This is a genomic window from Cellvibrio sp. QJXJ, from assembly GCF_024452345.1.
Classification (GTDB): domain Bacteria; phylum Pseudomonadota; class Gammaproteobacteria; order Pseudomonadales; family Cellvibrionaceae; genus Cellvibrio.
The window spans coordinates 4,776,716-4,827,577 of record NZ_CP101662.1 but is presented as its reverse complement, the minus strand read 5'-3'; the positions used below and the strand labels follow the sequence as shown (position 1 = coordinate 4,827,577).

Genomic DNA, 50,862 nt, shown 5'->3' with positions numbered 1-50,862 from the left:
CACCCTTCATGGTATTGGCGGCGATCACCTGAGTATTTCTAATGAGGCGCACGAAGAGTTGTTAAAGTACCTCGCTGACAATAAAGATATTTATTGGACCGATACTTTTATCAATATTATGAAGTACGTGAAAGAACAACAGAAAACCCTGAATTAAATTCTATCATCCACCACATCCGCTACAGCGAAATCGCGAACACCAAACAGATTGACTCTACTGGTGTTCGCGACTGAAAAAACACTCTTACTTCATCGTCCTACCCGCGAACGCGGGTATCCATAAAAATCAAGAGCTTAATTAAACTTCCAAAAATAACTTTTCTTTGCTGGCAATTAATAATTCATGCACCGCGCTGCGTTGATTATTGGCATTGAGCTTTTTCATCAACTCGGCATATTCCTGTAAGCGCCTGTCACCATATTCATAAGCTTCACGCTCAACTAATTTATAATTTTCAAACTGCTGACGCTCGGTTTCTTTATTGACTTCTTGTTCCATCCAGAGATTATTCACCCGGTCACCCGTCATGGATAAAATGCGGCTATTATCTGCAGTTTTACGCTCATGCACATAGGTGTAATTAGCACCCAACATATCCAGCGAGTCATTAGGGGTATGTTCAAATTTGCTGTAACTAAAGTCGTAACGGGTATTTTGCTTTATCAACAAATTATCACCGTTTTGCTCGGTACGAGTCTGTTGCTCCAGTGTCAAACTCATCGCGGCCACTTGTGAGTAATAACCCGGGTTGTGATACACCGGAGAGCGAAAGCTGGCCGTAAAATCCGGCATGCCGGAATCAAATGCGGCGATGGCCTCTTGCGCAGCATCACTCTCCGTATCCCCTTCAGCAATAACAGGTTTTAAAAAACTGCCAAACACTGAATTAAACGCATCCAACATAAACCGCTTGGAAGCATTGGGAGCTGCACTTTCGTCGCTTGCCTGCGCGATTAAATCCAGGTATTGCTGTAGCACATCGCGTTCAAGGTTTGGGGTGCCCGCCAAACTTTGCAACTGGCTGGTGATATTGACGCTATAACCCTTTACATCCTCTGAGCGCAGGGTTTGGGTTTGCGCGACCTCATCCACACTGAATTCATAACTGTGTTCAACGTAGGTATCCGTCGCAGGATTGAAGCGCTGCAAGGTGAAATTGAACCCGGTAATAAATTGGGTATCAACATCTTTTAAGCCGCGCAGTTGGGTAGTGTCGGCGCGAAAAAATTCATCGCCCATAGCCCCCAATTTTTCCATTAAGGCGGCCAGCGCTTTTTGTTCGCCTTCTGACAAATCGCCATCCACAACCAATGAAAACTCCATCACTGAAGTGCCATCGCGAATATTATTGCGGCTGAATTGGATATTGATGCTATCGCCATCTTTCGTGCGCAGATTCAAAAATACTGACTCAATGCGCTTGCCTTTCGCGGCGGAGAAATCCGGGGAAAACTTATCGACAGCGACCTTAGGTGGTACGCGAAATTGACGAACCTCATTGCGATATTCACTGGTTTCGCGGCTCAGTGCCGCAACCTGACTAAACAGGCTGCTCACGGAAAATTTGGCTTTGTTGTCTTTGATTTGCGTAAGTGAATTCACCAGCGCCTGGTTCGCGGCCTGGGCGGCAGCACCGGTGTGGGATTTGTCGCGTACATAGGTCGCAACTACCATGGGCTCGGAATAAACCGGCGGTGGGTCAATCACCGGATTAATGGTGACAATCGCAGCGGGCGAGCCTACCGCTTCAGGTGAGACAGGCGCCGGGGTTGGAGTCAATGGCGCCGTGGTAACGGGGCTGTTACGGGATATAGCATCAGTCAGATTCAGGACAGAAATTTCCATGGGATAGCATCTCCATTAATTCCCTATGCTTATCGGCAGATATCCCAAAAACTTTTGCCTTATTCCGCCAACAATGCCAATAACACGCCATTCGTCCAGCCAAAACCGTCCTGCAACTCGTATTCGCCGCCGCCGCCGGGTAGGTGAATATCGTAAACGTTATATTTCTCTACCAACTTACCGGTAGTGTGGTAGACCTCGCGATTTAAATTTACCCAGCGGGATTTAACCTGATCCGCAGTGTCGTAGTGTTGGTAATGACGCAGACCTTGAATCGCCAACCACTGCAGGGGTGCCCAGCCGTTGGGGGCGTCCCACTGCTGACCGGTGTTGGCCAGTGTGGTGGTGAGGCCACCGGCTTGTAAAAAATCCTGCGCGATTTTTTGTGCAACTTGATCGGCCATGGACTGATCCACCATGCCGAAATACAGTGGAAAAATGGCTGCGAGCGACAGCACTGGCGTTTGTTGTTGCGCGCTAACATCGTAGTCGTGAAAGAAACCGGTTGTTTCATTCCAAAAATATTTCAATACAGCCTGCTGACGCTGCCCAGCCAAACGCAAAAATTTATCGGCTTCAGCGCGATTACCTTCCAATGCATAAATGTGCGCTAACATTTTTTCCATATTAAACAGCAGCGCATTGAGATCCACCGGGACTATGTCAGTGGTGTGAATAGTTTTCATGTCCGCAGGATTTTTAAACCAGCGGCTGCTGAAATCCCACCCGGATTCCGCTGCCGCGCGCACATGGCGATAAAGCTCTGCTTTGTTCGCACCCGCCCCTTCCGCCAGTTCATAGTCTTCTTTGAATGATTCCGGCCGCGGTGCGGCTATATCGTCCCAGTAGCGATTCAATACACTGCCATCGGCCATGCGCACCACGCGGCGATGAGCAGGTGCAGCTGCCGTTAATTGCAACGCTCCGCTCATCCAGAATTCATATTCTTTAACAAGCGATGGCAAATACTGCGCATAGATTTTTTCACCTTTATGCTGCGCCAGTAACTCGACCATCAATGCAAAAAACGGTGGCTGTGAACGCCCCTCGTAATAAGTGCGGTTGCCATTGGGAATAAACCCACGGCTATTAATCAGGTAAGAAAAGTTATTCACCATGCCTTCAATTAAATCCCAGCGACCAGAAACCTGCAGGCCAAGCATAGTGAAATAACTATCCCAATAATAAACTTCGCGAAAGCGCCCACCGGGCACCACATAGGCATTGGGTAGGGGAATTAAACTGCCATTGGTATTCACGGCAGTATCGGGTTGGCGCGTCAGCAAATCCCAGAGCTGGCTAATATGCTGTTCCACCGGTTGATGGATATCACTTTTAAAATCAGCGGCAACCCCATGGGGTAATTCAAAATGTTCACGCACGAATTTTTCCAAATCAAAATCCGGTTGTGTTTTTTGAGTTTGGTACAGCGCCGCAATTTGCACCATGGGCTGATGGGGAATGCTATCCACAAAGGTTTTGGAGTCGGGAAACAAATTGGATAGCTGAATTTCTTTAAACATAATTGCTTGGTTGCCATCGACAGAAGTGAAAAGAATGGACGATGTTGCGCTTGTCTGCTGGGTAGAATTTTGCGCTGATGGGGTTTCATTGTTGTCACTACAGGCCATCAGCAATAGTGCCAGTAGCAAGCCGATAATTGCTGGTTTCATCGACCACTCCGTGAAGTCAAAAAGGGAGCCGGCCCTGGGCGCGGCTCCAAAGGCTATAGCGCGGATTAGAAGTTGTAACCCAGGCTCAGCTTCACATTGCGCGGCAGAATGTAACGGCCATTAGCCGATGCACCAGTCGCACGAGGGTCACTTTCGGTCAGCGCCAACTCATCGGTGGCATTGTCTACCGCTAACTGGATATTCAGGTTGTCGATATTCACTTGCACACCGAGATCCAATTTAGTGTAGCTGTCCAACGTATTGGTGTTGGCATTATCACCATAGCGATCACTGATCACACTGTAAGTCGCGTAGAGCGATGTCTCCACATTGCCGCCCAACGTGAGGTTATAGCTCGGTGTTAAGCGCATCATGTGGGTGGGTTGACGCAGTACTTGATTACCGGCCAGTGGTCCGTTGTCGATCTCTGGTTCTTGTACTGTCGCATTTAAATCCAGCGTGAAATCACCCAAGTACAATTTACCATCCAGCTCTACACCAATTGCTTTGGTTTCCAAACGACTACAGCTGGCAGCGCCCACATCACAGAAAGGTTGGCCTTTGGTTTTGTTGGAAAAACCAGTGGCATAAAGTGAGTAGTTATCGCGCGACAATTTGTAACCCAACTCCAACTGACTGACATCAATAATCAAATCCGAGCCGTTGTTAAAATCGCCACGGAAATCGCGGTAGGCATCAAAGTCCGGGTATTTAAAACCGTCGTTGATACGCACAAACACACCCATATCATCGCGGAAATTCCAGTTGGCAGCAGCGGTATAAGCAGTGTTACTTTCATCGGCATCGACAAAAAAATCATCGCGGCCATCCAGCGCTCCGTCATCTACTGCATAACTGGTTTGGCGATTCGCAAGGCGCACACCGGCGTCCAGCGTTACATCGCCAATGTAGGTTTCACCGGCGATATAAAACGCATTTTCACGGGCGTCGCCGCGGGCATCCACATCGTATTTCCAACCACAGGTGGCAACATCAGCCCCCTGGCAGGGATCACTAATACTCGCCGCACTGACTTGCTCGCCGTTGTGACCCAGTTGATACCATTTTTGGTTGCCGATGGACCATTGCTCACTGACATCCCACGCGGAACTGTAATAACCTAGGGTGAGTTTAAAATCGTCCCAGCGTTTGCCCAGGCTTAAATCGTTGTTAAACGCACTGATATCTTTTTTCACCACCCAGGGGCCAAATTGTTGCACCAGTTGGTTGGCTGCAAGGGGTGCACCGGTCACCGTCTCACCCGCTACGCCGCCGTTCAAACTGCCCAAGGTCACTGCTGCGCCCTGAGGCACAAAACCAAAAGTATCGGCATCACCTTTGGTCAAACTGAAGCGATCGATAAAGGTCCAGTCGTTGGCCAGGTTTAATTCCAGCGAGCCGCCAGTCACGCTGCCATCCCAACCGCGCCCTTCGCCCATATCCATGGATTCCCAATTTATCGCCGAACCGCCGTTGCCATCAGCGCCTGACATAGGCACTAATACGTGGCGATTGCGCTGGCCAACCTGGGTGTAACCCGCATCCAACCCGGTTTCAACACCGTTTACATCCAACGCCACCGGCAAATACCAGGTGCCGTGGTCATCGGTGCTGCGATGGAACAGATTGGCTTTGCCGTTATCGAGTATTTTGGTGAGGTTGACGGTGAACTGATGGCCTTCTTCGGCATTGAAACCGGCATCGCGCACACCGGGCGATGAGCTGACATAACCGCCGATCATGTAATACAAATCATCGTCCAATTTGCCGCTGACCATACCGTCGATGCGCTGCAAATCGTAATCCGAGGTGGTGTAACGCAGCGCGCCTTCCGTTTCTTCACCCCCCTCTTTCAAGATAAAGTTAGTGGTTAATCCCACCTGGCCGTTGGAGTACACGGGGTTGGGGCCGCCGCGCAAACCCTCCAGCCGCTCAATGGTTTCATCCACCCGAAACAGGGTGGAGTTCTCCATAAACGACAAAGTCGGCGCCGGGAAAATTGCCAGACCGTTAATCGCTACGGTGACAAAATCCGCATCGCCACCACTGGGCAGGCCGCGCACAAAAATATTAGCGCCGGACACACCGCCCGAACTCTCCACCCACACACCGGGGATGGTTTTTAACAAATCGGCAGTACTGGCCGGCGATACTTGTTTGATCTCTGCATCGTCCACCGTGGAAATCGCGAAGCTGGCATCAAAGCGCTTCACGCTGGCGCCGCCCGGTGTACCGGTAACGATTAACTCTTCAATTGTGTCACCGCCGTCCTGCGCCATCACTGGCGCCTGCACCAAACCCAGCGCAGCCGCACCAAGGGCAAGGTTCAGGCAGGATTTACGGTGATGATTAACCTTAATAATGGCTCGTGTAAGTAGATTGATTTTCATGGGTTCTCCCCTGTCGTGGGCTAGTTATTGTTGGATTGCTATCGTGCTGTGTTGATTGTGTTGCCTCTTGCCGCAGGAGCTTCACCCTTGCAAAGCCCCCTGTCCAAATAATATTAGAACTCAAAAAATCAAATTGCAATCGTTTGCAATATATTTTGCAAACGATTGCGAAAAAATCTGCAAACGATTGCCAAAGGAAAAATAGGTGATTAGACTCATTTCTCGGGCGATACTTAACGCCGTTAATAACAATGGCGCGACAAAAAACACAATAACGAGAACAGTGTTATGGCAATCACCAACCGACACCTGATGATTCTGGTGCTCATGTGCAACTACTTCCTGTTCGGCTTACTGCTGAACAGCGTCGGCATAGTCATATTGCAATCCATCAACAGCTTTGGCGTAAGCAAAGAAAACGCAGCGCTGCTGGAAGGTTTTAAGGATTTACCCATCGCCATAGTGTCGTTTTTTGTCGCCTCGCTCCTGCCCCGCCTCGGCTACCGCAAAGCCATGCTGATTGCTGTATCACTGGTATTGTTGGCCTGTCTCGCCATGCCGATGATTGCCAGTTTTTGGGCGACTAAATTGTTTTTTCTCTGCGTAGGCTCAGCATTTGCGCTGATTAAAGTCTCGGTCTATGCCAGTGTCGGGCTGCTCACTAACAGCAAACAAAACCATGCCAGCCTGCTCAATAGCATTGAAGGGATTTTTATGTGCGGGGTGTTATCGGGCTATTGGATTTTCAGTGCGTTTATCGATGACCAGAACCCAGCCAGCAGCGCGTGGCTTAATGTGTATTGGCTGATTGCCGGACTCTGCGCCTTCAACTTGTTGCTGATGTTCGCAGTTAAATTTGATGATCGCCCAGCGACTGATTCCACAACTGAACTCACTACCGAACCCACTAGCAAACTCACTACCAACACCAACCCAGCATCACCGGTAACCAGTCCCTTTGAAGACTTTATTGCCATGCTCAAGTTGGTATTGCGGCCCTTGGTATACAGCTTTATGGGCGCGATGTTTTTGTACGTACTGATCGAACAAGGCATAGGTACCTGGCTTCCCACTTTTAACAGTGAAGTGCTCAGACTACCCGCGAGTATCGCCGTGCAGATCACCAGTTTATTTGCGCTCAGCCTGGCTTTGGGGCGTTTGGGTGCGGGCTGGCTGCTGCGTTTTATTCCCTGGCACCTGTTTCTCGCCGGCTGTATTTTGGCTATGGCAACGCTGGTTATTCTCACCCTGCCCCTCGCCCACAATGTGGAAGCCAAGGCCGACAGCCACTGGTTTAACCTGCCGTTGGCGGCTTATATTTTCCCGCTGATTGGTTTGTTTATGGCGCCCATCTACCCGCTGCTTAATTCGCTGGTGCTCAGCTCCCTGCCCCAGCACCAACAATCATCCATGACGGGTTTGATTATTATTTTCTCCGCTTTGGGCGGCACGACCGGCTCGATTATCACCGGCACGGTGTTTAATCAGTTCAGCGGTCAAACCGCGTTTTACTTGGCGCTGGTGCCTATGGCTTGTATTTTTTTATTGATCTTTCACTTAAAGCGCATGAGCACTTAAAACATATGTGCGATTAAGACAAACCGGCGCGCGGTTGTATAAAACAAACGACTTACATACCATGCACCCAACAGAATCAGGGTGTTGTTATCTCATGAGTAAAATGTCATCGCCGCCAGTCTCCATTGCCGACATCGCACGACGCGCCGGAGTGGCGGAATCTACCGTCTCCCGCGCGCTGAATAACAACCCGATTATCAACGAACAAACGCGGGAAAAAATTCAGGCGCTCGCGCGCGAAATGAACTACAAACTCAACACCGGCGCACGCAATTTACGCCTGCAACGCAGCCATGCAATCTCTGTCGTAATTAACGCCCAAACCCACGACGGCCAAAAATTTTCTGACCCGTTTATGATGGATATGATCGGCGCAATTGCCGATGAATTACATCAACATAATTACAGCTTATTGTTTTCCAGCCCCGCTATTACCAGCGACGATTGGCATTCCCATCTGCTCAGTTCCAAACGTTCCGATGGCATTATTGTGATAGGCACAGGGCGCGACGATACGCCACTGCAAAAACTGCACGCTATGGGTGATGCACTGGTGGTATGGGGCGCCGCAACACCGGATACGCAATATTGCGTGGTGGGCAGCGATAATTATCAGGGCGGCCAAATTGCGGCGCAGCATTTACTCAAACGCGGCTGTAAACGTTTGGTTTTTTTAGGCGATATTGCCCACCCGGAAATTAACCAGCGCTTTCAAGGTTATTTTGATGTGCTCAAAAAAGCGGGATTAGCAACTCAGGAGCGCCACGTGCAAGCGGCGTTTTCCATTGAATCCGGTTTTAATCACGTGAATGAATTACTGCAAGGCGAATTGGATTTTGATGGCATTTTTGCCGCAAGCGACAACATCGCCATGGGTGCGATTAACGCCCTGCAACAACAAGGTTACCGCGTACCAGAGGATGTCTCAGTCGTAGGTTTTGACGATATTCCTATCGCCCCGTTCTTTAGCCCACCGCTGACAACCATTCGCCAGAATATTCACGCGGGCGGAAAATTATTAGTAGAAAAAATTCTTAAACAAATTAACGGCGATGAAACCGTGACCTCGCAAATGCTCGCCACGGAATTAGTCGTACGCAGCTCTTAATATTGAAAATAATCTTCGGACTGATACCGAGAATGAAGCTGAACTTGATGCGCGACGCGTAATGCGTAATGCGCATCAAGATTTGATTACCCTTTAAATCCCTTACCCACCACATACACTTCGCGCGAACGTGGGCGCGATGCATCGGGCTTACGAATCACCACTTTTTCAAATGAAGTACGCACTTCTTTCACGTAATCATCGTAGCCTTCACCGTGAAAAACCTTGGCGACAAAATCCCCTTTAGGTTTTAACACACTGCGCGCCATATCCAGTGCAAGCTCAACCAGGTACATGGACGATGCTTGATCTACCGCATCCACGCCGCTGATATTGGGCGCCATATCGGAGATCACCACATCAGCGCGGTTACCGCCGAGCTTCTCCATGATTTGATTAAACACCACCTCTTCCGTGAAATCACCCTGAATAAAATCCACGTGCTCCAATGAATCCATCGGCAAAATATCCGACGCGATCACCCGCCCTTTTACCCCGACCAAACGCCCAGCGATTTGCGACCAGCTACCCGGAGCCGACCCCAAATCCACCACCATCATAGCGGGGCGAATCAGCTTATCTTTTTCATTCAACTCCAGCAGCTTATAAGCCGCGCGCGCGCGATAGCCGTCCACCTGCGCCTTTTTAACATAGGGATCGTTGACGTGTTCTTCCAACCAACGGTTACTGCTTTTGGATCTGGCCATAAATATCACAAGTGTTCTGGAGAGATGGGCGTAGGCTCACAGAAAATGAGCCCAAAAGGGTTGCTATTGTATGCCCTAAGGAACGATAAAACAAAAGCACTCAGCTACAGCCAGTGACGCATCGGTAGAAACCAGCGTAAAATGCGCGCCACTCCATTGCTCTATTATTCTTTTACCTATCCCTTTGCCGGAAAGTTACCGGCCAGGAGCCATCATGATTCGTATCACCGAACTCCAACTGCCGTTGGATCACCCTGTCGAAGCCCTGCGTTTGGCTATAGTCAAGCGCTTGAAAATCAAAGACAGTGACCTGCTCGACTTCACTGTATTCAAACGCAGTTACGATGCGCGCAAAAAAAATAGCGAAATCACTTTTGTTTACATCATTGACCTGAACGCTAATAACGAAGAAAAAATTCTCAGTCGTTTCGCAGATGACAAAAATATTCGCCCGGCACCAGATACCCATTACTATCCAGTGGCTCAAGCACCCGCTGATTTGAGCGAGCGCCCGCTGGTAATAGGTTTTGGTCCCTGCGGTTTATTCGCTGCGCTCACCCTTGCACAAATGGGATTCAAACCGATTGTGCTGGAGCGCGGTAAAGATGTGCGACGTCGTACCAAAGACACCTGGGCGCTGTGGCGCAATAAAGTCTTAACGCCCGAATCCAATGTGCAATTCGGCGAGGGCGGTGCCGGATTATTTTCTGATGGAAAACTCTATAGCCAAATTAAGGACCCTAAATTTTACGGCCGTAAAGTGATGCATGAATTTGTGCGCGCCGGTGCACCCGAAGAAATTATGTATGTGAGCAAACCACACATAGGTACGTTCCGGTTGACTGGTGTAGTAGCTGCAATGCGGGAAGAAATTAAAGCACTCGGTGGCGAAGTGCGCTTTGAAAGTAAAGTCACTGATTTCCTGATCGAAGATGGCCGCATTGAAGGGGTAACCCTGGCCGATGGTGAAACCCTGCGCAGTCGCTATGTCGTACTCGCCCTTGGTCACAGCTCGCGCGATACCTTCCGTAAAATTCATGAGCGCGGCGTTTATGTGGAGGCAAAACCCTTTGCCGTCGGCTTTCGTATTGAGCATCCACAATCATTAATTGACGATGCGCGCTTGGGTAAATACGCAGGTCATCCGGAACTGGGCGCCGCTGATTACAAAGTGGTTTATCACGCAAAAAATGGCCGCGCCGTGTACAGTTTTTGTATGTGCCCCGGTGGAACTGTCGTTGCTGCTACTTCGGAGCCTAATCGCGTTGTCACCAACGGCATGAGCCAATACTCACGCAACGAACGTAATGCTAATGCTGGCATTGTGGTTGGCATTAACCCGAATGAAGATTTTCCTGGCGGCCCCTTAGCCGGCGTGGAATTACAAGAACGACTGGAATCCCGCGCGTTTGAATTGGGCGGTAGCGATTATTGCGCGCCAGGGCAATTAGTGGGCGACTTTATTCGCGGCAAAGCCTCTAGCGAATTTGGTGAGGTTGAACCCTCTTACAAACCCGGCGTACGCTTGGGCGATTTGGCTCCGTCACTGCCAGACTATGTCATTGAAGCCATTCGCGAAGCCCTGCCGGAGTTCGGCAAACAAATTCGAGGTTTCGATCGCGACGATGCGATCCTCACCGGCATTGAAACCCGCACCTCATCACCCGTGCGCATTACACGCGACCACGAAACACTGCAAAGTTTAAATACTCGCGGGCTTTACCCAGCCGGTGAAGGCGCCGGATATGCTGGCGGTATTTTATCTGCCGGCGTGGATGGCATTAAAGTGGCCGAAGCCGTCGCCAAAGCCATGCTGGCCGATTTGCAAGGTCAATAAGATGCACTTAAAAATCGACGAGATAAAAAAACTCCACCAAAAAAAATACCGCAGCGAGCTGGGTTATTTTTTGGTGGAAGGTGAACACCTGATTCTGGAGTTGGAAAAAGCAGCAGAGCACAACGCAACGCTGCAAAACTGCGAATTATTTGTCACTGAAGGTTATCAGCACTTCGCCAGTCGCTTTACAAAACATCTGGTTAGCGAAAAAACCATGGCGCAGTTGTCTGATACCAAAACGCCGCAAGGTATTATCGCTGTAGCGCCTATTGCTGATTCTCCGAAATCACTACTTACCAGCGAAAAAGTCATTTACCTCTATGAAGTGCAAGACCCAGGAAATTTAGGGACTATTTTGCGCAGCCTCGCCTGGTTCGGCAATTTTCGCTGCCTGTTAAGCCCCGGCTCGGTGGACCCTTACAACCCCAAAGTGGTTCGCTCCAGCATGGGTGCGATTTTTCAAGTACCAATGGAATTGGATGTACCGCTGGAGTCTATCGCGTCGCGCTTTCAATCCATCGCCACCCTAGACATGAACGGAAAATCGCTCAGCGATAACAGCTTCAAACGTTTTGATTGTTACGTGTTTGGCAACGAAGCGCGCGGTATACCACGTGAAGATTTGCAGACCATGAAGGCACAGCCATTTACGATTTCTGGTTGCGGTGCAATTGAATCGCTGAATTTAGCGTCTGCGGTAAATATGTGTGTATATGAGCTGATGCGTTAACACCACAAGGCGCAACGCAAATGTGTTGCGTACCTTATTTCCCCCTGACATCTACTTTTTAAGCGGGATTGCCGCCATCAAACCACGAGATAATAATCCGGGAAATACACTGTGATGATTTTCTCCTTTTATAATTTCAACCTGCAAATCCAGCCCGGCATAATTACGCGAGCGCAAGACTTTTTCAAAAGCCAATACATCATCAGCCATTTGTTTATTATTCAAGCTGCTATCATTTTGATCAGCATAAATCATTGCATGTGCACTTAAGGATTTATTTTTTTCTGCGTATCGCTTCTCCATCTCAAAAATCACTTTGTTGTCATACCACAATGAAGGACTGCCAATAATATAGTGATCAAATATCTCAGGCCTGTTGACCAAAATATAGCAACCTAACAAGCCACTAAATGAATGACCAACGAAAATTTTATTATTAGCATCGACACGATAAGAATTTTTCAATAACGGAATAACCTGATCAGCAAGAAAAGCAGTGTACTCTTTCGCATGACCAGAGGCTTTACGTGCTGCTGATGAATGACCGTTAGACTCCTCAGGGGAATAGGTTGGAGTATAATCCCGCGTACGACTGATCGTGCGATCATCACCCTTTGAATAAGAAACACCTACAACAATAGCCTCTTTTACTACATTCCCACCCATTAGAGCCATAGCACCATTGGTAATCGGAAAGCCCCAACTAGTGTCATTAACGATGATTAGCGGATAAGCAGTTTTAGTGTCCCAATAAGACTTTGGCAGCTGTATATAAAGCTCATAATCCTTATTATTGCTATTTGCATGAATACTTGTTGTTTCATACGCAGGATAACCAAAAGGCGGTATTTCGCTGGCATAAACATTAGTTGCAACACTATTAGCTCCTAAAATGCAGGACAACAAAAACACCTTCTTGAATGACATTTAATTTCCTTGGTTATTGGTGATTAGCAATTATTGATTGGTTATTTCGATTTACTGACTAGAGATCAACAAGCACACCCGCTTTCGCAAAAGCCTGATCAAGATACTGTTCATTTTCCGATGGATGACGCAATTCAGACTCAGGAACACCTTTGCTATTGGCGATAGCAGCAACTCGGCCCTGCTTGTGAAATACAGTATTGGGAAAGTTACGGGCGATAGGATCCTCATAGGCTTTTTGAGGAGTAATAATTTTCCAACCTTTAGCGCGCAAATGCGCAATAAGATCACCGACAAACAATGCTGCCGCATCGTTTTCGTGTAAAAGCATTACATGCCGTGGCGAACGCCCGAGAGTTTTTTTAGCGATTGCGTCATAAAACTCGATGGATTCATACAGCGTATCCACATAAAATTTTCGCGCGTTATCGTAATTGAGTGTTTTTTTATCTTCTGCGGCTTTAGTTAGCAGCGAACTAATGTACCAATCAAAATTATCAATAGTAACGTAACCGTCTTTATACCCCAGATCAGTAAGCGACTGCTGCAAAGCAATGATAGCCGCCAAGTCTTTACCGTAATGCAAGTACGGAAAACGATGGTAAGGTAAAACATTTTTTTGTGACTTCAATAATAAATGCGCTTTATAAACATCGGCAGGGTAATCCAGCAATCCCAGCTCACTGGCTGATTGATGGCTATAGCTGTGATTGGCAAGATGGAAACCAGCAGCGGCGTACTGTTCCAAACGTTGTTGCGTATCTTTATTTATGTAGTCCGCCTTCACGAAAAATAATGTATCTGGAACTTTGGCTTTCACCAATATATCGATCAGCTTTCGGGTTCGCTCGGCGCCGGTCATTAATGCTGAATCGGGTGTTGGCGCATCGTCAAAGGTAAGGGCGATTTCACGAGCATGGCAAAGTGAGCTAGCAAACAGCAGCACGAGGGCTGTTAGGAGAAAATAGTTCATCGCTGATCCAGATTATTATTGGTTATTCCAAAAAGACACGAGTAACTGACACGAGCAGTAATAATAAGTTCCATCACAGCGAAATTCAGGTTTTAGCCTTTAAAACACCGTAGAATGATGTTCTCGCCAAGCGCCCCAGTCTTTCGCATGAGCTGCTTTGTATCACTTTTTATAGGCAAATCATGACAACCCTTCGCGTTCGCTACCAAACCCTTGAGTTTGGCACCACTGATATCCATATTCGTAGCCTGCGTGATAATCAGGAATTTTCTGATGATGAGGGTGCTGCCGCTGCCTTGGGTATTTCGTCGGCATCCTGGCCGATATTTGGCATTGTATGGCCATCGGGTGAAGTGTTGGCGCATTTAATGGCGGAATTTGATTTTGCAGGAAAACGAATTTTAGAAGTGGGCTGTGGCATCGCGCTGGCGAGTTTAATCCTTAATCATCGCCGTGCCGATATTACGGCTACAGATTATCACCCTGGCGTGGCAGATTTTCTTAACAAAAATACCCAGCTAAATAAAGATCGTTTGATTCCATTTGTACGCACAGGTTGGAATGATGCGCTGAGCGACCTGGGCTTGTTTGATGTGATTATTGGCAGCGATTTGCTCTATGAAGCAGAGCATGTTGAATTGCTGGCAGGATTCATCAATCAACATGCAGCAGCCCAATGCGAAGTTATTCTGATTGATCCAGGTCGCGGCCATCACGCCAAATTCAGTAAAAAAATGCTCTCACTGGGTTACTCACACAGCCAAAACAAGGTGCAGGTACACACTCAAGAAGGGCGCCAAAACTTTAGCGGTCAAATTCTTCGCTACCAGCGCATTTGAATCAATTTCCCTAGTCAGGTTTTTGCAGCGGACAGTGATAACTTTGTTTTATCTCACCACCATCCACCGAATGCAAATGCACATCAAACCCCCACAAACGGTGCAAATGTTTTAGCACTTCATGGGTTGAGCCAGCCAATGGACGGCGATTATGCATGTAGTGATGTAGGGTCAACGACCTGTCGCCGCGCACATCAACACTGTAAACCTGGATATTGGGTTCGCGATTACCTAAATTGTATTGTCCCGCCAAATTTTCGCGCAGCTTCTTAAAGCCTTTTTCGTTGTGGATTGCATCCACCCGGATTTTTTCTTGTTCGTCATCATCGACAATACTGAACAGTTTCAAATCACGCATTACTTTGGGCGACAGAAATTGCAAAATAAAACTTTCATCTTTGAAATTTTTCATCGCAAACTGCAATGTCTCTTTCCAATTGGAGCCGGCAATTTCCGGGAACCAGTGCCTGTCTTCGTCCGTAGGATTTTCGCAGATGCGGCGGATATCGCTCATCATCGCAAAACCCAGTGCGTAAGGATTGATCCCACTGAAAAAAGGATGATCATAAGCAGGCTGGGCCACTACACTGGTATGGGATTGTAAAAACTCCAGAATAAACCCATCAGTTACATAACCGCGCGTATAAAGTTCATTCAATAAAGTGTAATGCCAAAAGGTTGCCCAGCCTTCATTCATGACCTGGGTTTGCCGTTGGGGGTAAAAATACTGGGCAATTTTACGCACTATGCGGATAATTTCCCGCTGCCATGGCTCAAGTAGCGGTGAATTTTTTTCCAGAAAATATAAAATATTCTCTTGGGGTTCAGGGGGGTACCGTGGTACGTTTTTTTCAGGATCTTGCACGGCCGACTTGGGAATGGTGCGCCACAAATCATTGACATGTTTTTGTAAATACTCCTCACGCTCACTTTGGCGGCGCTCCTCTTCATGGGCCGAAATGGGCGAGGGACGTTTATAGCGATCGACCCCATAATTCATAAGCGCATGACACGAGTCCAGAATATTTTCCACTTCACTAACACCATAACGCTCTTCACACTTACTGATATAATTTTTAGCAAACACTAGATAATCAATAATCGAACTGGCATCAGTCCAGGTACGAAATAAATAGTTCCCCTTAAAAAAAGAATTGTGCCCATAACAGGCATGAGCAATGACCAGCGTCTGCATGGTCATGGTATTTTCTTCCATTAAATAGGCAATGCAGGGGTTGGAGTTAATCACAATCTCATAAGCCAGCCCCATTTGACCACGTTTATAGGAGTGCTCCGTACTTAACAGTTGTTTTCCGTAGGACCAATGGTGGTAGCCAATTGGCATACCTACCGATGAATAGGCATCCATCATTTGCTCAGAGCTAATCACTTCAATTTGATTGGGGTAAGTATCCAAACCAAATTCGGCAGCCAGCTCACTCAGCACTGCATCGACATCCCGAATTAAATCAAAACTCCATTCTGATGTGGTAAACAGTGGTTTACTCATGCGACCTTCTTATGAAAAAGTTCACGAAACACCGGGTAGATATCACTAGCATCGCGAATATGCTGCAGCGCAAAACGCTCAGGATATTCTGCATGAATGGTATCGTAGGTTTCCCAGAGCGCTTGATGTTGGTTTTGAGTAATTTCTATGTAGGAAAAATATTGGCAATTGGGTAATAACTCATCAATCAAAATATCGCGGCAAAGATCTGAATCCTCTCCCCAGTTATCGCCATCTGACGCTTGTGCGCCATAAATATTCCAAATTTCGGGAGAGTAACGATCCTGAATAATTTCCTGCATTAAACGCAGTGCGCTGGATACGACTGTGCCTCCTGTTTCACGCGAATGGAAAAAATCGTCTTCATTAACTTCTTTGGCAATGGTGTGATGGCGGATAAAAACTATTTCTGTTTTTTCGTAATTTCGCTGCAAAAATAAATACAACAAAATAAAAAAACGTTTTGCAATATCTTTGGTGCCTTGATCCATGGAGCCAGATACATCCATCAAACAAAACATCACAGCTTTGGAACGTGGAATAGGCTGTTTGATATGCAAGTTGTATTTGAGGTCAAAGGTATCCAACCAGGGAATACGACCAATCGCTTTTTCTAGCTTGGCAACAGCTTCCAATAATTCACTCATGCGGGCTTTTTTTGCAGGGGAATCGGGTTGTTTATCCAGAGCGACCAACTCAGCATGCAATTCATCTAACTGGCGCCGCTTGCCCGCGGTTAAGGCGATACGGCGCATGTTCGCCGAGCGTAAAGAGCGCACAATATTAATACGCCCCGGCTGGCCTTCATTGGCGATACCAGCGCGCACGGTTTTAAATTCTTCAAGACCAGACAACTGGCGCTTAACCAGATTAGGTAATTCCAGTCCTTCAAACATAAAGTCCAGAAACTCCTCTTGCGATAAGGTAAACGAAAAGTCGTCCTCCCCCTCACCGGAATCGCTGGCTTGGCCGCCGCTGCCCAGCCCTTCACCACCCTGCGGGCGCGCAATTTTATCGCCTTCGGAATACTGCTTATTACCTGGCAATACGCGCTCGTTATACCCACCTTGACCGTGATAAATAGTGGGCTCATTGATATCCCGTGTGGGAATACTGACCTTGCCCCCCTTATCTATGTCGGTAATGGAGCGTTGATTAACCGCATCAGACACGGCTTTTTGAATTTGTTGGCGATAGCGCTGTAAAAATCGCTGACGATTTACCGCGCTTTTATTTTTGGCATTGAGGCGTCGATCAATAATGTAACTCATATTTCAACCTTAAGGTTTACTCACCCACTCCGGCGGCTATTGATGCGAAAACACACATCAATAACCGCCCGATAATCAGTTACTGGGATTTTCTTACTCTCAAATACCACTCAGATAGCAAGCGCACTTGTTTTTCGGTATAGCCGCGCTCCACCATGCGCTGTACAAAGTCCTGATGTTTTTTCTTGTCCTGCACCGAGGCTTTGGCATTGAAAGAAATAACCGGCAGTAGATCCTCGGTATTGGAGAACATTTTTTTCTCAATCACTATGCGCAATTTTTCATAGCTACGCCAATCCGGGTTTTTACCGGCGTTATTGGCTTTGGCACGCAACACAAAATTGACAATTTCGTTGCGGAAATCCTTGGGGTTACTAATGCCCGCTGGTTTTTCAATTTTCTCCAGCTCGTCGTTTAATGAAGCGCGATTAAGAATTTCACCGGTTTCATGATCGCGATACTCTTGATCCTGAATCCAGAAATCCGCATAGGTAACATAGCGATCAAAAATATTTTGCCCATACTCCGCGTAGGACTCCAGATAGGCGGTTTGAATCTCTTTACCGATAAAGTCCACGTACTTGGGCGAAATGTATTCTTTTAAGGCATTGAGATATTTGTCTTGCACCTCTTTGGGGAATTGTTCCTGTTCAATTTGCTGCTCCAACACATACATTAAATGTACTGGGTTAGCGGCAATTTCTGTTGGATCAAAATTAAACACTTTGGATAAAATCTTAAACGCAAAGCGGGTAGACAAACCTGTCATACCTTCGTCCACACCAGCAGCGTCCTTGTACTCCTGCAAAGATTTTGCGCGAGGATCTGTATCCTTTAAATTTTCCCCGTCATAAATTCGCATTTTGGAGAAAATATTGGAGTTCTCCGGTTCTTTAATACGAGACAACACCGTAAATTGCGCAAGCATACGCAAGGTGTCGGGAGCACAGGGCGCTTTGGAGAGCGAACTGTTTTGCAACAATTTCTCGTAAATTTTCATCTCCTCCGTCACACGCAAACAATAAGGCACTTTGACGATATAAACCCGATCGATAAAGGCCTCATTGTTTTTGTTGTTGCGGAAGTTTTGCCACTCGGATTCGTTGGAGTGCGCCAGAATAATGCCATCAAATGGAATAGCGCCCAGCCCTTCGGTACTATTGAAGTTACCCTCTTGCGTTGCGGTTAAAAGTGGATGCAAGACCTTGATGGGTGCCTTGAACATTTCCACAAATTCCATCAAACCCTGATTGGCGCGACACAAGCCGCCGCTGAAGCTGTAGGCATCCGGATCGTTCTGCGGAAATTCTTCGAGCTGACGAATATCCACCTTACCTACGAGCGATGAAATATCCTGATTGTTTTCATCGCCTGGTTCGGTTTTAGTAATCGCAATTTGTTCAAGAATAGAGGGGTAAACCTTCACTACTTTGAATTGGGTAATATCGCCATTAAACTCCCGCAGCCGTTTGGCGGCCCAAGGCGACATAATAGTTTTTAAATAGCGCCGCTGGATACCGTAATCCTCTTGCAGGATTTTTCCATCCTCATCGGCGTTAAACAAACCTAAGGGCGATTCAAAAACCGGCGAACCCTTGATGCAATAGATGGGCATTTTTTCCATTAAGGATTTAAGCATTTCTGCCAGCGAGGATTTACCGCCGCCCACTGGACCAAGCAAATACAAAATTTGCTTTTTCTCCTCCAAACCTTGTGCAGCGTGCTTGAAAAACGAGACTATCTGCTGAATAGCCTCTTCCATACCGTAGAATTCATTAAAGACCTTATAACGCTTCATTATCTTGTTAGAAAAAATTCGACTGAGGCGCGGGTCTTGTGAGGTGTCAACCATCTCGGGTTCACCGATGGCCATTAACATACGCTCCGCAGCGGACGCGTAGACACTGGGGTCTTTTTTGCAGAGCTCCAAATATTCCTGAATTGATAATTCTTCCTGCTGTGTCGTTTCGAAACGCTCGCGGTAATGACTAAAAATACTCATGATCTACCTCGGGTTAGCAACTTAAGCGGCAAAAGACAGACAATCAAACTATTAACAAAATTCCACCCTAAAACGCATTTAAATATTAGGTTCATTCATACTACTAAGCATAGCCCTAAAATTTACAAGCACTCAATGCAATAACAATTTATTGACTCGTATCTCACTGGAAATTTACACTCAAAAAACGCGCCAACTACGGATAAAAATGCGCGATTATTTTTATCCGAGCGTGACTTGAACACACTTATTGATATAGCCACCGCTTATCTATAAACCTATTCATATATACGTAAGTTTTTCAAAATAGGATTGCATGACTTCACTTAGCTGGTTAGATACTAACAACCTCTGTTTTCCCGACCCGTCGCAAGCATTAGAAGATCCGGATGGCCTGGTCGCTGCTGGGGGCGATCTATCACCCGAACGGATTTTGGCGGCTTATCGCAAAGGAATATTTCCCTGGTTTAATCCCGGCGATCCTATTCTTTGGTGGAGCCCCAACCCGCGCACGGTCATCTTTCCCGAACAATTGCACCTATCCAAAAGCTTGAGCAAAACCCTGCGCAAGGGAATATACCGGGTGACTTTTGATCATTGTTTTGAAGCGGTAATGCGCGCCTGCGCTGCGCCGCGCAGTTATGCCGACGGCACTTGGATCAGCGAAGAGATTATTGCGGGCTATTGCGCGTTACATAAACGCGGTTTTGCTCACTCGGTGGAAGTTTGGCAGAACAATGAATTAGTAGGCGGGTTGTATGGCATTGCTTTAGGACGGGTATTTTTTGGGGAATCCATGTTCAGCCGTGCCGATAATGCATCAAAAGTAGGCTTTGCTCATTTGGTGCGGCAGTTACGCCATTGGGATTTTCAATTAATCGACTGCCAAGTGGCTAACGATCATTTATTTAGTTTGGGGGCAATTGAAATCCCGCGTGAAGAATTTCAGCAAATACTGATAAACTTTACTCAAGAACCTGCAGTGTATTCTTTGCCTTGGTCAAGCCTTACGATTGAACCTTGGGCATAACACGGATCTGCGCGAGGCAATCATGTCCGATCTCTCTACCCTCAAGTTATTTGCCACTCAACCTCACCCTTGTAGCTATTTGAATGGGCAAGAGGCAACGACGGTTTTTGTAGATCCGGCAGCCGAAATAGACCCTTCGCTTTATACCCAATTGTCACAACTTGGCTTTCGTCGTAGCGGCGCACATTTGTATCGCCCGCAATGCCTGCGTTGCCAGGCTTGTGTGTCCTGCCGTATTCCCGTCAGGTTATTTAAACCTAATCGTTCACAGCGCCGCTGTTTACAGCAGAACAGCGATATTTCACTAAATATCACTAACAACATAAATACCGAAGAACACTACAGCCTCTATGCGCGCTACATCGAAAACCGCCACCAAAGCGGTGATATGTATCCTCCCTCGGAAGAGCAATACAAGGCATTTTTAACCAGTGAATGGGGAATCACCCAGTTTATTGAGCTGCGTTTGGGTGAAAAACTTATTGGGGTTTGTGTTTGCGACCAACTGGGGGACGGATTGTCAGCGGTTTACACCTTCTACGAGGCTGGGCTTGATCAGCGCAGCTTGGGCAAGTTCGCCATACTGGCGCAGATTGAAAAAGCACGCAGCATGAATCTGGATTATGTCTATTTGGGTTATTGGATAAAGGAATGCGACAAGATGAAATACAAGATCCAATACCGCCCGCTGGAACTATTGGTCAACCGCCGCTGGATGCGACTTAACTAGGCCATTACCGCAGCCGCACAGATCACCGCACGATCTGTGCTCATATTTGCAGCGAAGTTACTGCATAATTCACTCAAAAACTGCCTTTTATGGGCTTTCCCCTTGGCGCCGCTGGTTAATTAAGGCACAATTCACGCCTATTTTTTTACCCCCTCCTGTCGCACCCTGCAACAGGCAAGAACTATTGAAAACCTGAGGAAACTGCCGCATGGCAAAAGACGATTGCATTGAATTTGAAGGCGAAGTGGTTGATACACTGCCCAACACTACCTTCCGCGTAAAATTGGAAAATGGACATGTGGTTATCGCACACATCTCCGGCAAGATGCGCAAAAACTATATCCGTATTCTTACTGGCGACAAGGTCAAGGTTGAGATGACTCCCTATGACCTGACTAAAGGTCGTATTACTTACCGCGCTCGTTAATCCCCCAAGCCCTGCTGAAATGGCAGGACTGATAGAAAAATACCGCGAGTAAGCAACAAAAAAGCCGCAATTAGCGGCTTTTTTGTTTTTTCCCTTTTTCGAATCAGAGCAGATCAAGCTGGTTGTGCGTGCTTGGCATTGACCTCAATAGTGAGCTTGTCTTCCACCGCATCCACATCTACCGTAACCGTTCCACCACCGTGAGACAGAGAACCAAACAGTATCTCCTCCGCCATTGGTTTTTTCAGCTTGTCTTGAATCAACCGTGCCATAGGGCGAGCCCCCATTTTTACGTCGTAACCGTGAATTGCCAGCCACTCACGTGCCGCATCGCTAATGTCGAGCGTTACGTGCTTATCGTCCAACTGGGTTTGCAATTCCATCAAGAACTTATCAACTACAGTTTTGATGGTATTCAAGGTTAGCGATGCAAACTGCACAATCGCATCCAGGCGGTTGCGGAACTCCGGCGTAAACATCTTTTTAATCGCTTCCATACCATCGGTGGTGTGGTCTTGATGGGTAAAGCCGATAGACGCCCGGCTCATCACTTCAGCACCCGCGTTGGTGGTCATAATCAAAATGACATTGCGGAAATCCGCTTTGCGCCCATTGTTATCGGTCAGACTACCGTGATCCATAACCTGCAACAGTAAGTTAAAGACTTCTGGATGCGCCTTTTCAATTTCATCTAACAACAACACGCAATGGGGTTGTTTGGTGATGGCATCCGTCAACAAACCACCCTGATCAAAACCGACATAACCCGGTGGTGCACCAATCAAACGCGATACTGTATGGCGCTCCATATATTCGGACATATCGAAGCGAATTAACTCCATACCCATACATTGCGCCAACTGGCGGCAGACTTCGGTTTTACCTACCCCGGTGGGGCCTGCAAAAAGGAAGGAACCAATAGGCTTCTCCGCTGAACCCAAACCGGCGCGCGACAGTTTAATCGCGGTGGACAAAGTATCGATGGCCTCATCCTGACCAAATACGGTCATCTTCAAATTCTGATCCAGCTTACGCAGCTGTTCTTTGTCAGAAGACGACACACTTTTTGGAGGAATGCGCGCGATTTTGGCAACGACGTTTTCCACATCTGTTACGCCAATTGTTTTTTTGCGCTTGCTGGGCGTTTGCAATTGTTGATACGCACCAGCTTCATCAATTACATCGATTGCCTTATCGGGCAGGAAGCGATCGTTAATATAACGCTCTGCAAGTTCAGCTGCCGCACGCAAGGCAGCATCGGTGTAACGCAAATTGTGATGCTTCTCGAAACGGCTCTTTAACCCTTTCAATATTTGGTATGTTTCGTCGACAGTCGGCTCATTAACATCCACTTTTTGGAAACGACGGGAAAGCGCGCGATCCTTATCAAAAATACCGCGGTATTCCTGATAAGTGGTTGAGCCCATGCAGCGGATTTCACCAGATGACAGCAGTGGCTTAAGCAAATTGGAAGCATCCATTACCCCGCCCGATGCAGCGCCTGCACCGATAATGGTGTGAATCTCATCGATAAACAAAATAGAGTTCTTTTGCTTTTTCAGTTCGTTCAGCAAACTTTTGAAGCGCTTTTCAAAATCACCGCGATATTTGGTACCGGCCAATAAAGCACCCAGGTCCAGCGAATAGACAACACTATCCGCCAAGGTCTCGGGCACATCACCATCCACAATGCGCTTTGCCAAACCTTCTGCAATAGCGGTTTTACCCACACCGGATTCACCCACCAACAGGGGGTTATTTTTGCGGCGACGAGCGAGAATTTGACAGACACGCTCCACTTCAAATTCACGACCAACCAACGGGTCGATGCGCCCCTGCATTGCGGCTTCGTTTAAATTACTGGCGAAATTTTCCAGTGGGCTTTGTGAACTTGATTCGCCACTAACGGATTCTTCATCCTGATTTTCTTGCGGAGCTTGATGATCGTGGCTGTGATCGCTACTGCCACTTACTTTGTGAATACCATGGGTGATGTAATTCACCACATCGATACGCGCAATACTTTGTTGTTTGAGGTAGTAAACAGCCTGGCTTTCCTGCTCACTGAAAATCGCAACCAACACATTCGCGCCAGTAACTTCTTGTTTGCCAGAGGACTGCACGTGAAACACGGCGCGTTGTAATACACGTTGAAAACCGAGCGTAGGTTGGGTTTCCCGCTCAGAGTCGTGTTCGGGGATTAAAGGGGTGGTGGAATCGACAAATTCGATCAGCTCTTTACGTAAACTGATTAAATCTGCCCCACACGCACGCAACACATTCGCAGCCGAATCATTATCGATGAGCGCCAGAAGTAAATGCTCAACAGTCATAAATTCGTGACGCTTGGAGCGCGCACCTTTGAAAGCAAGATTTAAGGTTACTTCCAGATCTTTACTTAACATTGCGCATACCCTCTTCTAGCCAACAAATTTAAAATCTCTTCGCACTGCAGTGACCTTATCTAAACCGTCAACAGCTGAATAACATCTGAACAATCCCATAAGCAATCGATATTACAGCCCTAAAAAGATTGTCAAACTGCTTTAGTCACTATCTTCTACCGCTTCTATTTCACACAGCAGCGGGTGCTGATTCTCTCTTGCATATTGATTCACTTGCGCGGCTTTAGTTTCAGCTATATCCCGAGTATAGATGCCACAAACCGCTTTGCCGTGAACATGTACCGTTAACATCACATGTGTTGCTTTCTCGCGCGACATGGAAAAAAACACTTCCAATATTTCCACCACAAAATCCATTGGGGTGTAATCGTCATTTAGCAACATCACCTTGTACATGGGTGGACGTTTTAGCTTCGGCTTTTCCGTTAGAACAGCAAGGCCGCCATCCGACTCATCAACAGAATGATCATCGTCTTTAGCTAAGGTTAGTTGAAGGTTTTGGAGATTGCCCATAGAGATTCAATACAAAATAAAAATGATTGGTCGACAAGCCGCATTGTACCCCATTGGCATAACAAGCCCTAATGGGCGTTGATACGGATGAATGCTTGACTTTGGGTCAAATGTTGGATAAAAAAAGACCGCCGACGTACACAAATACGTCATATTGTGCGGATTGCGCCTAAATCGTTTTAGTAGGCCGCACAATGAGCATGCTTCACCTGGAGTAGAGCACCAAGTCCATACCCCCGAGTTGTTCTAACACTTGGGAAAATAATAACGATAGCGATACCAATTTTTCCAGGTATCGCGCGGACAGAAGGATTCAATCATGCCTACAGGCACAGTTAAGTGGTTCAATAACGCAAAAGGTTATGGCTTTATCCTGGCGGACGAAGGTGGCGAAGATCTATTTGCACACTATTCGGCCATCGCGATGGAAGGTTATAAAACCTTGAAAGCCGGACAGGCCGTTAGCTTTGAGATTACCAAGGGCGACAAAGGCTTGCATGCCGTCGAGATCAAAGTACCTGAAGCCACCGCACAGCCAATTAGCCATCACGCCAAGGCTATCCCTGCCTAGCTAATAAAAAAGGCATCAAGAAAAAAGCCCCCCGTATCACTACGGAGGGCTTTTCGCGTTGTTCACACTTAATGCAACGCTTTAGAGCTATTACACCAAGCTGGCCAATACCGCATTAAAGGTTGCACTTGGGCGCAAAGCCGCAGAGGCTTTGGCCACATCGGGACGGTAGTAACCACCCAAATCAACCGGCTTGCCAGAAGCAGCTTTGAGTTCATCCACAATCTTGGCTTCGTTTTCAGTCAAGGTTTTGGCTACCGGTGCAAATTGCGCTTGCAATGCAGCATCTTCAGTTTGGGCAGCCAAGGCTTGCGCCCAGTAGAGCGCCAGGTAGAAGTGACTGCCACGGTTATCCAATTCACCCGCCGCACGACCGGGAGACTTGTTTTCATCGAGGAACTTGCCGTTAGCTTGATCCAAGGTCTTGGCGAATACTTTGGCTTTAGCGTTGTGAGTCACATTGCCAAAGTGATCCAGCGATTCAGCCAGAGCCAGGAACTCACCCAGTGAATCCCAGCGCAGATGGCCTTCCTCTACAAACTGTTGCACGTGTTTCGGTGCAGAACCACCAGCGCCAGTTTCAAACAGACCGCCGCCGTTCATCAAAGGAACAATCGACAACATTTTTGCAGAGGTGCCCAGTTCCATAATCGGGAACAGATCGGTGAGGTAATCGCGCAATACGTTACCGGTCACAGAGATAGTGTCTTTACCGGCACGGATACGGTCGAGCGAGTATTGAATCGCCTCTTCCGGGGTTTTGATGTAAATCTCGAGGCCGCTGGTATCGTGGTCTTTCAGGTAGGTAGTTACCTTGGCGATCAGTTGGGCGTCGTGCGCGCGTTTTGGATCCAACCAGAACACCGCTGGAGTGCCTGATGCGCGGGCGCGATTAACGGCCAGTTTTACCCAATCCTGGATGGGTGCATCTTTCACTTGGCACATACGGAAGATATCGCCCTGCTCAACCGCTTGTTCAATCAACACTTTGCCCGCTGCATCTACTACACGTACAACACCGTCAGCAGCGATTTGGAAAGTTTTGTCATGTGAACCGTACTCCTCAGCGGCTTGCGCCATCAGGCCTACGTTAGGCACGCTGCCCATAGTGGTTGGGTTAAACGCACCGTGTTTTTTACAATCGTCGATAACCACTTGGTAGATACCGGCGTAGCAGCGATCAGGAATACAGGCTTTGGTATCTTGCAGTTTGCCTTCGGTATTCCACATTTTGCCGGAATCGCGAATCATCGCTGGCATGGAGGCATCTACAATCACGTCGCTCGGTACGTGCAGGTTGGTGATGCCCTTGTCGGAATTCACCATCGCCAATGCGGGGCGAGTGGCGTACAGCGCTTTGATGTCGCCTTCAATTTCCGCTTGTTTATCCGCTGGCAGGGATTTGATTTTAGCGTAGAGATCGCCCAAACCGTTGTTCAGGTCTACGCCCAACTCGCTCAATACCGCCGCGTGTTTTTCCAACACTGGCGCGTAGAACACCGAGACAAAGTGACCGAAGATAATCGGGTCAGACACTTTCATCATGGTGGCTTTCAGGTGTACAGAGAGCAATACACCTTGGTTTTTAGCGTCTTCAATTTGCGCGGCGATATAGCTGCGCAGTGCTTTTTTGCTCAGTACCGAGGCATCAATAATTTCGCCAGCGAGGACTTTTACTGTCTCTTTCAATACTTTAGTGCTGCCATCGTTGGCAACCAATTCGATTTTTACACTGCCCGCCTCAGCGATCAGCGCTGACTTTTCGCTGCCGTAGAAATCACCCGCCGTCATGTGTGCCACGTGAGATTTGGAGTCAGCCGCCCAAGCACCCATTTTGTGCGGGTTTTTACGCGCGTAGTTTTTGACTGACAGTGGTGCACGACGATCCGAGTTACCTTCACGCAATACCGGGTTTACCGCAGAACCTTTAATTTTGTCGTAACGCGCTTTTGCGTCTTTTTCATCGTCATTCGATGGCACTTCAGGGTAATCAGGCAGGTTGTAACCCTGTGCTTGTAATTCTTTAATCGCGGCCTTCAGCTGCGGGATAGACGCACTGATATTCGGCAGCTTGATAATGTTGGCTTCCGGCGTAGTCGCCAGTGTGCCGAGCTCAGCCAGGTGATCGCCAATACGCTGGGCTTCAGTCAAACGCTCGGGGAATGCAGCAATGATGCGGCCAGAGAGCGAAATGTCGCGAGTCTCGATGGCAATGCCGGCAGTTTTGGTGAAGGATTGGACTATGGGGAGTAAAGAGTAAGTTGCTAAGGCTGGGGCTTCGTCAGTTTGGGTATAGATAATTTTTGAATCAGTCATTTACAGATGGCTCCATCAATTCATGCGGCTCGGCCTTGTGAGCTCTACCATTAACAGTATGAAAATTTAGAAAAAGAGCCCCGCCACAGGGAACTCCCCCTTGCCAGAGCGCGGCGATTCTACACCTCCGCCGCTTTTTATGCATGGATTAGTTGCTATGGCAGTGGGCGCGATCTCGGATAGAATCGCGTTTTTGGTTGATGCCCCGCTCGTTCCCTGTCAATTGTGTAGTGATTTATGGCCACCCTGATTCTGTTCAATAAGCCCTTTGGCGTGCTCTCGCAATTCACCGATGGTGAAGGCCGTGCCACACTCAAAGACTATATCAACGTACCTCAGGTCTATCCCGCCGGGCGGCTCGACCATGATTCCGAGGGCTTGCTACTGCTCACCGACGATGGCGATTTGCAGCACTACATTAGCCACCCCGCCCACAAACAGCCCAAAACCTACTGGGTGCAAGTCGAGGGAGCGCCCAACAGCTATGCCCTGACTAAACTGCGCCAGGGTGTTGAACTGAACGATGGCATGACCCAACCCGCCGAAGTGCGCTTGATTGCCACCCCCAAACTCTGGGAGCGGGTTCCGCCGATCCGCACACGGGTAAATATTCCCACCCAATGGTTGGAAATTGTGATCACTGAAGGGCGCAATCGCCAAGTGCGACGTATGACAGCCGCGGTCGGTCACCCTACCCTGCGTTTGGTGCGGGTAAAAATTGGCAACTGGACACTGGAGGGAATCGAACAAGGTAAATACAAGACTGAAAACGTCAATATTCCCGCATCGGCGATTAAATCCGTTGGGCGAGCAGTGCCACGCAACAAATCGCAACGCCCTGCGCACAATAAACCAGCGGGCAACCCACAACGGCCAGAGGCTAATCACAAGAGTGATAAACCCGCTCGCTCGAGCACCAAAACTGGCGCGGGCAAGAATCCCAGCAGTAAACTGGCCGGACAAAAACCCGCCGCCCCCAAACCGGCGGTTAAAACTCTAGTGATCCAAAAACCCAAGCGCAAATTGGATACAGACCAATAACGAAAACACCAACAAAAAAGGCGCCAGAGGGGCGCCTTTTTTGTTACTAATCTAACTACCGCTTTGTGCCGCGAACCGCAGCTACTGCTGTTTTGCCTCATCCCAGAGCAGATTCATTTCATCAATCGTCGCGTCGGTTAAGGGTTTGGGCGAATGCGTTTCGATATAGTGAAAACGCTGCTCAAACTTGTGATTGGCGCGACGCAATGCCTGTTCTGGGTCGATTTTTTGGTAGCGGGCAATGTTTACTACCGCAAACAATAAATCACCCAGCTCTTCTTCCAGCGCCTGTTGATCACCCGAGTCCAACTCGGCTTCCACTTCCAGCAATTCTTCACGCACTTTGGCGATAGGGCCGTAGACATCATGCCAATCAAAGCCCACGCTGGCGGCGCGCTTTTGCAGTTTGGCCGCACGGCTCAGCGAGGGCAGATTTAACGGCACATCGGCCAGTAAACCCTGCGCACCTTTGGCAGCACGCTCCTGCTGTTTGATTGCCTCCCAGCGCGCTTTGACATCGACCGGCAAGGTATGGCGATTGTCTACGCGGCTGTGCAAGGTTCCGTCGGGAAAGACGTGTGGGTGGCGACGAATCAGTTTGGCGACCAAATCCGATACTACGCTCGCAAACTCAAAACGCTGCTCCTCTTGGCCCAATTGGCTGTAGAAAATTACCTGAAACAGTAAATCGCCCAACTCTTCTTTTAAGTGGACAAAATCCTGCTTTTCAATCGCATCAACCACTTCATAGGCCTCTTCCAACGTGGAGGGAGCGATGCTGGCGTAGTCCTGTTTGATATCCCAGGGGCAGCCGGCTTCAGGGTCGCGCAGGCGCGCCATTAAATAGAGCAAATCGTCGATGCTGTACTGACTCACAAGTTATTCCTGATGTTTGGCAGCGCGCCTAGTGTTTACGGCGCGCGGAGGCGATGTTGGGCAGCTGGTTGAGTTTGGTGAGTATGCGACTCAACTCATCAAAGCCGCGAATCTCCACGGTCACCTGCATATCCACGGTATTTTTGCGTTTATCCGACAAGGTTTGCATGGCCACAATATTGATGCGCTCGGTATCCAGCAACACGGTGATGTCTTTGAGCAGACCATAGCGGTCGTAAGCTTCAATCACTATATCCACCGAGTAGAGGCTCTGCGGTGTTTCGCCCCACTCCACTTTGATAATGCGCTGGGGTTCATCGGCCTGCAGCTGCAGAATGTTGTTGCAATCCTGACGGTGAATGGACACGCCTTTGCCCAGGGTGATGTAGCCGGTAATGGCATCACCCGGCACCGGATTACAACAGTTTGCGATTTGGGTAAGCAAGTTGCCCACACCTTCGATGTAAAAATCCGAATCCTTTTTCTGGCGCGTCGCTTTACTGCTTTTAAACGGAATCAGCGGCTGCTGCGGATTGGCGTCATCCAGTTGTTTTTGCGCGGCATTTAATACCTGGCCGACACCGATATCGCTGGCGCCAACGGCGGCGTAGAGGTCATCAAGGCTATTGAAGTGCAGCTTTTGCGCCAGCGCTTCGAAGTCCAAATCCAGCAGCGCCAGACGTTTGAATTCGCGATCCAGCAGCGCCTGACCTTCGGCGATGTTTTTATCGCGCGCTTGCTGTTTAAACCAATGCTGGATTTTGGCGCGGGCGCGACCGGTATTCACATAACCCAAGGCCATGTTGAGCCAGTCGCGACTGGGCGATTCCAATTTACCGGTAAGAATTTCCACCTGATCGGCATTGGTGAGCTGGTAATTAAGCGGCACTATGCGGTTGTTGACCTTAGCACCACGGCAGCGATGGCCGACATCGGTGTGGATCTTGTAGGCAAAATCAAGCGGCGTGGCGGTGCGTGGTAAATCCACCACATGACCTTCCGGCGTAAAGACGTAGATACGATCCTGATTCACCGCGCGCAGGTCGTCCTGCAGGTGGGATGGATCGCCACCCAGCTCCTCGTGCCACTCCAGAACTTGGCGCAGCCAGGCGATTTTCTGCTCGTAGCCATCCTGGGTCGCTTTGGTGTCGGTGCCCTTATAGCGCCAGTGAGCACACACCCCGAGCTCAGATTCCTCGTGCATTTCCTGGGTGCGGATCTGGATTTCCAACACCTTGTTTTCCGGCCCCCACACGGCGGTATGCAGCGAGCGGTAGCCGTTCTCTTTGGGCGAAGCGATGTAGTCGTCAAACTCGTGGGGAATATTGCGCCAGAGGCTATGAACTATACCCAGCACGGCGTAACAATCGCGCACTGTCGGCACCAAAATACGCACCGCGCGAATATCGTACACCTGTGAAAAGGGAATGCCCTTGCGCTGCATTTTGCGCCAGATGCTGTAAATGTGTTTGGCCCGCCCGCCCACCGAACCTTCAATACCGGCTTTTTTCAACTCGCTGCGCAGCCGCTCCAACAGCTTGTCGATATATTCCTGGCGCGCTAACCGGCGCTCGTCCAACAACTTGGCGATGCGTTTGTAATCTTCGGGTTGCAGGTAGCGGAAGGACAAATCCTCCAGCTCCCATTTGATATGACCAATACCCAAGCGATGGGCGAGCGGCGCATAAATATCCGCCACTTCACGGGCTACTTGTCGACGGCGGTCAGCTTCGGCGTTTTTCACCGAGCGGATGGCACAAGTGCGCTCGGCCAATTTGATCAGCGCAACACGCACATCATCCACCATGGACACCAGCATTTTGCGAATTTTCTCCGCCTGCTCGACTGCTTGTGAACCTAATACCCGGTCTTCGTGCTCATTGCGCTGATAGCTGATGGCCGCCATACGCAGCACACCTTTTACCAACTTGGCCACGGTTTCACCAAAGCGGTTTTGCAATTCCACCAACGTAATTTTGTGCTCGCGCACGGCGCGGTAGAGAATCGCCGCTACCAGCGCATCTTGATCCAACTGTAAATCCGCGAGGATTTCCGCCATCTCCAAACCGATGCGAAAGCAGGAAAAATCCTCACCCCAGTTGTGATCGTCTTCGGCGTGAATATCCACCAGCGACAAACTGAGCTCCGCCGCACGACGCAGTTCGGCGCGACTGGTATCGGATTGCAGGGAGGACTTGTTCAAGCGGTCGATCCAGGCATCTATATCCACCTGACCATCGGCGGCTATAGGGTGATCTGCTCTGACTTTAACCATGAGGTTCGCCTTACTTATTCTTGCGTGCCACCGGCCGCGCAGGCCGGTAAACACATAAATTCAATCGAGGTTTGCATGCCCTTCGCTAACAAAAGGCGAATGGGTAGTTTTATTTCTTCAGCAAGAACAGCGCCATAGACTCAACATGGCTGGTATGCGGGAACATATCCAGCACACCCACCGCATCCAGCGCATAACCCACCTCGGCAAGCAGCGCTGAATCCCGCGCCAAAGTCGCCGGGTTGCAACTGACGTAGACAATTCGCTTGGGTGAAAGTTGCTTACCTATTACCCAGCGCTGAATGCTGGTAATAATGTCTTTTGCACCATCGCGGGGCGGGTCTAACAAGAGCGCATTAATGTTGCCCCCCAAGCGCTGCAATTGAGTATGGGTCATATCCGTCAGGTTCGCGGCGATAAATTTTGCGTTGCCGATATGCAAGGCCTCCGCATTTTCGCGCCCGCGCAACACCATGGATTCGACCGCCTCAATGCCCACTACCTCCGCGCACTGGCGCGCCATGGGCAGGGTGAAATTACCTATGCCGCAGAATAAATCGAGTGCGCGGTCATCCGGTTTCAGTGCCAATAATTCCAGCGCTTGGGCAACCATCAACTGGTTAACTTGCGGGTTAACCTGGGTGAAATCCTGCGGGTGATAGGCGAGCTTCAGGCCAGCCACTTCATAATGCAAACGTGGGTCGCAGCTATTGCCCTGCAGATCCGTGAGCCCCAGATTGCCGTTTGGCTCAAGCCAGACACTCACCTGCTGTTGTGCAGCCAACTGTGCCAGCGCGCTCAAATCAGCCTCGGCCAGTTTTTTGGTGTGACGGACAATAATCGCACTATTACTGAGCGAACCATCGGCTTGCCCTTTAACCAGTTCGACATGGGTAACCGCTTTGGCCGCACGCAATTCGGTTAGCCAGACACGCAATGGCGCGAGCAATTTGTTCAACTCGGGCGCCAATACCAAACACTGATCGACCTGGGTAATTTGGTTGCTGTAGTGCTGACGAAAGCCAAGGCTCACACTGCCATCATCTTCATACCAAACGCCCAAACGCGCACGGCTGCGATAACCGGTATCCGCCAAGGTAATCGGTGCAAGCACACGCTTTGGCTCTACCCCGCCCCAGCGTTTTAATTGCTGCAGCAGCGAATCCTGTTTCATCAGCAACTGCTGGGACGGTTGCATATGTTGCAACTGACAGCCGCCGCACTGTGCGTAATGCACGCAAGGCGGCGCAACCCGCTCAGGCGATGCCTCAATCAACTGATCAACCCGTGCATCGATAAAACGCGCATGTTCTTCCACCAAACGGGCGCTGACGGTTTCATGCACTAACGCACCGGCGATAAAAATAGTTTTTCCGTCCAGATCAGCCACACCTCGACCATCGTGGCTTAAACGGTCGATAGTGAATTCACCCAGGCGTTTATTAAATTGTGGCAACACCTTTTCCGCCGCGCGCGGTTGATTGCGGCGCGGCGCGTCATCGCGCACATAGACTTTGCCATCCGCTTTTTTGGGACGCGGCTTTTTACCGAGCAGGCTGCCGCCTTTTTTAGCAGAGCCGCCGGAGGGAGTTTTGCCGTTTTTGTGTGCCATGAAAAAATCCGCTAAAAACAAACTATAAAAGTACGCTGGCTATCGCCGCAAAAGCGAAACCCCACCATCACCGAGGAAGAAAGAAATTATTACTGATTGAATAAACCGGACGATAAATAACGGTCACCGCGATCACAAATAATCGCCACTATCACCGCATTTTCCACCTGTTGGCTCAGTTCCAATGCCGCCGCCACTGAGCCACCGGATGACACGCCGCAAAAAATACCTTCTTTGCGCGCCAGCTCGCGCATGGTTTGCTCTGCCAAGGCTTGGGGCATATTTACAATGCCATCCACGCGGTCGCGCTCGTAAATTTTGGGCAGATAGGCTTCTGGCCAGCGGCGAATGCCAGGAATTTGCGCCCCTTCAGACGGCTGCAAACCAATAATCTGAATAGCCGGATTTTTTTCTTTGAGAAAACGCGAGGTCCCCATAATAGTACCGGTGGTGCCCATGGAGCTGACAAAATGGGTGATGGTGCCACCGGTCTGTTGCCACAATTCCGGGCCAGTAGTGGTGTAGTGGGCAAGCGGATTATCGGCGTTACCAAATTGATCGAGCACCTTGCCCTTACCCTCTGCTTGCATTTTTAGGGCGAGATCACGCGCGCCTTCCATGCCCGCTTCTTTGCTGACTAAAATTAGCTCCGCACCATAAGCCAACATGGAGGCCTTGCGCTCCGCAGTGGAATTGTCGGGCATGATTAAAATCATGCGGTAGCCTTTGATCGCCGCCACCATCGCCAGGGCGATGCCGGTATTGCCGCTGGTTGCTTCAATTAAGGTATCGCCTGGCTTGATGTCGCCGCGCAATTCGGCGCGACTGATCATGGACAGTGCGGGACGATCTTTTACCGAGCCCGCTGGATTATTGCCCTCCAGCTTCACCAGCAAGGTATTGCTGGTCACACCGGGCAGGCGCTGCAAGCGCACCAGCGGAGTATTACCAACAAATGCTTCAATGGTGGGGAATTCCATACTGACCTCGGAGTGGTTAAATCAGGTTACAAGCCGGCTTTTATTTGGCGGAAGGAGCTATGCTTTTCCACGCTACCGTTGCGCAGCCGCGCGGGAGGCGGCTATTCTACCCGCGATCACCCTGCCTGCGAACACTTGGTGTTAAAACTTACTGCTCGCCACTGGACTATTAGCCAATTTCCGGATTACCACAAAAATAAGGCCCGCGTTGTTATGAATCCTGTCAGCAAAAATAAACACAGCAATATTAAATCTGATGTCTGGCGCCTGATTTTTATCCCCTCGTTTATCATCATTATTCTCATCGCCACCAGCCTGACCTATTTGTGTATCTCGCAAATTAATAAATTTATCGATTTACGCGGGAGCTTGCTTGCACAAAAGACTGCGCACCTGCTGCACAAACCCATCCTTGAAAACAATGCCGAATTAATCCAGCACATTTTGGATGCCTCGATTGAAGAACCTTATATACGTGCAATACGCGCTTACCATGCCGATGCCAAACAACATTTTCATAGCGGCCCACAATTTATGGGGGGCGATGATGCAAGTGCCCCGAGTATGGATGCCCCCACCGAATACCGTACCTATCGCACCCTGCGTTTTTCTCACCCACTGGTCAGTCGCAACAATACCAATACTATCGGTTGGGTTGAGCTGGAATTATTAACCGCGCCGTTTGCAGTAGTGCGCTACGAAGCCATTGTACTCACCATTGCTATTACTATTTTATGTTTGATTATCGGCGCTTACTTTGCGATCTCACTCTACTACCGCATTACTGAACCATTGGAACACATCAATAATGTGGTGCAGGGTTTGGCGCGCGGGCGACTCAATGAGCGGGTTGAGCAACAACACTCGCGCGAGTTTTTAGGGCTTGCTGAATCAATCAATACCATGGCGGATTACATGGAAGCGGCGCAGGCGGATATGCAATCGCATATCGACCACGCGATTGAAGACCTGCGCGAAACATTGGAAACCATTGAAATTCAAAACGTGGAATTGGACCTTGCGCGCAAAGAAGCCTTGGAAGCCAGTCGGGTGAAATCTGAATTTCTCGCCAATACCAGCCATGAAATTCGCACGCCACTCAATGGAATTTTAGGGTTTATCAACCTTGCGTTAAAAACGGACCTTAATGAACAGCAGCGCGAATATATGGAAACGATTCGCGACTCTGCGCAAAACCTGTTAACTGTGATTAACGGTATTCTCGATTTCTCCAAGATTGAGTCCGGTAAACTCACACTGGATTACGCACCGCTGCCAATTCGCCACTCCATCGATGAAGTGCTACATATTTTTGCACCGGATGCACACGATAAAAATTTGGAATTGATAAGTTATGTAGAGCGCTGCATCCCTAAAAACTTATTGGGTGATGCATTACGCTTTAAACAAGTGCTATCCAATCTGGTGAGCAATGCCATCAAATACAGTACGTCAGGTAACATCATCATTGATGTCAGTATTTTGCAGCGTCAGGAAACACAAATCACGCTCAAAGTCTGTGTGAGCGATGAAGGCATAGGGCTGTCGCGCGAAGAGCAGGAGCAATTGTTTAGCCCCTTTATTCAAGCCGATTCCTCCAGCAGTCGCGAGCACGAAGGCACCGGACTTGGCCTCGCGATTTGCAAAGGTTTGGTAGAGCGTATGAACGGTGAAATAGGCGTAGTGAGTGAGCCAGATAAAGGTTCCACCTTTTGGTTTACGGCACGCCTTGGCATAGACAAACGCCAACCTGCTCCCAATCAATTGGCCAACCTGAGCGACTATCGCATTTTGTTGTGTGGCGAAAATCCCGCATCCATCAAACAATTAAATAACTTATTGCACGAGTGGAATGCCAATACGCAGAGCATTCCCGCCATACATGACTGCTTCCCTATGCTGCGCAGTGCCCGCGATGAACATAAAAGTTTTGATTTGTTGATTTTGGATATCCCACCCAACGAGCGAAAAATCCCACCCATTTTATTAAATAATCTCGCTGAGCAACTGCATACTGAATTTAACTGCACACTCATTGCCTGCTGCACCACAGCGCATCAACGATTGTTCCGCTCCTATGCAGAAAAATCCCGCGTATTATTTATTAACAAACCTACATCCTATGATGCACTGCTGCAAACGCTCGGGCGACAACTGGATTTGCACATTAAAGATCTGCGCGAGCAGGATGACGAAGAAGCGCTGCGCCCTAGCGCCAGCGTGTTATTAGTGGATGATAACCCGGCCAATTTGCAGTTGGCTTCAGAGTTATTGCGCGGCTTAAATACTCAGGTAGTGCAAGCAAACAGCGGCAAGCAAGCGATTGAAGCCTGCAGCGAACACGAGTTCGATGTGATTTTTATGGACATCCAAATGCCCGGCATGGATGGCATGGAAGCGACACGCCATATTCGCGCACTCGAACAAGGTAAACGTCGCACGCCAATTATTGCGCTAACAGCACATACCATTACTGAGCAAAAAGCGGAACTATTAATTGCGGGCATGGATGACTGCATCAGTAAACCCGTCAACGAATCACAACTGGCGCACATTATTAATCGCTGGGCCACGCTTACCGGCAAAAAAGAAGTCGTCATCCAGATCGAAGAAAAAAGCACTAACAAACCAGGAATTCCCACGGAGGATCACACTGGCTCAGTAGATATAAACCTCTGCTTAAAACTCGCCAACAATAAACCGGCGCTGGCACGCGACATGTTAAGTATGCTGTTGGCGGGATTAGAAAGTGAAAAACAACAAATTAATGATGCGCTTAACAACGGTGATTTTGATGAGGCTGGGGAATTGATTCACCGTCTCTATGGCAGTAGCTGTTATTGCGGCGTGCCCCGCTTAAAGCACATCAGCGGCCTACTGGATAAATTATTTCAAAGCACACAATACGAGCAGGCACGCGATGCAATTCCCGCACTTAATCACGCATTGGATGATTTAATTCGCTGGGGAACCAATAAAGATATAGACGCGCTTTTTGGTTTGGAGAAAACACTCGCCTGATCAATTCAGACAGCATTCTGACCTGCAGTCACCTGACCGCTACGCGGTTTTACTCTGTAGGCTTGTGCTGAACAAATAATTCGCGACTATTGAGTGGACGACTACCAAGCAGTGGTTTGAGTAAGCGTCGCGCTAGTTGTTTGGCAGTAAGGCGAGTGATAGAGCTGGAATAGTCACCGACAGCAATTGCCAATAGCGCTTCACCTTTTAGTAAAAAGTGTTCAGGAATATCAGGAGCCGCACTAAAAAAACCCTCTTGGATATGACACTCATACCACCCTTCCGGCACTATAGCGCAATGGTTACGTGCATCCTGGGTGAAATCCAAGCCATAACCCAACTCCTCCAGCAATCTAAATTCAAAGGCACGCAACAAGGGCTCTATATCCTCACCCATTTGCAGCGCCTGCAAACTATGCTCATAAGCATGATAAATGCCATTATGGCTATCCATCTCTGGCAACAAACGCACCAGTAATTCATTCAGGTAAAAACCCGAATACAAGTGATTCGCCGTGAGTGAGAGGAAAAGGTTGTCCGATTCAAAACTAGTTAGCAACTTCATATCCGTTTTGCCCTGCCATGATACGAGCAGACGGCTAAAAGGATTGAGCAGTTGACGCTTGGGGGTTTTATTTTTACGCACACCACGCGCTACAGCGGTGACACGCCCATAATCGGGCGTGAGCAAATCGATAAGCAAACTGGTATCGCGATAGGGACGCGTGTGAAGGATATATGCGAGCTGCAGATCAACACGCATAAGCAGGCATTAAAACTCGTTATAACCGAGACTGCGCAAGGCGCGCTCATCATCTGACCAACCGGATTTTACCTTGACCCACAATTTGAGCATGATTTTCATCTCAAATAGCTTTTCCATATCAACACGCGCTTCGGTGCCGATTAATTTGATACGCGCACCCTTATCGCCAATCAGAATTTTTTTCTGGCCGTCGCGCTCCACCAAAATAAGCGCAGAGATATTGAGCAAATTACCTTCTTGTTTGAACTCTTCAATCTCAACTGCCATTTCATAGGGCAATTCATCGCCCAATTGACGGGTAATTTTTTCACGCACAATTTCTGCCGCCATAAAGCGCGAGCTGCGATCGGTAATCTGGTCATCCGGGTACATATGCACACCTTCGGGCAAACGCTCGGTGATCAGCGCCTCCAAACGATCCAAATTGGTATTGCGCAGCGCAGACATGGGTACAATTTCCGCGACGTTGAGTTTTTCTGACAGGGTTTGCAAGTGAGGAAGAAGGCTTTCTTTGTCTTCAATTTGATCCACTTTGTTCACGGCCAAAATAATCGGGCAAGGCAAGTGCTGCAATTTTTCAGCAACCGCTTCATCCTCTTCCGTCCAGATAAAACGATCCACGACAAACACCACTACATCGACATCTTTCATCGCGCTGGTGGCCGCTTTGTTCATGTAACGGTTAATCGCTTTCTGTTGCCCAAGGTGCATGCCAGGAGTATCGACAAAAATAATCTGTACATCGCCTTCGGTTTTAATTCCCACCACCGCATTACGCGTTGTTTGTGGTTTGCGCGAGGTAATACTGATTTTTTGCCCAAGTATATGATTGAGCAATGTCGACTTACCCACATTAGGACGACCTACAATGGCGACATAACCGCAGCGACTGGCCGATGAATGTTCTGTATCTGAAGTGAAGGTCATAGAATTACTAAATAAGGGGTTAGTTGTAAAAAAGCGCGTAGTTGAACAGGAAAAATCAATCGATTTTTAATTGCGCTAACATTAACGCAGCTGCTTGTTTTTCGGCTTCACGGCGGTTTGATGCTATAGCGCGGGTCGGTTGTTTAGCGAGCACAACGCGGCATTCAATAGTAAACACCTGAGCATGTCCTTCACCACCTACTTCAGCAACTACGTATTCAGGCAAGGGTTGGCGCTGTGACTGCAAATATTCCTGCAAACGGGATTTGGAGTCTTTAGCGCTGGTATTTGCGCTCAACTCATTGAGCCGTGGAGCAAACCAGGTGAGCACTCGCTCGCGGCAAACATCCAGACCGCTCTCCAAATAGATTGCACCAATAATAGCTTCTACACTATCGGCCAAAATGGAATCGCGGCTCTTGCCACCGGACTTAAGTTCACCTTCACCTAAAATCAGGCAATCACCCAGCTCAAACTCTCGCGCCAATAAGGCAAGTGTATCGCCCTTTACAATTTGTGAGCGCAAGCGACTTAACTGACCTTCACGCGCCTCGGGCAAACGTGTAAATAAAGCTTCACCAATAATAAAATTCAGAATGGAGTCGCCCAGGAATTCAAGGCGTTCATTATTGGTAGCGCCATGACTGCGATGGGTTAGCGCCAGCTGTAACTGGCGCTGGTCTTTAAAAGAGTAGCCGAGACGTTGTTCAAGGCGTTGGTATTTAAGTGTTAACACAAGTTATTTGGTCGCTGTAGCAGGCTTACAACATTGACCGGGACGGGAGCTGTCCAGATGATTTTGGAAACTCAACACCAAATCAATATTATAAAAAAGAGGAACACGGGTTTCGTAGTCAATTGTAATCAGCAGGTCTTCACTACGACGGTCAATTTTGATGTTTTTGGTCGGACCTTCACTGCGTACATTGTTGATCATATAAAAATTACCGAGCTTCTTTTTAATTTCAGCATCGGTCATTTGTTCTACTTTTTCGCCACCCGTTTCCAGCGAACGTAAGGCGGATTCAACGTAACGATTCTCCGCGTAGAGCGGGACCACTTTAAATGCAAACAACAAAAAGAAACCAGCAACCGCAATCACCAGCGCCCACTGCAACATACCTAAACCGCGCTGGCGTTTAATCGTTTTATATTGATTGGCTCGCATCAGGTTTAACTCCGGAGTTGAAAGGATAATAAATTATTGAATTACGCCCGCACGATCAAACGAGGGAATACTGAAGAACGAATCCCAATGCATCCAGACTGCAAAGGCTTTACCCACAATCGCGTCTTCCGACACCATACCCCATTCACGACTATCCAAGCTGTTATCGCGATTATCACCCATCATAAAGTAGTGCCCCGCCGGTACTACCCATGAACCCTGCATGCTTAACCGGCTGGGTCTTAGATATTTATGGGTGGTGAATGTCTTATCGTCAATTTTTTCGCTCGTCATTTTCAACACTGGTGCGCCGGCAGGCAACTGAGCGATGAGCTTTTCTTCCACAACCGTGCCATTAATAGTCAGCTGATGATTGTTGTAAGTGATGTGATCACCGGGGATACCGATCACCCGCTTAATATAGTATGTCTCTGGCGCATGGGGAGGAAAGAACACCATCACATCGCCACGCTGCGGTTTACCGATGGGGATTATTTCTTTATTTAATACCGGTGCGCGCACACCATAAGCGAATTTATTCACCAGAATAAAATCGCCTACTTCCAAGGTCGGAATCATGGAGCCGGAAGGAATTTGAAAAGGCTCAACCAAAAACGAACGCAGAAAGAAAACAATAAACAGTACCGGAAAAAACGATTTGGAATACTCAACCAGCATCGGCTCTTTGGCAGCAACCGCTTTGGCCTCCTCGTAAGCAGTTTTTTGCTGCTCGGATTCCAACACCATACCGCCAAATTGTTTTTCAACAGCCGCCACCTTTTGCTTGCGCGGGCGAGATAACACCAAGGCATCAAACAACCACACCAGACCAGTAATCAATACCGCGAGCGTGAGGATCAGAGGAAGGTTAATACTGCTCATCAAGTTTCCTTAGTGTGTTATTGGTCTGCGGTTACTATTATCGATATTTACTAGCTATCAATTTTCAGTACAGCAAAGAAAGCGGCTTGCGGAATTTCAACACTGCCCACTTGCTTCATGCGTTTCTTACCGGCTTTTTGTTTTTCCAACAGCTTTTTCTTACGCGTAGCATCGCCACCGTAACATTTGGCTGTTACATCTTTACGCAATGCTTTTACGGTTGAACGCGCAACGATTTGTCCACCAATAGCGGCCTGGATCGCAACGTCATACATCTGACGCGGAATCAGCTCTTTCATTTTCTCGGTGAGTGAACGGCCCATACTGTGGGCTTTATCGCGGTGCACAATAATCGCCAAGGCATCTACTTTTTCACTGTTGATCAATACGTCCAAACGCACGAGACTCGCCGCTTGGAAGCGAACAAAACTGTAATCCAACGAGGCATAACCACGACTCACAGATTTCAGTCGGTCAAAGAAATCGGTGACCACTTCATTCATCGGCAACTCATAACGCACGCGCACTTGGGAACCGGTGAACTGCAGATCTTTCTGCACGCCGCGCTTTTCGATACACAGGGTGATCACGTTACCCAAATGTTCTTGCGGCACGAGGATGTTGGCTTCAACAATCGGCTCACGCATTTCTTCGATAGAACCCGGATCCGGCAATTTGGATGGGTTATCAACAAAGATCACTTCGCCACCACGCTTCACCACCTCAAATACTACCGTTGGCGCGGTAGTAATCAGGTCGAGATCGTATTCACGCTCCAAACGCTCCTGAATGATCTCCATGTGCAACATGCCGAGGAAACCGACGCGGAAACCGAAACCCAATGCATCCGAACTTTCGGGCTCGTAAAACAAGGAAGCATCGTTCAATGTCAGCTTGGCCAAGGCTTCGCGGAAGTCTTCGAAGTCGTCGGAACTGATCGGGAACATACCGGCGTAAACCTGCGGCTTGATCTTCTGGAAACCTTCCAGCGCCTCAACATCAGGGGTTTGCGCGTGGGTGATGGTATCGCCCACGGGCGCGCCGTGAATGTCTTTGATACCGGCAACCACAAAGCCTACTTCACCCGCCTTGAGTTCTTTTAACTGGGTAGGTTTGGGGCTGAATACGCCCACACCGTCAACAATCTGCGCTTTGCCGATGGTTTTGGTAATGATTTTGTCTTTCAGGCGCAGGGTGCCCTGCTTTACGCGCACCAATGAGACAACGCCTAGGTAGTTGTCAAACCAGGAATCGATAATCAATGCTTGCAGCGGTGCATCCACATCGCCAACGGGTGGCGGAACCAAGCGCACCAACTCTTCCAATACATCTTCCATACCCAAGCCGGACTTGGCTGAACAACGAACGGCTTCGGTGGCATCAATGCCGATAATGTCTTCGATTTCCTGAGCGACACGATCTGGCTCTGCCTGCGGTAAATCCATCTTGTTCAAGACCGGAATTACCTCCAGACCCTGCTCGATTGCGGTGTAGCAGTTGGCAACTGATTGAGCTTCTACGCCCTGCCCGGCATCCACAACCAACAACGCACCCTCACAGGCCGCCAGTGAGCGCGATACTTCATAGGTGAAGTCCACATGGCCGGGGGTATCAATGAAGTTGAGCTGGTAGGTTTTACCATCGCGCGCCGTGTAATAAAGGGTCACGCTGTGGGCCTTAATAGTAATGCCGCGCTCGCGCTCCAGATCCATGGAATCAAGCACTTGCGCTTCCATTTCACGGTCACTCAGGCCACCGCACATCTGGATGAAGCGGTCGGCGATGGTGGATTTACCGTGGTCAATGTGGGCGATGATGGAAAAGTTACGGATATGGCTCAGGTCAGTCACAGGCGCTTAACTACTTTAAGATGATTAAAAAGATGAACCCCAACCAGGTTGGGACATGAAAAGAATGGGCGGCATTCTAGCCTATTTGCAGGGTGGGTGCTACGCGACCACTGGACGAGCCGTGACTTATGTTAAACCGCTGCCGGGCGCCGTTATTCGCCCGACAGCGGTAGGAAAGCGCTAAGGTTTATTTGATGATAATTGACCTGAATACCGGGCGATTTTCGCGATAGAAGCGAATCGCTTGCGGTTCATTTTTAGGCAAACCTTTAACAATTTTGGCGTAATCACCCGTGGATTTGATATCGCTAAACGCCAACTGGGTAATGATATCCCCAACCTGCAATCCGGCTTCTGCCGCAGGGCTGCCCGCTTTTACCTGCTGCACCACTACCCCAGCCTCAGCGCCACCGCGCTGGGTACGATCCAAAGGTGCAACAATCAAGCCCAAACTATCCACTGTATTTTGGACAGGTGCTGATGCAGGGCGGCTCGCGGCTTCCTGAGGCGATACCGGCAAAATACCCACAGTAACGTTAAGTGACTGCTGTTTGCCCTTGCGCATAATTACCACTGGCACTTTGGATTTTGGCGCAGTGCGCCCGACCAAATAGGGCAAATCGCTGGATGTATTTACCGCCTGGCCGTTGAATTTAATGATCAGGTCACCGGCTTCCAAGCCCGATTTGGCCGCGGGGCCGTCGGGGTCAACCTCACTGATGAGGGCGCCCATCGGCTTGTCCATCCCCAGCGAACTGGCGAGGTTTTTATCCACATCCTGAATCATCACCCCCAACCAACCGCGATCCACCCGGCCTTTATCTTTCAACTGGGCAACCACATCGATAGCCAATGACGCCGGAATCGCAAAGGACAAACCGACCGAGCCACCACTGGGTGAGTAGATCTGGGAATTAATACCCACTACCTCGCCATCCATATTAAATAGCGGGCCACCGGAGTTGCCGGGGTTGATGGCAACATCCGTTTGGATAAACGGCACATAATTGCTCTCGCTATGCGCCGAGGGAATGCTGCGCCCGATAGCACTGACAATGCCAGCGCTGGCCGAGTAGTCCAACCCAAAAGGCGAACCAATCGCCACCACCCACTGACCTACTTTCAAGGTTTCGTCTTTTGCCAAGGCCAGGGTCGGTAAATTTTTAGCATCGATTTTAAGTAGCGCCAAATCCGAGCGTTCGTCGCTACCGACCAACGTCGCGCTGTACTCGCGCTGGTCATTTAGGATCACGGTGATACTGTCCATTTTGTCGACCACATGGTCATTGGTCAGCACATAGCCATCGGCAGAAATAATAAAACCAGACCCCAATGAACCGCGATCACGCGGCGCTTGGCGGCGCTCCAACAGTTCGCGGAAAATATCTGGCAAGCCTTGCATATCCGGTGGTAAGGCGCGCTGGGGTTCAACAGCCAGACCTTTAGACACAGCGGTAATTTTTACCACCGCCGGTGAATGCTGCTCAATAAGCTGGGTGAAATCCGGCAACTCCGCCGCCTGACTCACCAACGAAACAACACTGATACTCACGATTGCAATAACTGTTTTGATGCCGGACGCCCATTTGGCAGTCAATGTGTGCATGGATGGCTCCTTAGATAAAATGAATTCAGGTCGCAAAGACACTGGCTCGCACATTGAGACTAATGGCAGATAAAATAATTCCAACCCGATCCTGAAAACCGGGTTAAGAATGATTTGGGAATTGTGGTTAAAAAATGCAAGTCCGTGCGCAGCGAGGTGAGGAAAAATTACAGATCGGGCTGTTTGCCGTTATTGAGGTTTTGCTGCTCCACCAACTCTTCCAGCTGCCTGGTAGTGACGGACGACGCCCCGCTCGCCGCTTGTTTTTCCGCCTCCGCTGCCGCTTTTGCTGCCTGTTCTGCAGCGGCTTTTTCCTCCGCCGCTTTTCGTGCAGCAACACGACGCTCCATATCCTTGCGGGTAGATTCATTTTCAAGGCGCAGGGTGATGCGGCGATTTTTCGCTTGACCTGCCTTGTGTTGATTATCGGCAATCGGAAACTGATCGCCGTGCCAGCGTGTGGTGATGGATGCGGCGGGCAAGCCTTTATCAATTAAATAATCAGTCACTAATTCCGCTTGCTGTTGCGACAACTGCTCTGCCGCTTCAGCAGTTTCACGCCTGTCGCTATGCGCATCCACCAAAATACCCAGAACTTTATTGTCGGCTTTGGTGTAACGCACAATTTTGTCCAATTGAGCTTTGGCTGCAGAGCTTAAGGTTGATGCATCGCCCGCGTAATAAATTACCGTACGCGACAGCTGACCAAAAGTATAAGGAATTAAATTGGCAAGGCAGCGCTTATAAGTGGTGTAGCTGGCGGCAAAATTGCGCGCATCAACTATCACCCGCACACTGGTGCCATCCTCATTGGTGCCGGCGCTGCTGAATACCAGATTGGTACCACTTTCCAGTGAAGCAACCATAGTCTTGAGCTGCTCCGCATTTAATCGTACTGGCGTTGTTTGCACGGTAAACAGGGTTTGCGGTGCAACATCGCTACGCCACAAGGGTGGCACTGATTCCAGTTTTACTGCACCCGCAGGAAAGCCTTTTTTAACGCCACGAAACTCAAAAAAACCGGCTGACCCGGCGTTTTGGCCAAAATAAGCGGTGCCAAAAGCGGGAATGTCATGACTGAGACTGCAAGCAAAAGGACCTGACTTGGCATTCCACTTGGCATCCGCAAAGCCAGAGGCATAGGTCTGCGCCTGACTGAAAGCTGCAGCCAAGGAAGACAAAACGACAAAAACAGCGAGGGTCGTGCATCTGGAGAACAAAAACATGCAATCTCAGCTCAAGCAAAGGGACAGTGTTTGCAGTATAGCCAGCAAGCTACCAATTGCCGATCAGAATTAGGGCTGCGGAGATATGCCGTTTTTGGTAGCATGCCGCCACTTTTCTGCTGTTTATTGCTCACCGCTAGGGAATCACCACTCATGACCCAAACACTGACGCTCACCCGCCCCGACGATTGGCATATTCACTTGCGCGATGGCGCTGCACTGGGCCGCACAGTAGGCGATGCCGCCGGGCAATTTGCGCGGGCGATAGTGATGCCCAATCTGGTGCCACCGGTAATGAATGCGGAGCAAGCGCTGGATTACAAAGCGCGTATTTTGGCAGCACGCCCAGCCGGGAGTCATTTTGAGCCGCTGATGGTGCTCTACCTCACCGACAATACTGACCCAGCCGAAATCGCGCGCGCCAAAGCGGCGGGCGTAAAAGCCTGCAAACTCTACCCTGCTGGCGCCACCACCAATTCGGCCTCGGGTGTGACGGATTTAAACAAGATTTACCCGGTGCTGGAGGCCATGCAAAAAGAAGGTATGCACTTTTTATTGCACGGCGAAGTGACCGACAGTGCGATTGATATTTTTGATCGCGAAAAAGTATTTTTGGATCGCACTTTTAGCCAGGTAGTGCGCGACTTTCCTGCGTTGAAGATGGTGCTGGAGCACATTACCACCGCCGATGCTGCGGAATTTGTTGCCGCCGCCCCCGCCAATGTTGCGGCGACCATCACCGCACATCACTTGCTCTACAATCGCAACCACATGCTCGCCGGTGGTATTCGCCCGCATTACTACTGCCTGCCGATTTTGAAACGCGGCACCCACCAGCAAGCGCTGATCAAAGCCGCTACCAGTGGCAGCCCGAAATTCTTTTTGGGAACCGATTCGGCTCCGCACGCCAAAGACAAAAAAGAAGCCGCCTGTGGTTGCGCCGGCAGCTACACCGCGTTTGCCGCGATCGAACTTTATGCCGAAGCCTTTGAAGATGCAGGCGCACTCGACAAACTGGAAGGTTTTGCCAGCCATTTTGGCGCAGACTTTTACAACTTGCCGCGCAACAGCGACAAGATCACGCTGGCAAAACAAGACTGGCAAGTACCCGATAGCCTGATCATGGGCGACCAACCACTGGTGCCACTGCGCGCCGGTGAAACCCTGCGCTGGAAACTCCAATCCGGCACGACTACCAGCCAGTTGCACACGGCTTAAGGCGATACAGTGAATCCACCTGAAAACTCTCGCGACCCCGACTCTCCACTGGCACAGCGCTTTCGCGGCTTTTTGCCCGTGATTGTGGATGTAGAAACCGGCGGTTTTAACGCCCAGAGCGATGCCCTGCTGGAAATTGCTGCTGTCACTATCCGTATGGATCAGGATGGTTTTTTACATCGCCACGAAACCTTCTCTTTCCATGTTGAGCCCTTTGAAGGTGCCAACATTGAGCAGGCGGCGCTGGATTTTACCGGCATTGATCTGGACAGCCCCGACCGCATGGCAGAACCGGAATTAATGGTGATGACCGACTTGCTTGCCGCCGTGCGCCGTGCAGTCAAAGAAAACGGTTGCACCCGCGCCGTGATTGTCGGCCACAACGCACATTTTGATTTGAACTTTGTAAATGCCGCGGTGGATCGTTGTCACATAAAACGCAGTCCATTCCACCCTTTCTCGGTGTTCGACACAGCTACCCTTGCCGGTCTCGCCTTTGGCCAAACCGTTCTGGCCAAGGCCTGTAAAGCAGCGGGATTAGAATTCAGTAACAGCGCCGCTCATTCCGCTGCGTACGATGCCGAAAAAACTGCTGATTTATTTTGCTTGATAGCAAACCGGTGGAAAGAGCTGGGAGGTTGGAACCCGGGACTGGATGAGGAGGATGAATAGTCGCAAATCGCGCAGATATTGCCCCCGGTAGGTAAAGAAAATTAAACACACTGGCCTCACCTGATCGAGGCCAGCTAGTGTCGCGTAATGAGCACATGCCATCACTAACGCCGGAAACCTGCCTATGTACAACCGCTCAAATCACTTCGCACGCCTCACCAATCAACACTGCAATCACCTACTAGTCAGCACCCTTATCGCCCTGAGTGCGGGTCTGGCCTTTGCCGCGGAACCGGCCACCGCACCGGCAACTGTAGGACCGCAAGAGCTGATCCAGACATTTGAGGCCGTTTCAGGCGTTCACAAAGGCGTGAGGCGAGGTCACGCCAAGGGCTTTTGTGCAAAAGGCGCTTTTACGGGGTTAGCGGGAGCAAATACATACTCCACATCGCCGATTTTTAATGGCAAAACACATCCCGTGACAGTGCGCTTCTCTCTGGGCGGTGGCAACCCCGCCGCCAGTGACTCTGCCCGTGGCCCTAGGGGTATGGCACTGCAAATCAAATTACCTGATGGCCAATCGCACAATATGGCCATGCTAAGCACCCCCATGTTTCCAGCCAAAAACCCTGCAGTATTTAACGGCCTGCTGCAAACCTTTATCCCTGACCCCAAAACTGGCAAACCTGACCCAGCCAAAACCGCAGCCTATCGCGCGGCAAACCCGGATACCCAGGCCCAGGCTGCATGGCTTGCAAGCCACAACCCCTCGTGGAGCTATGGATCAACCAGTTATTACGGTATTCATACCTTCTTTTTTACTGGTAGCGACTCACAGCGCCGCAAGGTGCGCTGGCAATTTACGCCAACAGCAGGTGAAAGATTGCTGAGTGATGACGCACTCGCCAGCGCAGGCACTGACTTTTTGATGAACAACCTACGCGAACAACTCACGCAGGGGGCCGTCGGCTGGGATATGGAGATCAGTTTGGGAGAGGCAAGCGATAGCGAAGTTGATCCCTCGCAAACCTGGCCCGACACGCGCACCAAAGTCAAAGTGGCGCGACTGGAGATCAGCGCTGCTGATGCCAATGATAGAGATTGTGATGGCGTAAACTTTGACCCCAACCGGGTGACCGCAGGGGTAACGCCGAGTGCAGATCCAGTGCTGCAAATGCGCTCGGCAGCCTATGCCATTTCATTTGGAAAACGCCTAAGCGGTCAATAAACCGGCAAAAGCCTGTCGAGGTCGGATAATCAAGTGCCGAGCTGAATCTCCGGTACATGCCCCGGTGCCAGCGATTGCTTTAACGCTGGCGCTATGACTTCGGCAACACCCTTGGCGATTAATTTTCCGTCCTGATTGTGCGCCTCGCAGTCCAGCGTCACTAACTTAATCTTTTCTTTTATTTCCGCTACCGTCAAAGTTACCGTCACCGTATCGCCAATTTTTACCGGGTGTTTAAAGCTCAAACTTTGGCTGCGATACACGGAACCAGGGCCAGGCAAGCGGGTTGCAATGGCTGCAGAAACCAAGGCACCCGTCCACATTCCATGGCCAATTGGCTCACCAAACTGGGTGGTCGCAGCATAGGTTTTATCCAGATGCACAGGATTTACATCACCGGAACAGGCGGCGAACAGGATTACATCGCGCTCCGTTAAGGTCTTGCTATAGGTCGCTGTCTGGCCAATAGCGATCGCATCGATTGGGTAGTTTTCAAGCAAATTCATAGTCTTATCCAAAGCGCCGTGTAAAAAAGGCGTACAGTTTAATCCATATCAACTTTATTTAACCGCTATCGCCTGTAGCAGGTGGCTTTCGCGCTGTAAAAACCCCATGGGGGTTGCTATGCTAGCCCCAACGAAAAAATAACAACCTAACTTTTTAGGGAACCAGTAGGAGCCAGTATGTCAAAGTCACAAAAGCTGTTTGTTGTTGTTGACCCCAACGACACCCATCACATCGCACTTGAGCGCGCCATTATTGTTTCTTCCTTAATCCAAGGCACCAAGCCCAAGGTTCACGCCTTTGTCGCTGTGGATGGCGATGCGGTAGATACTCGCTCCGTTAACGATAACCTGTTCCGCGACCTGACCTGGTTCGAACAAAACATCAAGAGCCCGCTGGCCAATGCCGGTATCGAGTACACACTGGAAGTCTCATGGTCGAGCGAGTGGCAAAAATCCATCATGGAATCAGCCAAACGTTTTGATGCCGATTTGATTTACCTGCCAGTACACGCCAAAACCAACAACAGCCGCTTCAGTTTCTCTGAATCCAAGTGGGAACTGTTAAAAGGCGCTTACTGCCCTGTGGTATTGATCCGTCCGGGCGCAAAAGCACAGCGTAAAGTGATTCTTGCTGCAGTGAATATGCAAGCACAGCGCGATGTACAAATTGAGCTGAACAAAAAAATCATTGAACAAGCCAAATTCTATGCGGATACCTACGGCGCCGATTTGCACGTTATCAATGGTTATCTGGACTCGCTGAGCTACCCGGATCGCGGCCGTCTGGTTGCACTGACTGGTTTGCCCAACGACAAGATCCATGTGGAAAATGGTTATACCTCTGATGTAGTGTCTGCCCTGGCAGAAGAAATCAGCGCTGACCTGATCGTAATGGGTACTCTGGGTCAAAACGGTATGACCAAAACCCGTCGCGGTAATACCGCCGAGCGCTTGATCGCCGCTGTTGATACCGATGTGATGGTTATCAACCACGGCTAAGTTTTATCCGCTTAATAAAAAACCCGATTATCAAAAGATAATCGGGTTTTTTATTGGCCAGAGATAATCACACTATGATTATTTTAGCCTCATAAAAATGGCGACCACACCGGCCGCCATTTTTTCAATTACATGGACTCGATCAGGATTAGTGAATTGATTCGCCAATCACATTGATCAATTCACCATTACTGGTATCACCACTTAATTCCCAGAAGAAAGTACCGCCCAGGTTTTGTTGATGTACATAGTCCATTTTACCGACCATGGTTTGCGGGGTGTCGTAACTCCACCAATTGCCACCACAGAAAGCGTATGCGGTGCCACCAACAATTCCCGTCGCCGGGCAGGTATTTTTCAATACTTTGTAGTCTTCAATGCCCGCCTCATAACTACCGGTTGCCGCACCAGTCGCTGCACCACCGGGAGCTGCCTGGGTTACACCGGACCAGCCGCGGCCATAAAAACCTACGCCCAACAGAATCTTACTGGCAGGAATACCTTTGGCTTTCAGCAATTGTACTGCCGCGTCCGAGTAGAACTCCGCGGCGGGAATACCAGAGTAACCATAGAGCGCTGAATGCGGGGCAGTTGGCCCTTTAGCCGCAAATGCGCCGAAATAGTCATAGGTCATGGGCATGATGAAATCCAGGTATTGCGCAGCACCGGCATAATCAGCGGCGTTG

Annotated in this window: 42 protein-coding genes (1 of these 42 running past the window's edge); 16 read left to right on the top strand and 26 right to left on the bottom strand. The window is 49.2% G+C overall.

From position 1 onward, the window contains the following. Nucleotides 1-298: 298 nt before the first annotated feature. From NNX04_RS20920 to NNX04_RS20910, 3 genes are all read right to left on the bottom strand, one after another. Nucleotides 299-1,846: a hypothetical protein gene (locus tag NNX04_RS20920; RefSeq protein ID WP_261947069.1), complete on the bottom strand. Its 1,548-nt coding sequence runs from the start codon at nucleotides 1,844-1,846 to the stop codon at nucleotides 299-301. Nucleotides 1,847-1,905: 59 nt separating this feature from the next. Beyond that, a complete protein-coding gene (treA, locus tag NNX04_RS20915; protein ID WP_261947068.1) occupies nucleotides 1,906-3,519 on the bottom strand; it encodes an alpha,alpha-trehalase TreA in 1,614 nt (537 codons plus the stop codon). Nucleotides 3,520-3,584: 65 nt separating this feature from the next. Then, complete coding sequence (locus tag NNX04_RS20910; RefSeq protein WP_261947067.1) at nucleotides 3,585-5,909, bottom strand: TonB-dependent receptor; 2,325 nt, start codon at nucleotides 5,907-5,909, stop codon at nucleotides 3,585-3,587. Between the two features lie 288 nt (nucleotides 5,910-6,197). Between NNX04_RS20910 and NNX04_RS20905 the strand changes: the two genes are divergently transcribed. Together NNX04_RS20905 and NNX04_RS20900 are read left to right on the top strand one after the other, a co-directional pair. Further along, nucleotides 6,198-7,487 carry an MFS transporter gene (locus tag NNX04_RS20905; RefSeq protein ID WP_261947066.1) on the top strand — a complete coding sequence of 430 codons (1,290 nt, stop codon included), beginning with the start codon at nucleotides 6,198-6,200 and terminating at the stop codon, nucleotides 7,485-7,487. A gap of 94 nt (nucleotides 7,488-7,581) precedes the next feature. Next, a complete protein-coding gene (locus NNX04_RS20900) occupies nucleotides 7,582-8,595 on the top strand; it encodes a LacI family DNA-binding transcriptional regulator (protein WP_261947065.1) in 1,014 nt (337 codons plus the stop codon). An 86-nt stretch (nucleotides 8,596-8,681) separates the two neighbouring features. Here NNX04_RS20900 and rlmE read toward each other — a convergent pair whose 3' ends face one another. Further along, on the bottom strand, nucleotides 8,682-9,302 hold the full coding sequence (rlmE, locus tag NNX04_RS20895; protein ID WP_007643818.1) for a 23S rRNA (uridine(2552)-2'-O)-methyltransferase RlmE: 621 nt from the start codon (nucleotides 9,300-9,302) through the stop codon (nucleotides 8,682-8,684). 214 nt (nucleotides 9,303-9,516) lie between these two features. On the opposite strand from rlmE, the gene NNX04_RS20890 reads away from it, so the two are divergent. Together NNX04_RS20890 and NNX04_RS20885 are read left to right on the top strand one after the other, a co-directional pair. Next, nucleotides 9,517-11,139 carry an NAD(P)/FAD-dependent oxidoreductase gene (locus NNX04_RS20890; RefSeq protein WP_261947064.1) on the top strand — a complete coding sequence of 541 codons (1,623 nt, stop codon included), beginning with the start codon at nucleotides 9,517-9,519 and terminating at the stop codon, nucleotides 11,137-11,139. 1 nt (nucleotide 11,140) lies between these two features. After that, complete coding sequence (locus NNX04_RS20885) at nucleotides 11,141-11,869, top strand: TrmH family RNA methyltransferase (protein ID WP_261947063.1); 729 nt, start codon at nucleotides 11,141-11,143, stop codon at nucleotides 11,867-11,869. Between the two features lie 51 nt (nucleotides 11,870-11,920). Here the strand turns inward: NNX04_RS20885 and NNX04_RS20880 are convergent, their stop codons facing one another. Both NNX04_RS20880 and NNX04_RS20875 read right to left on the bottom strand, forming a co-directional pair. Then, complete coding sequence (locus NNX04_RS20880; protein ID WP_261947062.1) at nucleotides 11,921-12,796, bottom strand: alpha/beta hydrolase; 876 nt, start codon at nucleotides 12,794-12,796, stop codon at nucleotides 11,921-11,923. 58 nt (nucleotides 12,797-12,854) lie between these two features. Then, on the bottom strand, nucleotides 12,855-13,769 hold the full coding sequence (locus tag NNX04_RS20875; protein ID WP_261947061.1) for a polysaccharide deacetylase family protein: 915 nt from the start codon (nucleotides 13,767-13,769) through the stop codon (nucleotides 12,855-12,857). Between the two features lie 182 nt (nucleotides 13,770-13,951). On the opposite strand from NNX04_RS20875, the gene NNX04_RS20870 reads away from it, so the two are divergent. Continuing rightward, a complete protein-coding gene (locus NNX04_RS20870; protein WP_261947060.1) occupies nucleotides 13,952-14,608 on the top strand; it encodes a class I SAM-dependent methyltransferase in 657 nt (218 codons plus the stop codon). A gap of 10 nt (nucleotides 14,609-14,618) precedes the next feature. On the opposite strand, the gene NNX04_RS20865 is transcribed toward NNX04_RS20870, so the two are convergent. From NNX04_RS20865 to NNX04_RS20855, 3 genes are all read right to left on the bottom strand, one after another. Beyond that, the gene (locus NNX04_RS20865; protein WP_261947059.1) at nucleotides 14,619-16,118 is read right to left on the bottom strand and encodes a SpoVR family protein; all 1,500 of its coding nucleotides are present in this window, start codon (nucleotides 16,116-16,118) and stop codon (nucleotides 14,619-14,621) included. Beyond that, entirely contained in the window at nucleotides 16,115-17,389 is a 1,275-nt protein-coding gene (locus tag NNX04_RS20860) for a YeaH/YhbH family protein (protein ID WP_261947058.1), read from the bottom strand. The genes NNX04_RS20865 and NNX04_RS20860 overlap by 4 nt, the downstream gene beginning before the upstream one ends. A 79-nt stretch (nucleotides 17,390-17,468) precedes the next feature. After that, the gene (locus NNX04_RS20855) at nucleotides 17,469-19,391 is read right to left on the bottom strand and encodes a PrkA family serine protein kinase (protein ID WP_007643838.1); all 1,923 of its coding nucleotides are present in this window, start codon (nucleotides 19,389-19,391) and stop codon (nucleotides 17,469-17,471) included. 316 nt (nucleotides 19,392-19,707) lie between these two features. Here NNX04_RS20855 and aat point away from each other — a divergent pair, with 316 nt between their 5' ends. The 3 genes from aat (at nucleotide 19,708) to infA (ending at nucleotide 21,578) form a co-directional block, all read left to right on the top strand. Continuing rightward, nucleotides 19,708-20,421 carry a leucyl/phenylalanyl-tRNA--protein transferase gene (aat, locus tag NNX04_RS20850; RefSeq protein WP_261947057.1) on the top strand — a complete coding sequence of 238 codons (714 nt, stop codon included), beginning with the start codon at nucleotides 19,708-19,710 and terminating at the stop codon, nucleotides 20,419-20,421. 22 nt (nucleotides 20,422-20,443) lie between these two features. Continuing rightward, nucleotides 20,444-21,151, top strand: a complete 708-nt coding sequence (locus NNX04_RS20845) for an arginyltransferase (RefSeq protein WP_261947056.1) — start codon at nucleotides 20,444-20,446, stop codon at nucleotides 21,149-21,151. 208 nt (nucleotides 21,152-21,359) lie between these two features. Then, on the top strand, nucleotides 21,360-21,578 hold the full coding sequence (infA, locus tag NNX04_RS20840; RefSeq protein WP_007643841.1) for a translation initiation factor IF-1: 219 nt from the start codon (nucleotides 21,360-21,362) through the stop codon (nucleotides 21,576-21,578). 113 nt (nucleotides 21,579-21,691) lie between these two features. Here infA and clpA read toward each other — a convergent pair whose 3' ends face one another. Then, complete coding sequence (clpA, locus tag NNX04_RS20835) at nucleotides 21,692-23,983, bottom strand: ATP-dependent Clp protease ATP-binding subunit ClpA (protein WP_007643842.1); 2,292 nt, start codon at nucleotides 23,981-23,983, stop codon at nucleotides 21,692-21,694. Between the two features lie 141 nt (nucleotides 23,984-24,124). Continuing rightward, nucleotides 24,125-24,496, bottom strand: a complete 372-nt coding sequence (clpS, locus tag NNX04_RS20830) for an ATP-dependent Clp protease adapter ClpS (RefSeq protein WP_040392735.1) — start codon at nucleotides 24,494-24,496, stop codon at nucleotides 24,125-24,127. Nucleotides 24,497-24,815: 319 nt separating this feature from the next. Between clpS and cspD the strand changes: the two genes are divergently transcribed. Further along, entirely contained in the window at nucleotides 24,816-25,067 is a 252-nt protein-coding gene (gene cspD / locus NNX04_RS20825) for a cold shock domain-containing protein CspD (RefSeq protein ID WP_261947055.1), read from the top strand. 90 nt (nucleotides 25,068-25,157) lie between these two features. On the opposite strand, the gene NNX04_RS20820 is transcribed toward cspD, so the two are convergent. After that, nucleotides 25,158-27,383 (bottom strand): NADP-dependent isocitrate dehydrogenase, encoded by a 2,226-nt coding sequence (locus NNX04_RS20820; RefSeq protein WP_261947054.1) that lies wholly within the window; start codon nucleotides 27,381-27,383, stop codon nucleotides 25,158-25,160. Nucleotides 27,384-27,620: 237 nt separating this feature from the next. Here NNX04_RS20820 and NNX04_RS20815 point away from each other — a divergent pair, with 237 nt between their 5' ends. Beyond that, nucleotides 27,621-28,424 carry a pseudouridine synthase gene (locus NNX04_RS20815; RefSeq protein WP_441303065.1) on the top strand — a complete coding sequence of 268 codons (804 nt, stop codon included), beginning with the start codon at nucleotides 27,621-27,623 and terminating at the stop codon, nucleotides 28,422-28,424. A gap of 81 nt (nucleotides 28,425-28,505) precedes the next feature. Here NNX04_RS20815 and mazG read toward each other — a convergent pair whose 3' ends face one another. The 4 genes from mazG to cysM all read right to left on the bottom strand — a co-directional run bounded on the left by mazG (nucleotide 28,506) and on the right by cysM (nucleotide 34,167). After that, entirely contained in the window at nucleotides 28,506-29,300 is a 795-nt protein-coding gene (gene mazG, locus NNX04_RS20810) for a nucleoside triphosphate pyrophosphohydrolase (protein WP_261947053.1), read from the bottom strand. Between the two features lie 28 nt (nucleotides 29,301-29,328). Then, a complete protein-coding gene (gene relA / locus NNX04_RS20805; RefSeq protein ID WP_007643852.1) occupies nucleotides 29,329-31,575 on the bottom strand; it encodes a GTP diphosphokinase in 2,247 nt (748 codons plus the stop codon). Nucleotides 31,576-31,684: 109 nt separating this feature from the next. Then, on the bottom strand, nucleotides 31,685-33,187 hold the full coding sequence (rlmD, locus tag NNX04_RS20800; protein WP_261947052.1) for a 23S rRNA (uracil(1939)-C(5))-methyltransferase RlmD: 1,503 nt from the start codon (nucleotides 33,185-33,187) through the stop codon (nucleotides 31,685-31,687). 89 nt (nucleotides 33,188-33,276) lie between these two features. Further along, nucleotides 33,277-34,167 (bottom strand): cysteine synthase CysM, encoded by an 891-nt coding sequence (gene cysM / locus NNX04_RS20795; protein ID WP_007643865.1) that lies wholly within the window; start codon nucleotides 34,165-34,167, stop codon nucleotides 33,277-33,279. 213 nt (nucleotides 34,168-34,380) lie between these two features. Between cysM and NNX04_RS20790 the strand changes: the two genes are divergently transcribed. Then, a complete protein-coding gene (locus tag NNX04_RS20790; RefSeq protein WP_261947051.1) occupies nucleotides 34,381-37,188 on the top strand; it encodes a response regulator in 2,808 nt (935 codons plus the stop codon). A gap of 49 nt (nucleotides 37,189-37,237) precedes the next feature. Here NNX04_RS20790 and recO read toward each other — a convergent pair whose 3' ends face one another. The 6 genes from recO to lepA are packed head-to-tail and all read right to left on the bottom strand — an operon-like array spanning nucleotide 37,238 to nucleotide 42,781. Beyond that, on the bottom strand, nucleotides 37,238-37,951 hold the full coding sequence (recO, locus tag NNX04_RS20785) for a DNA repair protein RecO (RefSeq protein WP_007643873.1): 714 nt from the start codon (nucleotides 37,949-37,951) through the stop codon (nucleotides 37,238-37,240). 9 nt (nucleotides 37,952-37,960) lie between these two features. Further along, nucleotides 37,961-38,881: a GTPase Era gene (gene era / locus NNX04_RS20780; protein ID WP_007643875.1), complete on the bottom strand. Its 921-nt coding sequence runs from the start codon at nucleotides 38,879-38,881 to the stop codon at nucleotides 37,961-37,963. Between the two features lie 55 nt (nucleotides 38,882-38,936). Further along, on the bottom strand, nucleotides 38,937-39,617 hold the full coding sequence (rnc, locus tag NNX04_RS20775) for a ribonuclease III (protein ID WP_261947050.1): 681 nt from the start codon (nucleotides 39,615-39,617) through the stop codon (nucleotides 38,937-38,939). 3 nt (nucleotides 39,618-39,620) lie between these two features. Next, entirely contained in the window at nucleotides 39,621-40,049 is a 429-nt protein-coding gene (locus tag NNX04_RS20770) for a DUF4845 domain-containing protein (RefSeq protein ID WP_151058558.1), read from the bottom strand. Nucleotides 40,050-40,082: 33 nt separating this feature from the next. Then, nucleotides 40,083-40,931, bottom strand: coding sequence for a signal peptidase I (lepB, locus tag NNX04_RS20765; RefSeq protein WP_007643881.1), 849 nt, complete (start codon nucleotides 40,929-40,931; stop codon nucleotides 40,083-40,085). A gap of 50 nt (nucleotides 40,932-40,981) precedes the next feature. After that, nucleotides 40,982-42,781: a translation elongation factor 4 gene (gene lepA, locus NNX04_RS20760; protein ID WP_007643883.1), complete on the bottom strand. Its 1,800-nt coding sequence runs from the start codon at nucleotides 42,779-42,781 to the stop codon at nucleotides 40,982-40,984. A 55-nt stretch (nucleotides 42,782-42,836) separates the two neighbouring features. Between lepA and NNX04_RS20755 the strand changes: the two genes are divergently transcribed. Then, nucleotides 42,837-42,965 (top strand): hypothetical protein, encoded by a 129-nt coding sequence (locus tag NNX04_RS20755; protein WP_261947049.1) that lies wholly within the window; start codon nucleotides 42,837-42,839, stop codon nucleotides 42,963-42,965. Between the two features lie 3 nt (nucleotides 42,966-42,968). Here the strand turns inward: NNX04_RS20755 and NNX04_RS20750 are convergent, their stop codons facing one another. Both NNX04_RS20750 and NNX04_RS20745 read right to left on the bottom strand, forming a co-directional pair. Beyond that, nucleotides 42,969-44,387 carry a Do family serine endopeptidase gene (locus NNX04_RS20750; protein WP_261947048.1) on the bottom strand — a complete coding sequence of 473 codons (1,419 nt, stop codon included), beginning with the start codon at nucleotides 44,385-44,387 and terminating at the stop codon, nucleotides 42,969-42,971. Between the two features lie 167 nt (nucleotides 44,388-44,554). Further along, complete coding sequence (locus tag NNX04_RS20745) at nucleotides 44,555-45,613, bottom strand: MotY family protein (RefSeq protein ID WP_261947047.1); 1,059 nt, start codon at nucleotides 45,611-45,613, stop codon at nucleotides 44,555-44,557. Between the two features lie 153 nt (nucleotides 45,614-45,766). Here NNX04_RS20745 and pyrC point away from each other — a divergent pair, with 153 nt between their 5' ends. From pyrC to NNX04_RS20730, 3 genes are all read left to right on the top strand, one after another. Continuing rightward, nucleotides 45,767-46,831, top strand: a complete 1,065-nt coding sequence (gene pyrC / locus NNX04_RS20740; protein ID WP_007643887.1) for a dihydroorotase — start codon at nucleotides 45,767-45,769, stop codon at nucleotides 46,829-46,831. A gap of 9 nt (nucleotides 46,832-46,840) precedes the next feature. Then, on the top strand, nucleotides 46,841-47,503 hold the full coding sequence (gene rnt / locus NNX04_RS20735; protein WP_007643888.1) for a ribonuclease T: 663 nt from the start codon (nucleotides 46,841-46,843) through the stop codon (nucleotides 47,501-47,503). A gap of 124 nt (nucleotides 47,504-47,627) precedes the next feature. After that, on the top strand, nucleotides 47,628-48,671 hold the full coding sequence (locus NNX04_RS20730) for a catalase family peroxidase (RefSeq protein ID WP_261947046.1): 1,044 nt from the start codon (nucleotides 47,628-47,630) through the stop codon (nucleotides 48,669-48,671). Nucleotides 48,672-48,700: 29 nt separating this feature from the next. Here NNX04_RS20730 and NNX04_RS20725 read toward each other — a convergent pair whose 3' ends face one another. Then, nucleotides 48,701-49,177, bottom strand: a complete 477-nt coding sequence (locus tag NNX04_RS20725) for a MaoC/PaaZ C-terminal domain-containing protein (protein WP_261947045.1) — start codon at nucleotides 49,175-49,177, stop codon at nucleotides 48,701-48,703. Between the two features lie 177 nt (nucleotides 49,178-49,354). On the opposite strand from NNX04_RS20725, the gene NNX04_RS20720 reads away from it, so the two are divergent. Continuing rightward, entirely contained in the window at nucleotides 49,355-50,176 is an 822-nt protein-coding gene (locus NNX04_RS20720) for a universal stress protein (RefSeq protein ID WP_007643891.1), read from the top strand. A 148-nt stretch (nucleotides 50,177-50,324) separates the two neighbouring features. Here NNX04_RS20720 and NNX04_RS20715 read toward each other — a convergent pair whose 3' ends face one another. Then, nucleotides 50,325-50,862 carry the final stretch of a glycosyl hydrolase family 18 protein gene (locus NNX04_RS20715; RefSeq protein WP_261947044.1) on the bottom strand. 1,241 nt of this gene lie beyond the right edge of the window, so only the last 538 of its 1,779 coding nucleotides appear in the window; the start codon falls outside the window, past its right edge; its stop codon occupies nucleotides 50,325-50,327.

Excerpts from the sequence above, each read along its gene's own strand:
- NNX04_RS20920 (WP_261947069.1), bottom strand. The coding sequence starts at position 1,846 with ATGGAAATTTCTGTCCTGAATCTGACTGATGCTATATCCCGTAACAGC.
- treA (WP_261947068.1), bottom strand. The coding sequence starts at position 3,519 with ATGAAACCAGCAATTATCGGCTTGCTACTGGCACTATTGCTGATGGCC.
- NNX04_RS20910 (WP_261947067.1), bottom strand. The coding sequence starts at position 5,909 with ATGAAAATCAATCTACTTACACGAGCCATTATTAAGGTTAATCATCAC.
- NNX04_RS20905 (WP_261947066.1), top strand. The coding sequence starts at position 6,198 with ATGGCAATCACCAACCGACACCTGATGATTCTGGTGCTCATGTGCAAC.
- NNX04_RS20900 (WP_261947065.1), top strand. The coding sequence starts at position 7,582 with ATGAGTAAAATGTCATCGCCGCCAGTCTCCATTGCCGACATCGCACGA.
- rlmE (WP_007643818.1), bottom strand. The coding sequence starts at position 9,302 with ATGGCCAGATCCAAAAGCAGTAACCGTTGGTTGGAAGAACACGTCAAC.
- NNX04_RS20890 (WP_261947064.1), top strand. The coding sequence starts at position 9,517 with ATGATTCGTATCACCGAACTCCAACTGCCGTTGGATCACCCTGTCGAA.
- NNX04_RS20885 (WP_261947063.1), top strand. The coding sequence starts at position 11,141 with ATGCACTTAAAAATCGACGAGATAAAAAAACTCCACCAAAAAAAATAC.
- NNX04_RS20880 (WP_261947062.1), bottom strand. The coding sequence starts at position 12,796 with ATGTCATTCAAGAAGGTGTTTTTGTTGTCCTGCATTTTAGGAGCTAAT.
- NNX04_RS20875 (WP_261947061.1), bottom strand. The coding sequence starts at position 13,769 with ATGAACTATTTTCTCCTAACAGCCCTCGTGCTGCTGTTTGCTAGCTCA.
- NNX04_RS20870 (WP_261947060.1), top strand. The coding sequence starts at position 13,952 with ATGACAACCCTTCGCGTTCGCTACCAAACCCTTGAGTTTGGCACCACT.
- NNX04_RS20865 (WP_261947059.1), bottom strand. The coding sequence starts at position 16,118 with ATGAGTAAACCACTGTTTACCACATCAGAATGGAGTTTTGATTTAATT.
- NNX04_RS20860 (WP_261947058.1), bottom strand. The coding sequence starts at position 17,389 with ATGAGTTACATTATTGATCGACGCCTCAATGCCAAAAATAAAAGCGCG.
- NNX04_RS20855 (WP_007643838.1), bottom strand. The coding sequence starts at position 19,391 with ATGAGTATTTTTAGTCATTACCGCGAGCGTTTCGAAACGACACAGCAG.
- aat (WP_261947057.1), top strand. The coding sequence starts at position 19,708 with ATGACTTCACTTAGCTGGTTAGATACTAACAACCTCTGTTTTCCCGAC.
- NNX04_RS20845 (WP_261947056.1), top strand. The coding sequence starts at position 20,444 with ATGTCCGATCTCTCTACCCTCAAGTTATTTGCCACTCAACCTCACCCT.
- infA (WP_007643841.1), top strand. The coding sequence starts at position 21,360 with ATGGCAAAAGACGATTGCATTGAATTTGAAGGCGAAGTGGTTGATACA.
- clpA (WP_007643842.1), bottom strand. The coding sequence starts at position 23,983 with ATGTTAAGTAAAGATCTGGAAGTAACCTTAAATCTTGCTTTCAAAGGT.
- clpS (WP_040392735.1), bottom strand. The coding sequence starts at position 24,496 with ATGGGCAATCTCCAAAACCTTCAACTAACCTTAGCTAAAGACGATGAT.
- cspD (WP_261947055.1), top strand. The coding sequence starts at position 24,816 with ATGCCTACAGGCACAGTTAAGTGGTTCAATAACGCAAAAGGTTATGGC.
- NNX04_RS20820 (WP_261947054.1), bottom strand. The coding sequence starts at position 27,383 with ATGACTGATTCAAAAATTATCTATACCCAAACTGACGAAGCCCCAGCC.
- NNX04_RS20815 (WP_441303065.1), top strand. The coding sequence starts at position 27,621 with ATGGCCACCCTGATTCTGTTCAATAAGCCCTTTGGCGTGCTCTCGCAA.
- relA (WP_007643852.1), bottom strand. The coding sequence starts at position 31,575 with ATGGTTAAAGTCAGAGCAGATCACCCTATAGCCGCCGATGGTCAGGTG.
- rlmD (WP_261947052.1), bottom strand. The coding sequence starts at position 33,187 with ATGGCACACAAAAACGGCAAAACTCCCTCCGGCGGCTCTGCTAAAAAA.
- cysM (WP_007643865.1), bottom strand. The coding sequence starts at position 34,167 with ATGGAATTCCCCACCATTGAAGCATTTGTTGGTAATACTCCGCTGGTG.
- NNX04_RS20790 (WP_261947051.1), top strand. The coding sequence starts at position 34,381 with ATGAATCCTGTCAGCAAAAATAAACACAGCAATATTAAATCTGATGTC.
- recO (WP_007643873.1), bottom strand. The coding sequence starts at position 37,951 with ATGCGTGTTGATCTGCAGCTCGCATATATCCTTCACACGCGTCCCTAT.
- era (WP_007643875.1), bottom strand. The coding sequence starts at position 38,881 with ATGACCTTCACTTCAGATACAGAACATTCATCGGCCAGTCGCTGCGGT.
- NNX04_RS20770 (WP_151058558.1), bottom strand. The coding sequence starts at position 40,049 with ATGCGAGCCAATCAATATAAAACGATTAAACGCCAGCGCGGTTTAGGT.
- lepB (WP_007643881.1), bottom strand. The coding sequence starts at position 40,931 with ATGAGCAGTATTAACCTTCCTCTGATCCTCACGCTCGCGGTATTGATT.
- NNX04_RS20755 (WP_261947049.1), top strand. The coding sequence starts at position 42,837 with ATGAAAAGAATGGGCGGCATTCTAGCCTATTTGCAGGGTGGGTGCTAC.
- NNX04_RS20750 (WP_261947048.1), bottom strand. The coding sequence starts at position 44,387 with ATGCACACATTGACTGCCAAATGGGCGTCCGGCATCAAAACAGTTATT.
- NNX04_RS20745 (WP_261947047.1), bottom strand. The coding sequence starts at position 45,613 with ATGTTTTTGTTCTCCAGATGCACGACCCTCGCTGTTTTTGTCGTTTTG.
- pyrC (WP_007643887.1), top strand. The coding sequence starts at position 45,767 with ATGACCCAAACACTGACGCTCACCCGCCCCGACGATTGGCATATTCAC.
- NNX04_RS20730 (WP_261947046.1), top strand. The coding sequence starts at position 47,628 with ATGTACAACCGCTCAAATCACTTCGCACGCCTCACCAATCAACACTGC.
- NNX04_RS20725 (WP_261947045.1), bottom strand. The coding sequence starts at position 49,177 with ATGAATTTGCTTGAAAACTACCCAATCGATGCGATCGCTATTGGCCAG.
- NNX04_RS20720 (WP_007643891.1), top strand. The coding sequence starts at position 49,355 with ATGTCAAAGTCACAAAAGCTGTTTGTTGTTGTTGACCCCAACGACACC.